This is a genomic window from Cyanothece sp. BG0011 (assembly GCF_003013815.1).
In the GTDB taxonomy this organism is placed as follows: domain Bacteria; phylum Cyanobacteriota; class Cyanobacteriia; order Cyanobacteriales; family Microcystaceae; genus Crocosphaera.
Window position 1 is genome coordinate 1 of sequence record NZ_PRLH01000137.1, and the last position, 56,430, is coordinate 56,430.

General features: G+C 37.4%; 67 protein-coding genes and 4 pseudogenes (1 of these 71 only partly in view). 34 read left to right on the top strand and 37 right to left on the bottom strand.

All coding sequences use genetic code 11. The features are described 5' to 3' along the window. The 4 genes and pseudogenes from C4E06_RS16215 to C4E06_RS16230 all read left to right on the top strand — a co-directional run. Positions 1-670: pseudogene (locus C4E06_RS16215) on the top strand (AarF/ABC1/UbiB kinase family protein); the annotation flags it as partial. Between the two features lie 37 nt (positions 671-707). Beyond that, positions 708-2,138 carry a hypothetical protein gene (locus C4E06_RS16220; RefSeq protein ID WP_107669000.1) on the top strand — a complete coding sequence of 477 codons (1,431 nt, stop codon included), beginning with the start codon at positions 708-710 and terminating at the stop codon, positions 2,136-2,138. 70 nt (positions 2,139-2,208) lie between these two features. Beyond that, entirely contained in the window at positions 2,209-2,961 is a 753-nt protein-coding gene (locus C4E06_RS16225; protein WP_107669001.1) for a Uma2 family endonuclease, read from the top strand. A 158-nt stretch (positions 2,962-3,119) separates the two neighbouring features. Next, on the top strand, positions 3,120-4,292 hold the full coding sequence (locus C4E06_RS16230; RefSeq protein WP_198648747.1) for an FG-GAP repeat protein: 1,173 nt from the start codon (positions 3,120-3,122) through the stop codon (positions 4,290-4,292). A gap of 9 nt (positions 4,293-4,301) precedes the next feature. On the opposite strand, the gene C4E06_RS16235 is transcribed toward C4E06_RS16230, so the two are convergent. After that, the gene (locus C4E06_RS16235) at positions 4,302-5,567 is read right to left on the bottom strand and encodes an RNA-guided endonuclease TnpB family protein (protein WP_107666572.1); all 1,266 of its coding nucleotides are present in this window, start codon (positions 5,565-5,567) and stop codon (positions 4,302-4,304) included. 31 nt (positions 5,568-5,598) lie between these two features. Between C4E06_RS16235 and tnpA (C4E06_RS16240) the strand changes: the two genes are divergently transcribed. The 13 genes and pseudogenes from tnpA (C4E06_RS16240) (at position 5,599) to C4E06_RS16300 (ending at position 12,349) form a co-directional block, all read left to right on the top strand. Then, positions 5,599-6,012, top strand: a complete 414-nt coding sequence (gene tnpA, locus C4E06_RS16240) for an IS200/IS605 family transposase (protein WP_107666573.1) — start codon at positions 5,599-5,601, stop codon at positions 6,010-6,012. A gap of 101 nt (positions 6,013-6,113) precedes the next feature. After that, positions 6,114-6,326, top strand: a complete 213-nt coding sequence (locus C4E06_RS16245; RefSeq protein WP_107669003.1) for a hypothetical protein — start codon at positions 6,114-6,116, stop codon at positions 6,324-6,326. Between the two features lie 77 nt (positions 6,327-6,403). Then, positions 6,404-6,712 carry a DUF4258 domain-containing protein gene (locus C4E06_RS16250; protein WP_107669004.1) on the top strand — a complete coding sequence of 103 codons (309 nt, stop codon included), beginning with the start codon at positions 6,404-6,406 and terminating at the stop codon, positions 6,710-6,712. Between the two features lie 4 nt (positions 6,713-6,716). Then, positions 6,717-6,950 carry a YgiT-type zinc finger protein gene (locus C4E06_RS16255; RefSeq protein ID WP_107669005.1) on the top strand — a complete coding sequence of 78 codons (234 nt, stop codon included), beginning with the start codon at positions 6,717-6,719 and terminating at the stop codon, positions 6,948-6,950. A gap of 23 nt (positions 6,951-6,973) precedes the next feature. Next, positions 6,974-7,126 (top strand): annotated as a pseudogene (locus tag C4E06_RS28825) (type II toxin-antitoxin system RelE/ParE family toxin); the annotation flags it as partial. A 56-nt stretch (positions 7,127-7,182) separates the two neighbouring features. Beyond that, positions 7,183-8,163: a carbohydrate kinase gene (locus C4E06_RS16265; RefSeq protein ID WP_107669006.1), complete on the top strand. Its 981-nt coding sequence runs from the start codon at positions 7,183-7,185 to the stop codon at positions 8,161-8,163. Positions 8,164-8,254: 91 nt separating this feature from the next. Further along, the gene (locus C4E06_RS16270; RefSeq protein ID WP_107669007.1) at positions 8,255-8,716 is read left to right on the top strand and encodes a CBS domain-containing protein; all 462 of its coding nucleotides are present in this window, start codon (positions 8,255-8,257) and stop codon (positions 8,714-8,716) included. Positions 8,717-8,797: 81 nt separating this feature from the next. Then, a complete protein-coding gene (locus tag C4E06_RS16275) occupies positions 8,798-9,616 on the top strand; it encodes a hypothetical protein (RefSeq protein WP_107669008.1) in 819 nt (272 codons plus the stop codon). Positions 9,617-9,720: 104 nt separating this feature from the next. Further along, positions 9,721-10,371: a histidine phosphatase family protein gene (locus C4E06_RS16280; RefSeq protein WP_107669009.1), complete on the top strand. Its 651-nt coding sequence runs from the start codon at positions 9,721-9,723 to the stop codon at positions 10,369-10,371. Positions 10,372-10,387: 16 nt separating this feature from the next. Further along, positions 10,388-11,032 carry a histidine phosphatase family protein gene (locus C4E06_RS16285; protein WP_107669010.1) on the top strand — a complete coding sequence of 215 codons (645 nt, stop codon included), beginning with the start codon at positions 10,388-10,390 and terminating at the stop codon, positions 11,030-11,032. A gap of 210 nt (positions 11,033-11,242) precedes the next feature. Beyond that, positions 11,243-11,629, top strand: a complete 387-nt coding sequence (locus tag C4E06_RS16290) for a cyclic nucleotide-binding domain-containing protein (protein WP_107669011.1) — start codon at positions 11,243-11,245, stop codon at positions 11,627-11,629. Positions 11,630-11,668: 39 nt separating this feature from the next. Next, positions 11,669-12,055 (top strand): cyclic nucleotide-binding domain-containing protein, encoded by a 387-nt coding sequence (locus C4E06_RS16295; protein WP_107669012.1) that lies wholly within the window; start codon positions 11,669-11,671, stop codon positions 12,053-12,055. A gap of 3 nt (positions 12,056-12,058) precedes the next feature. Continuing rightward, positions 12,059-12,349 (top strand): acylphosphatase, encoded by a 291-nt coding sequence (locus C4E06_RS16300; RefSeq protein WP_107669013.1) that lies wholly within the window; start codon positions 12,059-12,061, stop codon positions 12,347-12,349. Positions 12,350-12,353: 4 nt separating this feature from the next. On the opposite strand, the pseudogene C4E06_RS16305 reads toward C4E06_RS16300, so the two are convergent. The 6 genes and pseudogenes from C4E06_RS16305 to C4E06_RS28080 all read right to left on the bottom strand — a co-directional run bounded on the left by C4E06_RS16305 (position 12,354) and on the right by C4E06_RS28080 (position 16,703). After that, positions 12,354-13,195, bottom strand: a pseudogene (locus tag C4E06_RS16305) (Rpn family recombination-promoting nuclease/putative transposase). Positions 13,196-13,239: 44 nt separating this feature from the next. Beyond that, the gene (locus tag C4E06_RS28075; RefSeq protein WP_198648748.1) at positions 13,240-13,401 is read right to left on the bottom strand and encodes a DUF5989 family protein; all 162 of its coding nucleotides are present in this window, start codon (positions 13,399-13,401) and stop codon (positions 13,240-13,242) included. Beyond that, positions 13,401-13,808, bottom strand: coding sequence for an SxtJ family membrane protein (locus tag C4E06_RS16310; protein ID WP_107669014.1), 408 nt, complete (start codon positions 13,806-13,808; stop codon positions 13,401-13,403). Before C4E06_RS16310 ends, C4E06_RS28075 begins: the two co-directional genes overlap by 1 nt. Positions 13,809-13,827: 19 nt before the next feature. Continuing rightward, positions 13,828-15,666, bottom strand: a complete 1,839-nt coding sequence (locus C4E06_RS16315) for a carbamoyltransferase (RefSeq protein ID WP_107669015.1) — start codon at positions 15,664-15,666, stop codon at positions 13,828-13,830. Between the two features lie 543 nt (positions 15,667-16,209). Then, positions 16,210-16,524: a hypothetical protein gene (locus C4E06_RS16320; RefSeq protein WP_107669016.1), complete on the bottom strand. Its 315-nt coding sequence runs from the start codon at positions 16,522-16,524 to the stop codon at positions 16,210-16,212. A 2-nt stretch (positions 16,525-16,526) separates the two neighbouring features. Further along, the gene (locus tag C4E06_RS28080; protein ID WP_198648749.1) at positions 16,527-16,703 is read right to left on the bottom strand and encodes a hypothetical protein; all 177 of its coding nucleotides are present in this window, start codon (positions 16,701-16,703) and stop codon (positions 16,527-16,529) included. 404 nt (positions 16,704-17,107) lie between these two features. Between C4E06_RS28080 and aspS the strand changes: the two genes are divergently transcribed. From aspS to C4E06_RS16355, 7 genes are all read left to right on the top strand, one after another. After that, a complete protein-coding gene (aspS, locus tag C4E06_RS16325) occupies positions 17,108-18,904 on the top strand; it encodes an aspartate--tRNA ligase (protein ID WP_107669017.1) in 1,797 nt (598 codons plus the stop codon). 130 nt (positions 18,905-19,034) lie between these two features. Continuing rightward, positions 19,035-19,271 (top strand): hypothetical protein, encoded by a 237-nt coding sequence (locus tag C4E06_RS16330; RefSeq protein WP_198648750.1) that lies wholly within the window; start codon positions 19,035-19,037, stop codon positions 19,269-19,271. Next, the gene (locus C4E06_RS16335; RefSeq protein ID WP_107669018.1) at positions 19,249-19,518 is read left to right on the top strand and encodes a type II toxin-antitoxin system RelE/ParE family toxin; all 270 of its coding nucleotides are present in this window, start codon (positions 19,249-19,251) and stop codon (positions 19,516-19,518) included. Before C4E06_RS16330 ends, C4E06_RS16335 begins: the two co-directional genes overlap by 23 nt. Before the next feature lie 27 nt (positions 19,519-19,545). Then, positions 19,546-20,727, top strand: coding sequence for an 8-amino-7-oxononanoate synthase (gene bioF / locus C4E06_RS16340; protein WP_107669019.1), 1,182 nt, complete (start codon positions 19,546-19,548; stop codon positions 20,725-20,727). Next, positions 20,717-21,409: an alpha/beta hydrolase gene (locus tag C4E06_RS16345; RefSeq protein WP_107669020.1), complete on the top strand. Its 693-nt coding sequence runs from the start codon at positions 20,717-20,719 to the stop codon at positions 21,407-21,409. The genes bioF and C4E06_RS16345 overlap by 11 nt, the downstream gene beginning before the upstream one ends. Further along, positions 21,399-22,214 (top strand): methyltransferase domain-containing protein, encoded by an 816-nt coding sequence (locus tag C4E06_RS16350; RefSeq protein WP_107669021.1) that lies wholly within the window; start codon positions 21,399-21,401, stop codon positions 22,212-22,214. Before C4E06_RS16345 ends, C4E06_RS16350 begins: the two co-directional genes overlap by 11 nt. A gap of 47 nt (positions 22,215-22,261) precedes the next feature. Next, a complete protein-coding gene (locus C4E06_RS16355) occupies positions 22,262-22,528 on the top strand; it encodes a YciI family protein (protein ID WP_107669022.1) in 267 nt (88 codons plus the stop codon). A gap of 15 nt (positions 22,529-22,543) precedes the next feature. On the opposite strand, the gene C4E06_RS28085 is transcribed toward C4E06_RS16355, so the two are convergent. From C4E06_RS28085 to C4E06_RS16375, 4 genes are all read right to left on the bottom strand, one after another. After that, a complete protein-coding gene (locus C4E06_RS28085) occupies positions 22,544-23,290 on the bottom strand; it encodes a PEP-CTERM sorting domain-containing protein (RefSeq protein WP_198648751.1) in 747 nt (248 codons plus the stop codon). 165 nt (positions 23,291-23,455) lie between these two features. Next, positions 23,456-24,544 carry a glycerol dehydrogenase gene (locus C4E06_RS16365; RefSeq protein ID WP_107669023.1) on the bottom strand — a complete coding sequence of 363 codons (1,089 nt, stop codon included), beginning with the start codon at positions 24,542-24,544 and terminating at the stop codon, positions 23,456-23,458. A 144-nt stretch (positions 24,545-24,688) separates the two neighbouring features. After that, the gene (locus C4E06_RS16370) at positions 24,689-24,940 is read right to left on the bottom strand and encodes a hypothetical protein (protein ID WP_198648753.1); all 252 of its coding nucleotides are present in this window, start codon (positions 24,938-24,940) and stop codon (positions 24,689-24,691) included. A 102-nt stretch (positions 24,941-25,042) separates the two neighbouring features. After that, a complete protein-coding gene (locus C4E06_RS16375; RefSeq protein WP_107669024.1) occupies positions 25,043-26,062 on the bottom strand; it encodes an N-acetylmuramoyl-L-alanine amidase in 1,020 nt (339 codons plus the stop codon). A gap of 149 nt (positions 26,063-26,211) precedes the next feature. On the opposite strand from C4E06_RS16375, the gene C4E06_RS16380 reads away from it, so the two are divergent. Both C4E06_RS16380 and C4E06_RS16385 read left to right on the top strand, forming a co-directional pair. Continuing rightward, the gene (locus C4E06_RS16380) at positions 26,212-27,000 is read left to right on the top strand and encodes a class I SAM-dependent methyltransferase (RefSeq protein ID WP_107669025.1); all 789 of its coding nucleotides are present in this window, start codon (positions 26,212-26,214) and stop codon (positions 26,998-27,000) included. A 129-nt stretch (positions 27,001-27,129) separates the two neighbouring features. Continuing rightward, positions 27,130-27,765 carry a peroxiredoxin gene (locus tag C4E06_RS16385; RefSeq protein ID WP_009543070.1) on the top strand — a complete coding sequence of 212 codons (636 nt, stop codon included), beginning with the start codon at positions 27,130-27,132 and terminating at the stop codon, positions 27,763-27,765. Positions 27,766-27,990: 225 nt separating this feature from the next. Here C4E06_RS16385 and C4E06_RS16395 read toward each other — a convergent pair. The 13 genes and pseudogenes from C4E06_RS16395 to C4E06_RS16450 form a co-directional block, all read right to left on the bottom strand. After that, positions 27,991-28,893, bottom strand: a pseudogene (locus C4E06_RS16395) (helicase); the annotation flags it as partial. 127 nt (positions 28,894-29,020) lie between these two features. Further along, a complete protein-coding gene (locus tag C4E06_RS16400; RefSeq protein ID WP_107669026.1) occupies positions 29,021-29,242 on the bottom strand; it encodes a type II toxin-antitoxin system HicA family toxin in 222 nt (73 codons plus the stop codon). After that, a complete protein-coding gene (locus C4E06_RS16405; RefSeq protein WP_107669027.1) occupies positions 29,239-29,469 on the bottom strand; it encodes a type II toxin-antitoxin system HicB family antitoxin in 231 nt (76 codons plus the stop codon). Before C4E06_RS16405 ends, C4E06_RS16400 begins: the two co-directional genes overlap by 4 nt. A gap of 133 nt (positions 29,470-29,602) precedes the next feature. Then, on the bottom strand, positions 29,603-29,725 hold the full coding sequence (locus C4E06_RS29235; protein ID WP_255412156.1) for a hypothetical protein: 123 nt from the start codon (positions 29,723-29,725) through the stop codon (positions 29,603-29,605). Positions 29,726-29,745: 20 nt separating this feature from the next. Further along, on the bottom strand, positions 29,746-30,252 hold the full coding sequence (locus C4E06_RS29595; protein WP_198648767.1) for a transposase: 507 nt from the start codon (positions 30,250-30,252) through the stop codon (positions 29,746-29,748). A gap of 493 nt (positions 30,253-30,745) precedes the next feature. Continuing rightward, positions 30,746-31,177, bottom strand: coding sequence for an IS200/IS605 family transposase (gene tnpA, locus C4E06_RS16420; protein ID WP_107669114.1), 432 nt, complete (start codon positions 31,175-31,177; stop codon positions 30,746-30,748). Between the two features lie 35 nt (positions 31,178-31,212). Further along, on the bottom strand, positions 31,213-31,557 hold the full coding sequence (locus tag C4E06_RS16425; RefSeq protein ID WP_107669029.1) for a DUF433 domain-containing protein: 345 nt from the start codon (positions 31,555-31,557) through the stop codon (positions 31,213-31,215). 98 nt (positions 31,558-31,655) lie between these two features. Further along, positions 31,656-32,087, bottom strand: a complete 432-nt coding sequence (locus C4E06_RS16430; RefSeq protein ID WP_107669030.1) for a hypothetical protein — start codon at positions 32,085-32,087, stop codon at positions 31,656-31,658. Between the two features lie 9 nt (positions 32,088-32,096). Then, positions 32,097-32,543 (bottom strand): type II toxin-antitoxin system VapC family toxin, encoded by a 447-nt coding sequence (locus tag C4E06_RS16435; protein WP_107669031.1) that lies wholly within the window; start codon positions 32,541-32,543, stop codon positions 32,097-32,099. After that, entirely contained in the window at positions 32,544-32,789 is a 246-nt protein-coding gene (locus C4E06_RS16440) for a hypothetical protein (RefSeq protein WP_107669032.1), read from the bottom strand. It lies immediately after the preceding gene. Between the two features lie 64 nt (positions 32,790-32,853). Further along, the gene (locus C4E06_RS16445; protein WP_107669033.1) at positions 32,854-33,042 is read right to left on the bottom strand and encodes a hypothetical protein; all 189 of its coding nucleotides are present in this window, start codon (positions 33,040-33,042) and stop codon (positions 32,854-32,856) included. After that, complete coding sequence (locus C4E06_RS27355) at positions 33,042-33,179, bottom strand: hypothetical protein (protein ID WP_157951173.1); 138 nt, start codon at positions 33,177-33,179, stop codon at positions 33,042-33,044. The genes C4E06_RS16445 and C4E06_RS27355 overlap by 1 nt, the downstream gene beginning before the upstream one ends. Continuing rightward, positions 33,176-33,388: a hypothetical protein gene (locus C4E06_RS16450; RefSeq protein WP_198648755.1), complete on the bottom strand. Its 213-nt coding sequence runs from the start codon at positions 33,386-33,388 to the stop codon at positions 33,176-33,178. The genes C4E06_RS27355 and C4E06_RS16450 overlap by 4 nt, the downstream gene beginning before the upstream one ends. A 270-nt stretch (positions 33,389-33,658) precedes the next feature. Here C4E06_RS16450 and rpmB point away from each other — a divergent pair, with 270 nt between their 5' ends. The 5 genes from rpmB to C4E06_RS16470 all read left to right on the top strand — a co-directional run bounded on the left by rpmB (position 33,659) and on the right by C4E06_RS16470 (position 36,931). Then, entirely contained in the window at positions 33,659-33,895 is a 237-nt protein-coding gene (gene rpmB / locus C4E06_RS16455; RefSeq protein WP_008278698.1) for a 50S ribosomal protein L28, read from the top strand. 118 nt (positions 33,896-34,013) lie between these two features. After that, the gene (locus C4E06_RS16460) at positions 34,014-34,676 is read left to right on the top strand and encodes a sulfotransferase (protein WP_232826273.1); all 663 of its coding nucleotides are present in this window, start codon (positions 34,014-34,016) and stop codon (positions 34,674-34,676) included. Further along, the gene (locus tag C4E06_RS28840; RefSeq protein WP_232826274.1) at positions 34,673-34,918 is read left to right on the top strand and encodes a hypothetical protein; all 246 of its coding nucleotides are present in this window, start codon (positions 34,673-34,675) and stop codon (positions 34,916-34,918) included. The genes C4E06_RS16460 and C4E06_RS28840 overlap by 4 nt, the downstream gene beginning before the upstream one ends. 92 nt (positions 34,919-35,010) lie before the next feature. Further along, positions 35,011-35,901, top strand: a complete 891-nt coding sequence (locus C4E06_RS16465) for an alpha/beta fold hydrolase (protein WP_107669034.1) — start codon at positions 35,011-35,013, stop codon at positions 35,899-35,901. A gap of 100 nt (positions 35,902-36,001) precedes the next feature. After that, entirely contained in the window at positions 36,002-36,931 is a 930-nt protein-coding gene (locus C4E06_RS16470; protein WP_107669035.1) for a 1-acyl-sn-glycerol-3-phosphate acyltransferase, read from the top strand. Between the two features lie 55 nt (positions 36,932-36,986). Here C4E06_RS16470 and C4E06_RS16475 read toward each other — a convergent pair whose 3' ends face one another. The 4 genes from C4E06_RS16475 to C4E06_RS16490 all read right to left on the bottom strand — a co-directional run bounded on the left by C4E06_RS16475 (position 36,987) and on the right by C4E06_RS16490 (position 41,417). Next, complete coding sequence (locus tag C4E06_RS16475) at positions 36,987-38,480, bottom strand: M48 family metallopeptidase (protein ID WP_107669036.1); 1,494 nt, start codon at positions 38,478-38,480, stop codon at positions 36,987-36,989. A gap of 151 nt (positions 38,481-38,631) precedes the next feature. After that, entirely contained in the window at positions 38,632-39,288 is a 657-nt protein-coding gene (locus tag C4E06_RS16480; RefSeq protein WP_107669037.1) for a hypothetical protein, read from the bottom strand. A gap of 96 nt (positions 39,289-39,384) precedes the next feature. Next, a complete protein-coding gene (locus tag C4E06_RS16485; RefSeq protein WP_107669038.1) occupies positions 39,385-40,635 on the bottom strand; it encodes an FAD-dependent hydroxylase in 1,251 nt (416 codons plus the stop codon). Positions 40,636-40,658: 23 nt separating this feature from the next. Next, positions 40,659-41,417: a TerC family protein gene (locus C4E06_RS16490; protein ID WP_107669039.1), complete on the bottom strand. Its 759-nt coding sequence runs from the start codon at positions 41,415-41,417 to the stop codon at positions 40,659-40,661. Between the two features lie 226 nt (positions 41,418-41,643). On the opposite strand from C4E06_RS16490, the gene C4E06_RS16495 reads away from it, so the two are divergent. Further along, on the top strand, positions 41,644-42,603 hold the full coding sequence (locus C4E06_RS16495) for a hypothetical protein (RefSeq protein WP_107669040.1): 960 nt from the start codon (positions 41,644-41,646) through the stop codon (positions 42,601-42,603). On the opposite strand, the gene ppk1 is transcribed toward C4E06_RS16495, so the two are convergent. The 5 genes from ppk1 to C4E06_RS27360 all read right to left on the bottom strand — a co-directional run bounded on the left by ppk1 (position 42,600) and on the right by C4E06_RS27360 (position 49,788). Beyond that, positions 42,600-44,771 carry a polyphosphate kinase 1 gene (gene ppk1, locus C4E06_RS16500; protein WP_107669041.1) on the bottom strand — a complete coding sequence of 724 codons (2,172 nt, stop codon included), beginning with the start codon at positions 44,769-44,771 and terminating at the stop codon, positions 42,600-42,602. The genes C4E06_RS16495 and ppk1 overlap by 4 nt on opposite strands. Before the next feature lie 175 nt (positions 44,772-44,946). Then, positions 44,947-45,675 carry a peptidylprolyl isomerase gene (locus tag C4E06_RS16505; protein WP_107669042.1) on the bottom strand — a complete coding sequence of 243 codons (729 nt, stop codon included), beginning with the start codon at positions 45,673-45,675 and terminating at the stop codon, positions 44,947-44,949. Positions 45,676-46,007: 332 nt separating this feature from the next. Next, on the bottom strand, positions 46,008-46,559 hold the full coding sequence (locus tag C4E06_RS16510) for a photosystem I assembly protein Ycf4 (RefSeq protein WP_107669043.1): 552 nt from the start codon (positions 46,557-46,559) through the stop codon (positions 46,008-46,010). Between the two features lie 152 nt (positions 46,560-46,711). Next, positions 46,712-48,607, bottom strand: coding sequence for a group II intron reverse transcriptase/maturase (gene ltrA, locus C4E06_RS16515; protein ID WP_107669044.1), 1,896 nt, complete (start codon positions 48,605-48,607; stop codon positions 46,712-46,714). 923 nt (positions 48,608-49,530) lie between these two features. Beyond that, complete coding sequence (locus C4E06_RS27360) at positions 49,531-49,788, bottom strand: hypothetical protein (protein WP_157951174.1); 258 nt, start codon at positions 49,786-49,788, stop codon at positions 49,531-49,533. A 140-nt stretch (positions 49,789-49,928) separates the two neighbouring features. On the opposite strand from C4E06_RS27360, the gene C4E06_RS16520 reads away from it, so the two are divergent. Next, positions 49,929-50,198, top strand: a complete 270-nt coding sequence (locus tag C4E06_RS16520; RefSeq protein WP_198648756.1) for a hypothetical protein — start codon at positions 49,929-49,931, stop codon at positions 50,196-50,198. Positions 50,199-50,202: 4 nt separating this feature from the next. Here the strand turns inward: C4E06_RS16520 and C4E06_RS16525 are convergent, their stop codons facing one another. The 4 genes from C4E06_RS16525 to C4E06_RS28845 form a co-directional block, all read right to left on the bottom strand. Next, complete coding sequence (locus C4E06_RS16525; RefSeq protein WP_107669045.1) at positions 50,203-51,168, bottom strand: ACP S-malonyltransferase; 966 nt, start codon at positions 51,166-51,168, stop codon at positions 50,203-50,205. Positions 51,169-51,658: 490 nt separating this feature from the next. Continuing rightward, complete coding sequence (locus C4E06_RS16530) at positions 51,659-52,141, bottom strand: chemotaxis protein CheW (RefSeq protein WP_198648757.1); 483 nt, start codon at positions 52,139-52,141, stop codon at positions 51,659-51,661. A 104-nt stretch (positions 52,142-52,245) separates the two neighbouring features. Then, positions 52,246-52,605, bottom strand: coding sequence for a response regulator transcription factor (locus C4E06_RS16535; protein WP_107669047.1), 360 nt, complete (start codon positions 52,603-52,605; stop codon positions 52,246-52,248). A gap of 120 nt (positions 52,606-52,725) precedes the next feature. Next, complete coding sequence (locus C4E06_RS28845; RefSeq protein ID WP_107669048.1) at positions 52,726-53,976, bottom strand: response regulator; 1,251 nt, start codon at positions 53,974-53,976, stop codon at positions 52,726-52,728. Between the two features lie 549 nt (positions 53,977-54,525). Between C4E06_RS28845 and gyrA the strand changes: the two genes are divergently transcribed. Continuing rightward, positions 54,526-56,430, top strand: the 5' portion of a protein-coding gene (gyrA, locus tag C4E06_RS16545; RefSeq protein ID WP_107669049.1) for a DNA topoisomerase (ATP-hydrolyzing) subunit A. It continues 606 nt past the right edge of the window; 1,905 of the gene's 2,511 nt are visible here — the first part of the coding sequence; it begins with the start codon at positions 54,526-54,528; the stop codon falls past the right edge of the window.

Sequence of the window (56,430 nt, forward strand, 5' to 3'; positions counted from 1 at the left end):
TGATGCCCAACGTTGCGCTCAATTAACATTAGAATTAGCCGAAGCTGGACAACCCATGAGTTTAGCTCGTTTAGAAAACGATTATGATAGTATGTTGCGAAAATATTATAACTTGAGTATTTCGCAACTGAACTTTAGTGAAGTGTTTTATGAAGTCCTACAAGTTGCTAGAAATAATCGCATTCGTCTACCTAGTAACATGGGATTATATGCTAAAACCTTAGCCAATTTAGAAGGGGTAGCTAGAGCCTTTGATCCAGAGGTTAATTTTCTCAATCAAATTAAGCCCTTAATGACGGATTTATTCCGCCGTCAACTATTAGGAGATAACCCCATCGAAACCTTTTTAAGAACCGCTTTAGACTTAAAAAGTTTATCCTTGCGATCGCCCCGTCAAATGGAATTATTATTAGATCGGGTTACCTCTGAAACCCTGAAATGGAATGTTAACTTAAGAAATATTGATCCCATCCGTAGCAGTTTAGATAATTCAGCAAATCGCATCGCTTTTAGTATTATTGTTGGGTCTTTAATTATGGGTGCGTCTAATATTTCTAGTAGCGCACAAAGTTCGCAATTATTTTGGTTAAGTAACATTTTATTTACAGCCGCCAGTCTGCTAGGATTATGGTTAGCTATTAGTATTTTACGTTCAGGAAACCTGAAATAAGTTAATGATGAACCGTTGATAATTAGTAAATTGAACAATGACTACTACACCGATTAAAGAAAGTTGGATTAGCAAGTTTGATATTGCAAATTTTTGGAATAAATTGGTAGCGGTGATTGCTGTTATTAATTTTATTTTAGTGCTATTTAATATGAGTTACATTCCTTTACGGGATGTATATTTAAAGCGAATTCCTACTCTTGTTACCCTTTATGATCCTGTTAAAGCCATTGAACCCCATCCAGAAACAACTTATTACTTACAAACTGTCGATCAATTAGAACAAAAAATTAAACAAAATGGGTTAGATAGTCAAGTAACAGAAACCTTACTGGATAATTTACAACAACAAAGTTTAACCTTGTTGGATGAAAATCCTTTTTTAATTTCTAATAAGTTAGGAACGTTAGCGAAAATTAAAAGACTGGTTCGCCATGAGTTTAAGAGTTTATCGGCCAAAAGTGGCTTTTATCAATTATGGAGTAAAGACTATTTTCAATCCGTAGGAACAGCAGAAGCCTTAGACTTTTTTGATAGTAAACTTCGTCCCTTATTAGCGAGTAATTATTTTCGACCTATTGATGAAAATGGATTATATGTTGATAAATTTTGGCTCATTGATAGCGTCTTTATTTTATTCTTTTTCCTGGAAATTATGAGGAAAGCGATCTGGCGATCTATCCAGGATCATGATGTTAGTTTTATTGATAGATTATTGCGTCGTTGGTACGATTGGTTATTCTTGTTGCCTACATGGCGTTGGTTGAGAATTATTCCCGTTACGGTGAGGATACATCAATCTAAATTAGTGGATTTTGAGCGAGTCTTAGCCCAATTAACCCACGAACCCGCTGCCTATTTAGCTGATAGAATTTCTAACTTTTTGTTAGTGAGATTAATCAATCAAACTCAAGATTCTGTGGTGAGTGGAGAAGCAGCAAAAGCCCTATTGAATTCAGAATCTTATGTTAAATTGGGTTCAGTTAATAAAGTCGATGCCATTAGCGATCGCCTGTTAGAATTAACCATAGAACGGGTTTTACCTGAAGTTAAACCCGAATTAGAAGCCTTATTAAGACACAGTTTACAAGAATCGTTTAAAGACTCTAATGTCTATCAAGGTATTGCAACCATTCCAGGCATTCAATCCCTTCCTAGTGGTGTCATTCAACAACTAGCCGACTATTTAGCGGAGTCTACCTTAGAAATTTTAATGAATTCCTATGCTGATCTCGAAGGAAGGGAATTATTTAATCATCTTTCGACTCAATTTAAACAGTCATTAAGTCGAGAATTACAAGATCCTAAAACACAATCTCACTTACAATCTTTACTGGCTGAACTATTAGAAGAGATGAAAATTAATTATATTCAAAAATCTCGAGAAGAAGATCCTGAAGCAACCCTAGAAGAAGCAGAACATTTAAGAGAATTACAAGAAGATCAAGAAAAAGAAAAAGAGATTTAAAAAATATACATTATCAAACTGATAAACTTTTGGTGTAGTATAAAACAACTAAACAAATTGTTTAAGTAACATGACTTCCGTTACCAGTGCATCCGATGACATTAAATGGGAAAAATTACCCGACGATTTTATCTTACCTGATGACCCCGTAGACAATATTCATCAACCTGCGATCGCTGCAGCCTTAACTGATAGTTTAGAAATTGCTGGTAAACTTCCTGATACTGCGGTCACAACCACCAATTACGGCATCTGCGCCACGGTAAATGGCAAAATTGTCGTAAAAGCCCCTGACTGGGCTTATATACCTCATATTCGTGTGTCTCAAGGGGAAATTGATCGCAGCTACACCCCCCAACTTCAAGGGGAACCCCCCATTATTGTCATGGAATTTCTCTCAGATACCAATGGTCACGAATATTCCATTAAACCCACTTATCCCCCTGGAAAATGGTTTTTTTACGAGAAAATTCACAAGGTTCCTCACTATATTATTTTTGAACCTTATAGTGGGTTAATTGAACATTATCAACTTGATGAATCTGGGGGATATGAAATACAATCTAGTGATGAAACTGGACGTTATTGGATTCCTCAATTAGAGCTTTATTTAGGGCTTTGGGAAGGTACAAGAGAACAACGTAAAGGCTATTGGTTGCGCTGGTGGAATGAAGCAGGAGACTTGTTACTCTGGGGTTCAGAATTAGCCTTTCAAGAACGTCAAAAAGCTGAAGTTGAAAGGCAAAAAGCTGAAGTTGAAAGACAAAAAGCTGAACGTTTAGCTGCGCAATTAAGGGCTGCTGGTATTGAGCCTGAATTATAATAAATTAACTTGTAGGGGTCAACGCTGAGCGAAGTCGAAGTGTTGACCCCTACAAATTCGCAAAAAATTGAATAAAGAAAACTTGAAGGTTGATATCTTTATTCAATCTCCTGATGTATAAGGTTTGTAAACTTAATCTTTCTGTGAGCAGTTATTTTATGCTTGGTTTAGCAAAACTTATCAATTTTCGGAGGGAAAAGCAAAGCTTATCTTTTAATTTCCTGGCTACTTCTGTACTCGGTTTATCCTTTGGTTTAGGTTTGGTCTTTCCTCACTCCGCATCTGCGTTTGACTTTGATCAGAAGTTACTCGCCCCTGATGGTGCAGCAAGTGATCTATTTGGAGGATCTGTGTCATTATCAGGCAATACTGCTTTAGTGGGTAGTCCGGGTGATGATGATAATGGACAGAATAGTGGTTCAGCTTATCTGTTTGATGTTATCACAGGAACTTTACTACAAAAGTTAACCGCTCCTGATGGTGCAGGTGGTGATCAATTTGGATATTCTGTGTCACTATCAGGTAATATTGCTTTAATGGGTAGTTTGGGTGATGATGATAATGGAAGTGCTAGTGGTTCAGCTTATCTGTTTGATGTTACTACAGGAAATTTGCTATACAAGTTAACCGCCCCTGATGGCGCAGCAAGTGATCAATTTGGATGGTCTGTGTCACTATCAGGTAATACTGCTTTAGTGGGTAGTTATTTCGATGATGATAATGGAAGTAATAGTGGTTCAGCTTATCTGTTTGATGTCATCACGGGGAATTTTCTACAAAAGTTAACTGCCCCTGATGGTGCAGAGGGTGATAACTTCGGATATTCTGTGTCACTATCAGGTAATACTGCTTTAGTGGGTAGCCGTCTTGATGATGATAATGGAGGTAATAGTGGTTCAGCTTATCTATTTGATGTCACTACGGGAAATTTTCTACAAAAATTAACCGCCCCTGATGGTGCAGCAAGTGATCAATTTGGCTCTGCTGTATCGTTGTCTGGCCATACTGCTTTAGTGGGTAGCTTTTCTGATAATGATAATGGAAGTGATAGTGGTTCAGCTTATTTATTTGATGTCACTACAGGCGATTTTCTACATAAGTTAACTGCCCCTGATAGTGCAGAATTTGATCAATTTGGATGGTCTGTGTCACTATCAGATAATACTGCTTTAGTTGGTAGTAGGTCTGATGATGATAGTGGAACTAATAGTGGTTCAGCTTACCTATTTGATGTCACTACAGGGAATTTACTACAAAAGTTAACCGCCCCTGATGGTGCAGAATTTGATAGCTGTGACGTTCTCCCTCCGTTAACCGCTTGGGCGGTATAACGGGGGCTTCTAAAACAGAGATAACTGCATATACTCAGTTCCAGAAGTTTCCTGCTTCACAGGCTGTCCACTGACTAAGCCTCCACAGGCAGACGGGATGAGACCCACCCCATGTATTTGCAATGCCTTTTTTATAATATTAACTGCGGCGTTTTCATCCCTATCCATTGTCAAATTACATTTCGGACATTCATGTAATCTAACTGATAGTGTTTTCGGAACTTTATGACCACAGCTTGAGCAATTTACTGTCGTTCCATGAGGACTAACTTTGACAAACCAAACGCCGCGTTTTACCGCCACTGCTTCTAATTTTGTTAAGAAATTTCCCCAAGCGACATCTAAAATACTCTTAGCCAATTTAGTTTTAGCTAACCCTTTGATGTTTAAGTCTTCACAAGCAATAAAATCATAATTATTGACCAACCAATGTGCTGTTTTGTAGTGCCAGTCTTTTCGATATCTAGCAATTTTTTGATGAGTTAAAGCTATTCTTTTTTGTTGTTTCTCATAGTTTTTTGACCCTTTATTTTTTCTGGCTAATTTACGTTGTTGACGAGCTAAATGCTTTTGTCGATTGCGATAAATCTTTTTAACAGCAACTGTTTTTCCTTGACTGGTAGTCAAAAACTCTTTTAATCCTACATCAATTCCAACTGCTGATTTGATATTATCTATGGGAATAACATTCGGAATCGTCTCATCTTCTGCTGTAATACAGACATAGTATCCATCTGCTTTTTTAACGATTGTAGCTGTTTTAAGAATAAAACTTTCAGGAATCGGACGATGGATTACAACTGGTATAGCTCCCCATTTTTTTGTCCAAAGACAATTATTTTGAAACTTGATAACAGCTTTGGGATGATTAACTCTCGAAAAACTAAAAGACCTTAATTGACCAGCTTTTTTAAATCTAGGTCGCCCTCCTCTTTTACCTTTTTTATCTGGAACTAACCATCTTTTCCAGGCTTTTTCTAATCTTTGAAGATTCATCTGTTGAACTTCGCAGTAGATATTTTTGTAGTCAGGAAAGAGAGTTTTTGTCTGTTTTAAATCTGATTGTTGAGTGTAATAATTAACTTTTTCTGGTATTTCTCCTATGGTTTCACTAATTAAACTGCATCTATCAATAGCACATCGAGTCCGTCTTAACCAGTCCAAACGCTGACCTAGCGCATAGTTCCAGTGACGACGTAAAAGTTCTAACCACTGGTTTATACACTCTGCTTGCTTTTGATTAGGCTTGATTCGGTACTCAAATGTCAGTATCATAATACTATTATTGTAGCACTTATCGTTGTTAATGAACAATAGTTATAGTAAAGAAAATAGGTCAGTTTACTTACTTGCCGTACATATTGTCTTAGTGACTAAATATCGGAGAAAAGTCATTACCCCTGACATCCTATCTCGTCTGCAACGAATTTTCACAGATACTTGCAGTAAATGGGATTGTCGATTAGTAGAATTTAATGGTGAAACAGACCATGTTCATCTACTTGTTGAGTTTAATCCTAAAGTTCAACTTAGTAAATTTATTGCTAATTTAAAAACTGTTTCTTCTCGTTTAATCAGAAAAGATTTTTCAGATCATTTAACTCAATTTTATGGACAAAAACCTGTGTTCTGGACTGGTTCTTATTTTATTGCTACTTGCGGTGGTGTAACGATTGAACAACTTAAACAATATGTTGAAAAACAACAATCTCCTGTTTAAAAGGACTCCCTATGGTCGGTTTATTTTTTGGTCGGTAATTCCCCTCCCCCTAACATTCGTATAAGGGGAGACCCCTTACCGACATTTAAGTTGGATATTCTGTGTCATTATCGGGGGATACTGCTTTAGTGGGTAGTCGTCTCGATGATGACAATGGACTTGATAGTGGTTCCGCTTATGTCTTTACGAATACGAGTCAATCTGTACCTGAACCCTCTTCAACCAGTGCTTTAGTCATTTTAGGTGCAGGAGGTGCTATTAGGTTTGGTATATCCTTTAAACGCAAACTTGCTAAAAATAGTAAGAAAAAATAAATTTAGATGAGTTTTATCATTGTCACCGATAATAAAGATAGTCCTCTAGAAACAAAATAGGGGACTTTTTTAAACACATGAAATCATTAGAGACTATTCGTCAACAACTAATGTCTGGAAAATTTGATTTGACACGCCATGCTTTAAAGCGTGTTGTTGAACGAAATATATCTAGACAAGAAATTATAGAGACAGGAAATAATGTTATTATGATTGAAGATTATCCTGATGATAAATATACTCCTAGTTGTCTTTTGTTGGGATTTACTGAAGTAAATAGACCCTTACATCTGCAGACATCTCGGTTAGATGCTCCCAGAACAACCATTATTACTCTCTATGAACCGAATGAAAAAGAATGGATTAATTATTCACAACGGAGATGAAAAAATGTTTAACTGTTATAGCTGTGGTTCAGAAAATTTTACATCTCAATTAGTTAATGAAACCTTTGAAATTGAAGGAAAACTAATTTTAGTAGAGAATATTCCTGCACAAGTTTGTAGTCGTTGTGGAGAAATTACTTTTAGTGGTGAGACAGCAGAAAAGGTTCGTTTAATAGTTCAAGGAGAAACGAAACCGATAAAATCAATTAAAGTGGACGTTTTTGCTTATCAAAGATGAAATATGAAACCTAATTGTAGTAAAATGACTTACGTTCTCCTCCTAGAAATCAATTAGAAGCTTTAAAAGGCGATCGTCAAGGACAGTATAGTATCCGCATAAATGATCAAGATATAATTTGCTTTATTTGGTCACAACAAGGTGTTAAAGAAGTTGAAATTATTGATTATCACTAATTACTTTAATTATGGTTAATATTCCTATATCTTTATCTACAGAAAAATAATATATGATGTGCTATCCTCAAGTAATTTGTATAGGTGAAATCCTATTTGACTGTCTTGCTGATCAATTAGGGAAAGAATTAAATGAAGTGACATCATGGACAGCCTACCCAGGGGGCGCGCCTGCTAACGTCGCTTGTGGTTTAATTAAGTTAGGGATTTCTGCTGCTTTTATTGGCTGTATTGGAGACGATAAACCAGGGGATGAGTTAATTGATCTCTTAAAAAAAATAGGGGTCAATATAACAGGAATACAACGACATCCTACAGCCAAAACTCGACAAGTTTATGTGACTCGTTCCCTAACAGGAGAACGTCAATTTGCTGGTTTTGGGAATATAAATACTGAAGAATTTGCTGATACCCAGTTAAACGCTGAACAGTTAGAAGAATCATTATTGACTCATGCAAACTATTTAGTTATTGGAACGTTAGAATTAGCTTATCCTAAAAGTAAAAAAGCAATTTTTAAAGCGATTGAACTAGCTAAAAAACATCAATTAAATATTTTTGTTGATATCAATTGGAGGCCCGTATTTTGGTTAGATTTAGCAAAAGCAAAGCCCTTAATTTTGCAAGGTTTAAAAGAAGTGGACTTTATTAAATGTTCCCAAGAAGAAGCCGACTGGTTATTTAGTACAGAAAATCCCCAAAAAATTGCTCAAAAATTCCCTAAAGTTAAAGGTGTCTTAGTGACATTAGGGGAAAAAGGCTGTGATTATTATATAGGTAAAAATAGAGGGACAGTAGAAGGGTTTTCCGTTAAAGTAGTAGATACAACAGGAGCAGGAGATAGTTTTGTTGCTGGTTTTTTATCTCAATGTTGTCAGTATCAAGAAAAAATATTAAGTGATCCCGTAATAGCAAAAAAAGCCATACTCTATAGTAATGCTGTGGGGGCATTAACCACCACAAAACCAGGAGCGATCGCCGCCCAACCCAGCAAAGAACAAGTTGAAACTTGGCTAGAACAAACCATTAATAATTAATAATTAATAATTAATACTAACCCTGTCAAGAGATGCCGTTCTATCTTAAAATAGTAATTAATAAATAATAAAATAGTTCACCAGGTGAAATATGACCAAAACTGTGGCCCAAGTCATGACGCAAAACCCCATCACCGTTACTCCCCAAACCCCCCTATCCGAAGCGGTGAAAATTATAGCAGAAAAAAAAATTAGTGGATTACCCGTGGTGAATGAACAAGGGAAACTCGTAGGAATTATTTCTGAAACCGACTTAATGTGGCAAGAAACAGGAGTCGAACCGCCCCCCTACATTATGATTTTAGATAGCGTTATTTATCTACAAAATCCTGCCCGTTACGAAAAAGAAGTTCATAAAGCCCTAGGGCAAACCGTGGGGGAAGTTATGAGCGATAAACCCATTAGTGTCAAAGAAACACAACCCTTAAAAGAAGCGGCCCATCTGATGCACGAAAAGAAAATTCGTCGTTTACCAGTAGTTGACGAAAATAATACCAAAGTGATCGGCATTCTGACTCAAGGGGACATTATTCGCACCATGGCCCAAGAATAATTGTTACAATTTTGATCGATCAAAAGTGTCTTTTTGTCTAATAGATAAAAAAAACAAAAAATAGGAAGGGGATGGGGAAAAATGACACAAATGACCAGTAGTGTCTCCAATAACGTCATTAATAACTATATTCAACGAGTGACAGAATGGAGTCAGTCCAGTCAGCGAATTCCAACCACTGAAGAATTAGAAAGTATCGCGGCCGAATTAGGGATAGAACCCGAAGAAATTCAAGCAGCCCAAAAACAATCCCACGATCACTATGTTCGGGCCCAGGGTTATATGCGTTTAAAACATTGGGACGATGCGATCGCAGAACTGCAAGAAGCCGTCGCTTTTAATCCTTCTAACTTAGATATGTTAGTCAGTTTAGCCTCGGCACATATGGGTCGATGGGAAGCCTATCACCGACGAGAAGATGAAAACAACATTCGTCTGAGAATTCGGCAATGTCTCGTCATTAAACCCGACTGCGAAGACGCGCTCAATTTATTGGCTAGGCTGTCCACTAACCTCAAGTGGCGTAATCGGATCATAACCGCCATTGGAGTGGGTTTAGGCGGAATTTGTGTGGGGATAGGAGGGGTGGCATTATTCGGAGACGGCCTACCCCAATGGTTTCAAGGAGAATCAAAACTCGAACAGTTAGAACAAAGTGTTATCCGTGAATTAGACCTGCTACAACGGCAACAAGATTCCTTAGAAGCCCAAATGACAGCAGGACAACGACAAAATGATCAACGGAGTCAAAGAAATCTATCAATTTTACAAAGTCGCATCAATCAATTAGAAAGAGAAGTTAATCAGTTAGAACAAAAAATTGTAGAACTTGAAAAAGAACAACCTCAAAAAATAATTCCCCGTTCTTCTAACCGATCAATTATCAGGGGCATGGAGTAAGGATAAGACCTCATGAATGTAGAATGTAGAATTTAGAATGTAGAATTGAGAATTAACTTCTTTTTGCATTTTGAATTCTATATTTTTAACCTAAACTGAACCTCATGAGTCTTAAACTGTATTTTCTGAGACACGGAGAAACCACCTCCTCTCAAACAGGAACCTACTGTGGCAGATTAGATATTGAATTGACCCCCTCTGGCCTACAAATGGCAGAAGATTTTGCCCAAACCTATAAGACGGTTCAATGGAAAGCGGTTTATTCGAGTCCGTTAAAACGAGCGATCGCCACAGCTAAACCCTTATGCGATCGCCTCAACCTACCCATGGAACTCCGTCACGGCCTCAAAGAAATCTATTATGGAGACTGGGAAGGGAAAACCCCCGAAGAAGTGAACCGAGAGTTTCATGATGACTATGTGCGCTGGTTAGCCGATCCGGGTTGGAATAGTCCCAACGGCGGAGAAAAAGGGATCGACATCGCCCGTCGGAGTTCAGAAGTCCTCGAAGAAATTGAACATAAGTATGACACCGGTAATATTTTAGTCGTCTCCCATAAAGCAACGACCCGGATTATGTTATGTTCTCTGTTGGGAATCGATGTGGGCCGTTATCGCGATCGCATTGGAATGGCAGTGGCCGCCCTCAGTATCGTCGAAATGGCTGACCATGGCCCTTTAGTTCATGTCATGGGCGATCGCTCTCATCTGAGAACAGAATTAAGAAAAAGATATGCAATATCGGTCAACTATTAAACTGTATTAATTAAAAATGGCTTTAATGCTTTACTTCCTGCGCCATGCCCAAACCGCCTACAGCAAAACAGGGGGATATTGCGGTAAATTAGAAAATGATCCGGGATTGACCCCCGAAGGTCATCAAATGGCCCAGGCCTTCGCCCAGGCTTATGCCCATTTACCCTGGAAAGCTATTTATGTTAGTCCGTTATATCGCACCAGACAAACCGCAAGACCTCTATGTGAAAAGGTAGGGCTTTCTATGCAACTACGGGAAGGACTACAAGAGATCGGTTATGGTAAATGGGAAGGAATGCACCCTAAAGACATCGATCGCCACTATCATGATCGTTATGTAAAATGGTTGACAGACCCGGCTTGGAATGCACCCCCAGAGGGAGAAAGAGGGATCGATATTGCCCGTCGCAGTTCCCACGTTCTCGAAGAAATTGAGCAGACTTACGACACGGGTAACATCTTAATTGTCTCTCATAAAGCGACTATCCGTATTATGTTATGTAGTTTACTGGGTATTGATATTAAATATTACCGCGATCGCTTTTTAATGCCAGTGGCTGCACTGAGTTTGGTAGAATTAACCCTGACTGGACCGTTGATTCATTTTATTAGCGATCGCTCCTACTTAGATGATTATTTACAGTCCTTACCCAGTACCTAAATCTGTTTAAAATAATAATTAATCTTTTCTATAACATTTCTCACTCTGATGAGGTACATTTTTAACTCCTGACTATTGCCACCCCCTCTAACTCCCCCTTTTGTGAGGGGGAGAACCCTTGCCTATTGCCTTAAAGCGATCCCCTGTGTACCTCATGAGTATGAGAACTGCTATATTGTTTCAATTGTTATTTTTCTAGAAATTAAATCAATGTTAAAACCGATAGAAACCGTTAAATTATTTGAATCTCAACCCGAACAAACTTTTGCCCCCGGAGAGGTTATTTTCAGAAATGGAGAACAAGGAACTGTGATGTATGGCATCATTGAAGGGGAAGTAGAAATGTATATTAATGATAAAGTTATTGAAGTGATTAAAAAAGGTGATGTTTTTGGACAAGGGGCCTTAGTTCATGAGGATTATTTAAGGGCTTCTACTGCTATTGCTAAAACTGAATGTAAACTAGCTATTTTAGACAAAGAACATTTCTTATTTGCGGTACAACAAACGCCCATGTTTGCCCTAGAAGTTCTCAGAAGTTACTCTGATCGTCATCGTCGTTTAAAAAAAGTAATGGACGCTTTAGGGAATATTTAGAAAATCACCCATCCTACTATAATTATAGGCATTAAACCCATGATACAACCCATTGAAACGATCAAAATTTTCAAAAGTCAACCGGAAATCACGGTTTCCAAAGGAGAGATTATTTTTAGGGATAAAGAAAAAGGAACGGTGATGTATGGCATCATTAAAGGGGAAGTGGAAATGTATGTTGATGATCAACTGGTAGAAATAATCGAAGAAGGGGATATTTTTGGACAAGGAGCGTTAGTTCATGAAGACTATTCAAGAGCGTCTACTGCTATTGCTAAAACTGACTGTAAACTGGCGGTTTTAGATCGCGATCGTTTTTTATTTGTTGTACAACAAACCCCCATGTTTGCTTTAGGGGTAATGAGAAGCTATTCTGATCGTCATCGTCGCTTAAAATCAGTGATGAATGGCCTGATCGATATCTAAACAATGACTGATTCTAATCTTATTTGCGTTCATGTTTTTATTAGTGGCACAGTTCAAGGGGTAGGATACCGCTATTCTACGGTACAGGAGGCTCAAAAACTAGGCATTAAGGGATGGGTCAGAAACCGCCGTGATGGGCGTGTAGAAGCGATTTTTGAAGGGACAGAACCCTTAATTGAACAAATGGTGCAATGGTGTCACCAGGGGCCGAGGAGTGCTAAAGTGACTGATGTCACCCTAGAAACCGTAGAACTTCAGTTATATAAAGGGTTTGAAGTCAAAGAAACTTGTTGAAGCTTTAGTTTTGATTTTTATTAACTTCTGCTTGCACTGTTTCTAAAGGTAAATCTAAAGAAGCTGCTATAATTTCTACACTCAGACCTAATTTTATCATTCTGGGGATAGACTCTAATTTACTCGATAGTTGTCCTTCTTGTCTGCCTTCTTGTCTGCCTTCTTGTCTGCCTTCTTGTCTCCCTTTTTGTCTCCCTTCTTCTAACGCTTCTTGATAGACTTTGGTTTGTTTTAAATCACTTAAACTAAACATAGCTTCTAGTTCCTGACGATTAATTTTGGGTAATTTATAAATTAGAATAGTTTCTAATAGTTCCAAAAGCTCTTTTTGTTGCTGTTTATCATTAATGTCTTGGCGAACTTTTTGGATGATTGGTTGAGCAACTGCAACGGCTTCGGTTTCTTTGGATACTATTAATTCAATTATAGCAATGCCTAGGGAGTTTGTGTCAGACGCTGCTAATTCATTAATATAAATACGTTGTATTCGTTGAGAAGTGAGTAATTCTTGATAACGTTGAATATTAGATGATTCCACTTGACGATTGGGATAAATAATAACTCCCTTCCAATCAGATTGCAAAGGAGTTTTACTTAAATACAAAAATATTTCACTAAAAAAACGAGCATAAAAGTTACTATCTTTTTGAAATTGAACTTCTAAAAAATAGATGGGATCACTTTTTTTTTGGGTAAAAAAACTCCATCAATACGAAAAGCTAACTGTTTCACTTCTACCGATGAAAAGTCATAGTTACTAGCGTCTTCTGGGTTATGATTAATAAGTTCAAAGAAGAAACTAGGAAATGATTGAAACAGCCGATAAAAAATAGTGTCTGTTTTCATTATCTATTTGATTAACAATCAAGACAAATAGTCTTCAGTTATCTCTAAAACAAAGTATAAATAAAAGGAGCGATCGCAGATCCTTGAGTAAAAATAATTAAGGCACCTAATAACACTAAAGTAATAATTAATGGGGCTAACCAATACTTTTTACGTTCGTTTAAAAAGCCCCATAAATCTTTTATAAGTTCAATAAATCCTTCCATTAATAAGGTTTCTCCATACTAAGTTTATTTTTAATTTGACTAGATACTCGATAGGTTTCTGATCTAAATTCAAATTTTCTTGTCAATGGATCTCGCTTAATTAGCTTCATAAATAAGCCCATTGGTGTCACAATAATAAAGAAAATAAGCCCTAAAATAACACGACTATTGACCCATGCAAGCACCTGGGCAACTCTCATCCATCCTTGATAAATAGGAGCAAGAGATTGGGGAATTAATAGCCCTAAACTGCCTAAAACAGCAGCAATAATCCAAGGAATTAAAGGTAAAGAATGACCCCATAATAATGGTAATAGTAAGCCAAATAATAAGGCAATCATTCCCCCTGTTATTAAGCCAAATTCCCTTAATCCTTTTTTATCTAATTTCGGTATTTCATGAAACATCTTTTTCCTCTCTAGTTTATTAATCTAGTTCAAATTCATCTTTCCAAGCCTCATCTTTTTGCCATTGAGGTTGTTTAGACTTAGCCAATAAATAATTATTAATCACTAAATAATCCATCTCAGTCCGCATAAAACAACGATAGGCATCTTCTGGGGTACAAACAATCGGTTCTCCTCTAACATTAAAGGAAGTATTGACTAAAACCCCACACCCTGTCAAGGCTTCAAATTGTTTAATTAATTGATAGTAACGGGGGTTCGTTTCGGGGTGAACAGTTTGTACTCTTGCTGAATAGTCAACATGGGTAATAGCAGGAATTTTTGAGCGAGGAATCTTCAATTTTTCGATACCAAATAATTGTTTTTGTTCTGCTGTCATGGGGATATGTAAGTCTTTTTTGACTTCAGCCACTATTAACATATAGGGACTGGGTTTATCTAACTCGAAATATTGGTTAACTTTTTCGCCTAAAACAGAGGGTGCAAAGGGACGAAATGACTCTCGATATTTAATTTTTAAGTTCATCACTGACTGCATTTTCTCATTCCGAGGGTCTCCAATAATTGAGCGATTTCCTAACGCCCTCGGTCCAAATTCCATCCTTCCTTGAAACCAACCGACAACATTACCTTTAGCCAATATTTCTGCTACTTTGCTAAACAGTTCACTGTCTTCTAAATAAACATAATTAGCCCTCACATCCTCAAGATATTGTTGGGCTTCTTCATTACTAAATTCAGGCCCTAAATAAGCCCCTTGCATTGCATCAGAATCATTGGTATAACGAGGCTTTTCTAAATATTGATACCAAATGGCTAACGCTGCCCCTATCGCCCCTCCAGCGTCTCCTGCTGCTGGTTGAATCCAAATATCTTTAAATTTTCCTTCTCTTAAAAGTCGCCCGTTAGAAACACAATTTAAAGCCACACCTCCGGCTAAACATAAGTTATCGGTTCCTAATTCTTGGTAAGCAGTATTAGCTAATTTTAAGACGATTTCTTCGGTTACTTTTTGAATAGAAGCAGCAATATTCATCTCCCGTTGGGTAATTTCGCTTTCGGGTTGACGAGGAGGTTGACCAAATAGTTTTGCAAACTTACTATTCGTCATAGTTAAACCGGTCGCATAATTAAAATAATCCATATTGAGGCGAAAGGTCCCATCCTCTTTAATATCAATTAAATTCTCTAATATTAAGTTAGTATATTTCGGTTCACCATAAGGGGCTAACCCCATTAATTTATATTCCCCAGAATTGACCTTAAATCCTGTATAATAAGTAAAGGCAGAGTATAATAAACCCAAGGAGTGAGGAAAGTTAATTTCCCACTGGGGAATCATACTATTACCTTCCCCTAACCATAAGGAAGTTGTAGCCCATTCTCCGACAGCATCTAAACATAAGATAGCTGCGGTTTCAAAGGGACTAGGAAAGAAGGCAGAAGCAGCATGAGATTGATGATGTTCTGTAAATAATAACGGGGGAAGTTGGGCGGTTTTACAGTTAGCTAATTTCGCTAATTCTTTCTTTAAAACTGTCTTTAAATATAACTTTTCTTGTAGCCATGCTGTCATGGCTGTGACGAAAGAACGAAACCCTTTTGGTGCATAGGTAATATAGGTTTCTAGAAGTCTTTCAAAGGTAATTAAAGGCTTTTCATAAAAAACAATATAATCTAACTTTTGTAGAGAAAGATTAGCTTCGGTTAAGGCATAACTAATGGCATTTTTCGGAAACCTAGCATCATGTTTCTTGCGCGTAAATCTTTCTTCTTGTGCGGCCGCTATAATGTTTCCTGATTGAACGACAGCAGCCGCACTGTCATGGTAATAGGCAGAAATGCCCAAAATATTCATCTTTAATTTGATCCTCCACCACGTTATACTGCTTGTGCTGCGATGGCCAAAGACCCCTGATCGCAAGAAATAACCTACAGGATAACACAATAGACGGAAAAAACTAAAATAAGATTCTACTACAGTGTCTTACAAAATGGCCACGATGGCTAAAGTAACACCAGTCCAAAATAGGGTTTTACTGCGGGCAGAACATAAACCGGGCAACATCATAACTGTTTATCTCCATGATAAATAGAGAAGTTGGCTCTATCTATCTTTACTATACTATTTCTCTTCTGAAATGAACTCAGTATATTCTAGGTTGAGGGAAACTCTTTGGTTAACCTCTCAGCAATTGCCACCAGTCCCCAGAGAAAGATTAGGATGGTTGCTAGACTCATCATGGGTATTTCCTCTTATATTAACTTTTGTAAATTTACTTAACTTCATTTTAACTTTATGCCATGAGAGTCAGCAGGGATGATAACCGTATCAGTATAAATACTGAGCAAGAGACAAAGTAGATAGCTTTCCAAAAAGAGTAATGATGAGTAAATAGACTTAAATATGCCCTTTTCTTTCTTTTTGAACAGCGAAAGCTAGTTTCTCAGGAATTTTGTCTAGATTCGCTGCTATTTCAGCTTCAGAGAAAGGAGACACAAAGGTATAACAGGGGTCACATTCTCCGTCATCGTAAACTTGCATTACCCATTTATCAGGTAAATTATTAACTGAAACTTCGACAATATACCACCATCTATCATCGACTCTGTGAGAATTTTCTACCGTAAATAACTCTTTTTCTTGGTCAGATAATTCCCATTCTTCTACAATAAATTCAATGGCTTTTTGTTCTGCTTCAACTAAAGAAATCATGACTAATGTTCTACCTCATTAACTTTTTCAATTTCCCAGTGATCTGCGTCTATTTCTCCTAATAAGGCTTCAAGTTTTTGTTGGGCTTCTCTTGCTGATTTTGCTTTGATGGAAAAACAGGCACTCACCACAATTTCATAGAGTTTATCGGGATTGAACTGTTGAATACTATGTTTCATTATATCCCAGAGGAATGTATAAAATCTAAAGTTAATATATTGATTCTAGGGCAATGATTAAGGGAAAATCTGTAAAAAAAATATTAAATAGTATCTTTAGTTGAGATAGGCTTCTTCTTTTTTTAAAAAAATTTATAGCATCTTTCCAGGGATTTAGGGAAAATATAAACTTAATCTTAAAAAAAACATACCGTTAAACATAACACCGTTCAAAAGTACAACAATAAGAGATAATGGTGGGTAGGTCTCAATTTTGTGTACCTTAAAAGACGGATAATCGATGAGAGATAAAAAAGCTGACTATGAAGCTATTTTAAAGAAAATTAACTATCACTTGTCAATTATCCAGAGGTAACGAGCTATAATGCACGATCCAGTACAATAACAACTTAGATAAATTTCAGATGCGAACCCATTATTGTAACCACGTCAGCGCAACCGATATTGATAAGACTGTCACCCTATTTGGATGGGTTGATCGCCGTCGGGATCACGGTGGGGTGATTTTTATTGACCTACGCGATCGCACAGGAATCGTGCAAATTGTCAGCGATCCTCAGCGTACCCCTACATCCTACCCCATCGCTGAGACCCTCCGTAACGAATATGTGGTCAAAATCATTGGACAAGTTAGTCAGCGTCCCCCTGAGTCTTTAAACCCCAAAATCCCCACCGGGGAAATAGAAATTTATGCCGAGTCCATTGAGTTATTAAATGGGGTGAATAAACAACTGCCTTTTGTGGTTTCGAGTTTAGAAGCTGAGTCAGTTAAAGAAGAAACTCGTCTCAAATATCGCTATTTAGATTTAAGACGCGATCGCATGGCCAAAAATTTACAATTACGCCATGCTGTGGTAAAGGCTATTCGTCGTTATCTCGAAGACGAACAGCAGTTTATGGAAATAGAAACCCCGATACTAACTCGTTCGACTCCTGAAGGGGCAAGGGATTATTTAGTACCCTCTAGAGTTAACCCTGGACAATGGTATGCACTGCCTCAGTCTCCTCAATTATTTAAACAATTATTGATGGTTTCAGGGTGCGATCGTTACTACCAAATTGCTAGATGTTTTCGTGACGAAGACTTACGGGCCGATAGACAGCCAGAATTCACTCAATTGGATATGGAAATGAGTTTCATGTCTGAAGAGGAAATACTAGAACTCAATGAAGGATTAGTTTGCTCAATTTTTAAAGCGGTTAAAAATATCGATTTACCTCGTCCTTTTCCTCGGCTAACTTATCAAGATGCGATGGAAAAATACGGCAATGATCGCCCAGACACTCGCTTTGATCTAACCTTAGTTGATGTTTCGGATATTGTGAAAGATAGTGGGTTTAAAGTCTTCTCAGGTGCCGTTAAAAATGGGGGTAAAGTGAAAGTTTTACCCATTCCTGGGGGGAATGATGTTATCTCTAATGTGCAGATCAAACCCGGGGGTGACTTATTTAAAGAAGCGACAGAGGCAGGGGCAAAAGGCATTGCTTATATTCGGGTTAAAGAGAATAATAAATTAGACACCATCGGGGCGATCAAAGATAATTTAACCAAAGAACAAAAAGCCGAGTTATTAGCAAGAACTGGCGCAAAACCTGGCTATTTATTGTTATTTGGTGCTGGAGATACAGACACAGTTAATAAGTCCTTATCTCGCTTAAGATTAGTGATCGGTCAACGCATGAATTTAATTGATCCTGACAAGATTAACTTACTTTGGATCACAGAATTTCCGATGTTTGAATGGAATGCAGATGAGAAGCGTTTAGAAGCGTTACACCATCCCTTTACTGCCCCTAATTTAGCCGATTTAAACGATTTAGCAACGGCCAGGGCGCAAGCTTATGATTTGGTTTATAATGGGGTAGAAATCGGAGGTGGAAGTCTGAGGATTTATCAAAAAGAAATCCAAGAAAAGGTATTTGAAACCATTGGCTTATCGTTAGAAGAAGCTTATAATAAATTTGGCTTTTTATTAGAAGCCTTTGAGTATGGAACCCCACCCCACGGAGGTATTGCTTACGGGTTAGATCGCTTAGTTATGTTATTAGCAAAAGAAGACTCTATCCGCGATGTTATCGCTTTTCCTAAGACTCAACAAGCCAGTTGTTTACTGACAGAAGCCCCCGCTTCCGTTGATAGTAAACAGTTAAAAGAGTTACAAGTGAAATCCACTTATAAACCGAAAGTCAAAGAAGAATAAACTTATCAATTAATCTAAGGTAGGCAATGCTTACCTTATTTGTTTTGTTCGTTTAATATGAGTGTTGGTTAAACAGATTGAGGTAAAATCCAATACATTATTATATGTCATATAGTGTAGAAAAAACGTGATGGAAATGCAACCCTTGAATTTACCCCAAGACATTGAACAAAATCTTACCTTTCTTGCCAAAGAAACTGGGCGAGAGAAAGACGATCTTGTGCAGGAAGCCATCTCTAGGGGGATAGAGGATCTCATAGAAGATATCGAAGACATCAGGGATGCTAAAAAGGTTTTAGCAAGTTCTAGCAGACAGTGGACTCTTGAAGAGGTGGAGGCAAAACTTGACTTGGAAGGTCCTATTTAAGGATGAAGCTTTGAAGCAACTAAGGAAACTTAACCCTACTATTCAAAATCGAATCACAAATTATCTCAGGATACGCCTTGCCACTGATGAAGATCCTCGAAGATTTGGTAAAGGCTTAAAGGGAGACATGAAAGGCTTGTGGCGTTACCGTGTTGACGACTACCGCATTATCTGTTTAATAGAAGACGAAGTATTAACCGTCCTAGTCGTAAAAATTGGTCATCGTCGCAAAGTTTATAGAAATTAATCCTTTTTAAAATCTTTGGAAAATTTTATGAATTCTGACATTAATCAAAGCAATAAATTAGAATTTATCAAAAAAGAATTACAAGAAAGAAAAACTAATAATAATTTAAGACAATTAAATGCTATTTATCCAAAAGATGCCGTTACCGTTATCAAAAATGGCAAACGTTTAATTAATTTTAGTTCTAATGATTATTTAGGACTTTCCAAACATCCCCAGATGATTACAGCCTCTCAAGATTATCTTAACCGATATGGAACGGGGTCAACGGCTTCCCGTTTAGTCAGTGGAACCTATGATATTCATGAAAAATTAGAGGAAAAAATAGCAAAACTCTGCGGTAAAGAAGCAGCTTTATTATTTAACACAGGATTTCAAGCGAACACGACCATTATCCCTACTTTAGTTAATCAAAAATCCCTGGTGTTATGCGATCGCTTGGTTCATAATAGTATCTTACAAGGGATTTTCTTAAGTCAAGCCCAATGGAAACGCTATAAACACAATGATTTAAGTCATTTGGAGACATTACTTAAAAAAGCTATTTTACAGGGCTACAATCGCATTTTAATTGTCACTGAGACGGTTTTTAGCATGGAAGGAGACAGAAGTGATGTAGACCGTTTGATTCAACTTTCTCAACAATACAACACACTTCTTTACCTCGATGATGCCCACGCTTTAGGTATCATGGGGAACAAAGGCATGGGACTGACAGCGTATCAGTCAGGAATTGATATTAGTTTAGGAACCTTTGGCAAAGCAATGGGAAGTTTTGGGGCCTTTATTACCACGTCTAAAGGAATGCGTGATTATCTGATTAATTGTTGCCCAGGGTTCATTTATACTACTGCTTTACCGCCGGCTGTTATTGGTTCGATTGATGCTGCGTTTGATATGATTCCTAACTTAGACAAAGAAAGAGACTACTTATTGCAACAGGTATCTTATTTACAAAATAACCTTATAAATTTAGGCTATCAAGTTCTTAACTCAAGTTCTCCTATTATTCCTGTTATCATTGGAAATGAGGAAAAAACCTTAAAATTATCAAATTTTTTAGAAAATAATGGTATTCTAGCTACTGCAATTAGACCCCCAACGGTTCCGAAAAATACGGCCAGAATTCGTTTAGTTTTATCCAGTCAACATCAACCCGAACACATAGATTATCTTATTAATTTACTGAAACAGTATCATGAATTTTAAAAGAGAAATTATTGCTTATCATGGTTGGGCTTTTGATAGAAACTGCTGGAAAGAATGGCAAGAAATTTTATCAACTAATTTTAAATTTAAAACTTATGATAGGGGATATTTTGGTAAAAGTTATACACCCAGTTTTGATAATACTGAGAAAATAAAGATTATTTTTGCTCATTCATTTGGCTTACATTTATGTCCTTTAGAAACCCTAAAAAAAGCTAATTTACTAATCTTATTTAACAGTTTTGCTCAGTTTCATCCTAAAGGAGAAAAACAAAGAAAACGATCAAAAAATGCCTTACAGTTAATGATAAACGAGTTCAATAAGAATCCTAAAAGTGTTTTAGAATCTTTTTACAAAAAATGTTACTCTCCTTTTTCTTCAGTTAACACAAATTATGATAGTGGAGACTGGGAAAAATTGGGGGAAGATTTAGAGTTATTAAATACATCTATTGTCGATATAAATATTCTTAAAAAAGTACCTAAAATTTATATAATTCAAAGTTCAAAAGATCGTATTTTTAACCAATCTTATGCACAAGAATTTTACAAAAACTTGGGTGATAATAGTCAATATTATGAAATCGAAAATATTGGACACAGCCTACCTTTTACTAATATCAAATCTTGCTTACCCATGGTTAACCAAGCATTAGGAGAAATAGACAATTATGGTACTTAGTCAAATAACTCAGTCTTACCAAAAAGAAAAAATAGCAAACAATTTTAGTAAAGGGGTTAATAACTATTTATCTCATTCACAAGTTCAAAAACACTGTGCAGAAAAATTATTACAAATAGCACAAAATTATACTAATTCTATTCCTAAAGGGTCAATTTTAGAAATTGGTTGTGGGACAGGGTTTGTGACGCAGGAACTTATCAAGCAGTTTCCTAACCACTTCAAAGATATTATTGATATCTCCGATGAAATGCTGAAATATTGTGAAAAAAATCTACATATTTCAGAACAACAAAAAGCGTTAATTCAGTTTCGACAAATGGATGGAGAAACTATCAAAACAGATGCTAATAGTTATGCTGCAATTATTAGTAGTTTTACTATACAGTGGTTTCAAGATATTGTTAATAGTTTAAACCGTTTAATCAATACCTTACAACCGCAAGGAGTTTTATTAGTTGCTTTCCCTAATGATAAGAGTTTTCCTGAGTGGCAAAAAATGTGTGATCAATTAAATGTACCTTTTACGAGAAATCAATTACCCAATATCGAAGAATTAATGCAAAAATTATCAATTCCACCTCATAAAATTTATATCTATGAAGAACAAGTAAGCATAAATTATAATAATGCTGCTGATTTTTTTAAAAGTCTTAAAATTATTGGTGCAGGATGTAACTTAAAGCAAGAAAAACTATCCATTCCACAGATGAAAGAATTAATAAATTATTGGAATCATCAATATTATCCTCAAAAAATAGAAGTGACCTATGACGTGACTTTTCTAGGAATTCAGTTAATATGATATACTAATAACTACGACTAGATAACCTTTAATTCTTACTGTTGATTATGCCTTGGTTTGTAAAAATTGAAACAGGAATTGTCAATAAAAAAATATTTGATCAATATGTCCCTGAACATAAAAAATATGTCCAAGCATTAATTAATCAAGGACATCAAGCAAAAACAGGATATTGGGGAGACTATGGGGGAGGAATGTTATTATTCAAAGCAACTTCTTTAGAAGAAGCAGAAACAATCGTAAAAAAAGATCCCCTAATTGTCAATAATTGTGTTAAGTACGAATTACACCAATGGTGTATTGTGGTTGAATGAATAACATTCTAAAGCTTAACCCTTTTTCTTCTTTTGAGACTGATGAAGCTTACGTTTAAATTGGGTTCCAAAAGCAATAGCGGTTGCTGTTCCTAAGATAGTTAAAGGTTCAGGAACAGCTGAGATAGTAACATCATCAATGGCTAAATGAATCACACCATCAGTGAACGCTCTAGGGGTATATAATTGTAATTGATCAAACTTTACTCCAGATAAAGATAGAGTCGTTGATAAATATTGATCGGATGAATTAAATTGATCAAAATCTGATAGTAACACTGAAGTTATCCCTACTTTTTCTCCTTGAAAAAAGGCTTCTAAAACCAGAGAGTCTTTATCAGGAGGCAAAAACGGACCACCAACCCCCAAAGAAGGATTAAGGGTAACGACATCTAAACTAATGCTCTCTGATACTTGTGTAGGTTTGATGTTCATAGAACCAAAAGAACCAACAATTGAGTCTTCAACATCAGGAATACCGAAAGTAAGATAATTTGGACTCGAAAAAAATGGCTCAAATTGATTATTTGATTGAATCAGAAATTGAGGTCGTTGAAATCTAAATCCAGCGATTAAATTAGAAAATGTAACACCATCATCAGTAACAGACAAACCAGAAAAAGCTGGTGTTAAGCTATCAAAATTAGCCACAGCAGCTAAAGAAGGAGTGGCAAAACCTAAGCTCGAAATAATGCCTAAAGCCAGAATCTTCCGATGCCAATTGATAGAATGAATGTTAAGGGAAAAAAGATTAAAAAGCAAGGCTGTACTCCTCAATAATGTTAGAAAAACTCATTTTCTTATTCTTAAAATAAGATAGCACTTGTAGTCAGATTTTTGCTAGTCTACAAAACATAATTTATGTTATCAAGAAACTGTTTTTACCTTTTTAAACCAAAGTTAACTAATTATTAATTTATCTTAAAATTAATGACTATTTTTCCCTTCTTGATTAGCAATTAATAAACTATCTAATACTATTTCTGGAGTCAGATCAAAAGGTAAATTGTGAATGGTTTCTTCAGTAGAACAAGCTCTTTTTGCCACTGGTATGAGATAATCTCTATCTAGATTTGTTACGCCGATTTGTTCTAATGTAGTGGGTAATCCTACAGATTCACAAAACGTATAAACTTCATCTATTATTGATTGAGAACGCTCAGTTAAAAACAACATAGCTAGTAATCCGATGGTTACTTTTTCTCCGTGCCAAAAATGATGAGTTTCTTCTAACATTGTCAACCCATTATGAATAGAATGAGCAGCGGATAACCCTCCACTTTCAAACCCTAAACCACTTAATAAGACATTAGCCTCTACCACATTTTCTAAAGCAGAATTAACCATTTTATTCTGACAAGCAACTTTAGCTTTTAAGCCATTTTCTAGAATCATATCGTAACAAAAACGAGCTAAATGATAAGCGGTTTTTGTCCCTAAATAACCCGTTGTATTCTTACCATGACTAATTTTACAGTCTTCTGCCTCAAACCAAGTTGCCAAAGCATCTCCCATTCCTGAGACGAGAAAACGCACAGGACTTTCTGCAATAATTTGGGTATCAACTAACACTAAATCGGGATTTTTTGGTAAAAATAAATAACGATCATATTCACCTTCTGGGGTATAAATCACCGAAACACTGGCGCAAGGTGCATCATTTGAAGCGATAGTAGGAACAATGACGACAGGAGTATTTAATTGATAGGCCACTGCTTTAGCTGTATCTAAAATTTTACCCCCACCCACTCCCATAACAAGGTTAACATTTTTTTCTTTTCCACACCTTACTAATCGCTCAATTTCTGGATCACAACATTCTCTATTAAACGGTTCAATATGTAAGTTTACTTTACCTTCTGCTGATGTTTTAATAGGGGTTTGGAAATAGTCTAAACCCGAAGGACTTAATAGACATAAAACTTCACTCCCTAGACGGGACAACTCATCACCGATTATATTTATACTGTCCTTACCTTGAACGTAGCGAGAGGGAAAAATAGCTGCTTTCATGATCTTTATCTCCCTTTGATTGCTATGTTTATTATCAAATATTTATGACAATTTAAGGAAAAATTTAAGATCAATTTAATAAAGTCTTTATTTAGTTAATCATCAGGATAAGAATAAAGTAAGTTTTTTGTTTCTTTTTTTAGTATTTTAATTTCCTTGTTTAAATTTCGTATGAGGTAAAGGATTAAATTTAACCTCTTCTTCAGAAGTTAATAAGGATTTTAAGTCTATATTCAAATTATCCGCTATATAACCAGCCCCTTCTAAAACAGCCAAAGGTTTATTATTAAGTTCATCATCCCACCAACTAGGTAAACCATATTCTCTGATATAGTCTTCTTTTAGTCCTAATCTAGCTAGTTTTTTGTAGAGGGTTGACATAGTAAGAATTTCTGCCATTTTTTACCCTTCTGTTTGACGAATATGATTGTTTGTAAGATAGAATTAATTTACTATAATAATAGTCTTTTGTCACGAAAATTAATATTCTTTTCTCATAGTCTATCGTAAATATTCTGTAATCCCATTAGCGATCGCCTCAGCCATTTTTTTACGATAACTGGCACTATTCAAATTACGATTATCTACACTTCCTGTCACAAAACCCACCTCAACCAAGGCCGCCGGCATCGACGTTTTACGTAACACATAAAACCGCGCTCTTTTCACTCCCCGATTTCTCGACACACTCACCCCCCGTAAAATGTTGCGATGAATGGACAAAGCGAGACGATAACCCGACGAAAAATAGTAAGTTTCCATCCCATTCACCTGAGATTGATTCCCTCCCACGGCGTTAGCATGGATGCTAACAAACACATTCGCGTCACTATTTTCGGCCCGTTGCACCCTTCCCCTCAAGGATACAAACGAGTCCCCAGAACGAGTCATAACCACGTTAAAACCCCGTTGTTTTAAAATTCTGGCAACTTCAGCCGAAATAGACAAAACCACCCGTTTTTCCTGTAATCCGCCCAATCCGATCGCCCCAGGATCTCGCCCTCCGTGGCCCGGATCGATCACCACCGTATAACGACCCCCTCCGCGATACACGGGACTGCTAGGATTGGGTAACGGGACAATAATGGCGACAGGTTCCTCTTCTGGGGGCAAAGAATAGACCGAATGGGGTTGAAAGTCCGATAACTGTACATACCAACGGTTATCCGCTAAACTTCGCACCTTGACTTCCCAAGGCCGCATGGAATATTGTTGCCCCAATTCCACGACAATACGAGTGGTATAAGGATTAAACTGGCCCACTCTGACTTCTTTGACGTAACCACTAATCTTATCTTGTGAAGTGCTTGGTCTTCCTAAATTAACCCCAGGTAAATCGATAATGAGACGGGTAGGGTTAGCAATCATGGAAGCTTTCGGGCGAACTCCCTCTTCTGTGACGATTTCGACGCGATTTTGACGAACATCAAAGTCCCAATATTCGAGATCATTGGCATCAACAGCAAGTCCTACGGTTTGAGAAACAAGCAGTCCCCCTAAAAGACTTCTTAGTAGCTTCATGTTTCAATCCTCACCCACTTTTTTATTTTTTGTCACTGTAACATTAGATTATTCTCTGGTGACATCATGATTTTAGCAGGTGAAACTAGGGGTCAACGGCCGTTGACCCCTACACTAAGGTTAGATGGTTACTGTTAGACGAATCAAAGATGATTAAGGACAAAAATCTTAAGACTTATTCCACCTCAGATGTGGTCAACTATTATCAATATTTGCAACAACTACAACCAGCAGAAGAAACGATCATTAAACTTCTCAAAAATGAATTACCAACTATGAGAATGCTGGATTTAGGAGTGGGAGGCGGTCGAACCACAAAACATTTTTTTCCTTTGGTTAAAGAGTATATTGGGGTGGATTATTCTGTCGATATGATTGAAGCTTCTAAAGAAAGATTGAGTCAGTCTTATCCCTCTCTAAAATTAAGGGTAGGAGATGCTAGAAATTTAAGTCAATTTGAAGATAATTCTTGTGATTTTATTCTCTTTAGTTTCAATGGCCTTGATTATATTTCCCATGAAGATAGATTAAAAGCTTTGCAAGAAATTAGTCGGGTGGGTAAATCTGGGGGCTATTTCTTTTTTTCTAGTCATCATCTTCATGCCATAGAAAAAGTGTTTAATTGGCAACATCATCTGAGTTTAAATCCGTTTAAAACCTACGTTAATTTGATCATGTTTGCTTTTTTGCGTGGGTTTAATGCTTCTATCTCCTATGAAACGATACAACAAAATAATTATGCTATTCTTCGGGATGAATCCCATAATTTTCGCTTACGAACTTATTATATTCGCCCCTCAGAACAAATTAAACAACTTCAACCCTTATTTAAAGATATTAAAGTCTATTCTTGGAAAACAGGCTTAGAACTCACCACAGATAATGATATGATGTCGTGCAGTGATATGTGGCTTTATTATCTCTGTCGTATCAAATAATCACTGATAACTGATAACTGTTCACTGTCTATTGACAATTATTATAAATATATAAAATTACGGCATCTTCCTAAAATCCTGTGATAGTAATAAAAATACTCCTTTGAAATTGTATAGGAAGTTACCAATATGGCTCTTCAACTCGGTGATACCGTACCTGATTTTACCCAAGAAACAAGTGAAGGAACCATCTCATTTCATGAGTGGGCCGGAGATAGCTGGGTTGTTCTGTTTTCCCACCCTGCTGATTATACCCCCGTTTGTACCACTGAATTAGGGACAGTCGCCAGTCTTAAACCGGAATTTGACAAACGTAACGTTAAAATTTTAGCTTTGAGCGTTGATAGTGTGGACTCTCATAAAGGTTGGATTAACGACATTAATGAGACCCAAAACACCAACGTTAACTATCCTATCATTGCTGATCCCGATCGCAAGGTAGCCGACTTATATGGGATGATTCACCCGAACTCTCTCAATAATCTCACTGTTCGTTCTGTTTTTATTATCGACCCTAACAAAAAATTACGCCTTACCCTAACCTATCCGGCCAGTACCGGACGCAATTTTGATGAAATTTTACGGGTGATTGATTCTTTACAATTAACCGATTACCATCAAGTAGCAACCCCTGCTAACTGGAAAGATGGAGATGATTGTGTGGTTGTTCCTTCCATTTCGACAGAGGAAGCAAAACAGAAGTTTCCTAAAGGAGTTACAGAAGTTAAACCCTATTTACGCATGACCCCTCAACCCAATAAATAGAATTATTTTTGTTGGGAAATTTTGTCGGGGTCAACCACGGTTGACCCCTATTTTAAATGTAATGTTAAAATTATGAAGTAACTATTAATAAAGCTGTTGATATCATTAATTCAGGAGTAAGACCATCGGTTATTGATTGGGAGCAATTGTTCACTCAAGTTATTAAATAACATAATTGTTGAAATAAAGCTTCACCCCAAGTCATTAACCTCAAAGAAGAAAATTCATCAAATGTTTGAGGGGAGTATTGAGGGTAAGAAACTGACGGGAAGCTTGAACAAAGTTATCATCCTGACACAGTTGTTTATGATTGACCATGGCCATCCCACTTTGCCAGATATCCTTAAGGCGATAAAATAATAAACGATCTTGTTGAGAATATTGTTGTTCTAATAAGGGACATAATTGACCCCCATGCTGAAAATAATTAGTTGACATTCTCTGCCAAAATTCTAACCGTAATCGGTCAGGAGGATAAGCCAAACTATCAAAATAGTCACAGAAATTGTCTTGATACTGCCATTCTCCTTTTAAGTTAACTAAACTCAGTAAGTCAAAAACTTCTACAGTGTCAATTTGCATCGGTGTGGCACTTAAAAGTAATAATGACCGTGTTTTATCTTTTAATTCTCTCATTAATTGATTACCTTCTACATCGGTAAATATGCCTATTTTTTCATGGAATATATGACGAGTATCTAACGGTTTATCGGGTTCAGGTAAACCATTATCTCTCAAAGGAATGGCAATTTTAATCTCTAAATAATGATGAGCAATTAACCAACTTAATATCTCAAAATGTTTCAGTTGGGCCAAGGTTTTAGGGGGTTCTAATTCTCTATCTAAACAAGTAGAAATGGCTTCTTTTAATTCATACCCTTGTTGGATAGCTGTTAAGTCTTGAGGGGAAAACTGACAGCCCATAATCAACCGCATCTTTCCTTCATTATAAAGCATGGCTCCTAATCCTCTAGCCACTTTTGAAAGTATGGCACTATTAAAAAACCCTGATTTGCGATCGTACTGTACGGCCCTTTCTAATGCAGGAATATAAAAGTCCGCAATGGGGTTATTTTCGTTGCTACTGTAGCTAATACGCCAAGGGTGAGAGGGGAGAAGAAAAGGCATGATTAAATATTTAACGCATGGTTGTTATGAGTATTCCCAAAAACTTTGTATTAATGACGTTCCTGCTTAATGATTTCAAAATAACTTTTTTTAGTTTTGTTAATATTTTTTAACTTAGTGATACAAACTATAACAGTTCGATAAATTCATCAACTGTTAAATCAACCTGTTTAATTATTGACCTTAATGTTCCTTTAGCAACTGTTTTATGATTAGGAATTGTTACTTGACATTGAGGATTTTCTCTTACCATTGTAATATGACTTCCTCTTTGCCTAAAAGTTACAAATCCTATCTTTTCCAAAGCTTTAATACATTCTTTTCCAGAGACAACGGGTAATTTACTCATACCATAACTGACGTGATTTCTATGTTGTCTTCTGGAATTAATTCACCTCTTTCTTCTAAAACTTCTAAATGAAGTGCAATGGCTTCTTTTATATTGTCTAGGGCTTCTTGACGGGTTTCTCCCTGACTAATACATCCTGGAAGACTAGGGACTTCGGCAATGACATAACCGTCTTCATCAGGATAAAGAAAAACAGTTCTTTCTTTGTTATCTTTATTGACTATCATGGTTTTTTGTAATGGATAAGGCTAGATTTTTATTTTAACATAAAAGAGAAAAACCTTCAAAATAACTTGGGTTTGTACTTAAATGGTTTTTAATGGCTTCTAACATTAATTCTTTACCTCATGAGTGTAGATATTAATTCCATAAAAATCGTTTATTTTCTGAATCAAGAGATGCTTCTGCTATCATTTCTAGCATTTCAGGATCTTCGTCAATTAAGTTATCGATAATGTCTAAAGCGTTAGTGGTTTTAGTCATTTTAAAATATCTTCTTGTGTTTAAAAAGTTTCCCATAAATAAGGATAATTTTCAGGAATATCTGAGAGATTAGCTTTAACGGGATTAAATCTAATGTATTGCCATTTTTCGAGAAACTCTTGTCTATTTCTCATAATTCGATCATATCTTTCATCTTGCCATACTGTACCAATATGTTGCATAACTTTGGGTATTTGTTTAGAACTATAACTTTTTACACTGTGCAAAATACTACTTAATGACCAGTATTCATCTGCTGATACAGATATTTGTGGAACAGGTATCTTATCTGTCAATCTTTTAGGCAAAGGTTGAACTAACCAATGAACATGATCTGGCATAATAACAATGGTAAAAGTTTTATATCTTGTATCTTTTGGATTGATACTTTCATCAAAAAATAAACAGCAATCTAAAACAATTTGTCTTGCTTCTGGAGTTAATTCTAATTTTTCCCAAGTATTAAATGTTATAAAATAAACTGACCCTGCTAATTCCCAGTGAGGTAAATATCTTTTTCCCCATATTTTCTGACATAATTCATGAACTCGATTAATTTGTTTTTCAGTAGGAGGAGTTTTATATAATCGAACCTTATTCTTATTTCGTAACTCTTCAGATAGATTGATAATTTTAGTTCAATTCATTGAACGTTATTTATTAGCCTCGAAATTAATTTCGAGGGGGGGATAATGAGATAAACTTGAAGATGGAAATAATTATCAAATCTTCCCTAAAGTAATAGATTAACCGCCTTGCAATAAATTGATAAGGCTAATAGTAATCCTTATCTCAAAATAACTTAATAAAAGATAGATTGATAATTTTAGTTCAATTCATTGAACGTTATTTATTAGCCTCGAAATTAATTTCGAGGGGGGATAATTAGATAAACTTGAAGATGGAAATAATTATCAAATCTTCCCTAAAGTAATAGATTAACCGCCTTGCAATAAATTGACAAGGCTAACAAGTAACGTTCATTCAAAATGAACTGATTTTAGTTGGATTTGATTATGTTTATTGATAATATCGATTGGGTTTATCATCATCATTTTTCTCAATTTCTAATTTTCTAATAATTGTTCCTTTACCATGATGTTCTTTTTGATTTTTAACATAATTGATAGCGATATCAAGATTTTTTACACCTACACTAAAAATCCCATAACCTCTTTGCCATTCAAACCGTTCAGTAGAAATTTTATTCAAATAATTAGAACTACTGCCTTTGATTTTTCTAACATATTCAGAAATAGCAATGGTTGGAGGAATTGAAACAATTAAATGAATATGATCAGACATTCCATTAACTTCATGAACAATCGAATTAAACTGATCAGATTTACCAATAATATAGTTATATAACTGAGTTTCTTTCTCTGGTAAAATTAAAGGATGTCTTTCTTTCGTTGCCCAAATAAGATGATAATATAGTCGCCATAATGCCATAATAACTAAACAATTAATTTTCATCAATAAGATAGTTAAGACTCATTCGTTCTTAATTTTTGTCTTTCTTTTCTTAGTTGTTTTAATTTGTCAGAAACTGGAGGCGAATTTTTTCTTTGCTGTTCTCTCATTATATACCCATGTTGTAACCAATTTTTCATATAGTCAGTCATTTTTTCTTGATTTTGTAAATAATATAAAATTGTGGCATAAACTTGTTCTAAGCTTAAAGATGGATAAGTGAGAGCAATTTCTTCTGGAGAAGATCCACAGTTTATATAGTCATTAAGAATCGTCTCGATACCTATTGTTGTTCCTTTCAATCTAATATCATTCTCTGAGACAACATAAAAGTAATCTTGAAGGGTTTGGGTAATCATATTACTCTCCTTTTAATATATTATTCCCTTAATAATAGTTCTAATTTTCCTTCATGATTAACTCTAGCAGTTAGTTTAATATTCATGGAACTTTCCTCTTATGATTCTCCTAATAAGACTCTCATTGCTTTTAAAGCAGGACTTCGTTTACCATTAGAAATTTTAGCAAACCAATAATGTGCCTCTTCATTACTCATGGCCATTATACCATCTCTAATATTAACAATTTTAGATTCTTTTCTTAACGGTTGTACTGCTTGAAACAAAATAGCTAAATTAACCCCAGACTCTTCACTTAATATATAAGGAGTCGACCGCTTATAAGATAAAGTTTTAGGGTCATAATTATTAGCTTTTAAAGTTTGATAAACTGCTTGACGAATTAATACCAATGAATGACCTTTAACTCGTCCAATACGTTTCGCTGCTGGTCTTTTTTTCTCCCCTGCTTTCTTATAAGTACACTGATATAATTCTAACGCAAAGTCGTTATCTTTTAATGGTAAAATTCTTAATTGAAACTCTTGCATATTCGATGATTATGAATTAATTTCATTGGGATGAACAATCGTGATTTCTGAATTATAGCGACGAAAATCATCAACATTAAAAGTTAAAATATGACTCAATTTATTAACTATCATGACAGCCACTAATCTTGCATCATGAACATTAACACCCTTGACTTGATCAGTTTTCACTAATGTTTCCCATTGTTTAAAGATAGCAGGAGTATCTAACATGAGTGGTAATATACTTTTTATTCTACTAATTTCTTGCTGTGTTTCACTAATAGAATAACCTAGTCCATTTTTTTCTTGAGGACGAGTGGCTACATTCCAAAACTCAATTAAGTTTTGAGGCGTAATATACATATTTTCACCTTGACTAAGTAAGACATCCATTGCATTTATTGCTATTGAAAACATAGGATGAGAAGGATCAGCACTTCTTAGTAAAATATTAGTATCTACTAAATAAGACATTTAACCCCTTTCACCATAAATTGTTTCTCTACTAATGGCTTCATCAGATAAAATAGGACTATCAATATGATGACTTTCTGCCCATTCTCGATATGCCTTTGCCCTTTCTTTTGGTGTTACTGTTGCATCGAAAGAAGTTCCCTGATCGTTCAAAGAGTCTTTTAATTTGTACTCTAAAAGTTTTCTCTCTTCGGCATTTAAAGACTCAATAATCTGGGCTAAAGATTCTACTAATTTTTGATTCATAATTATTTTAAAATTATTGTTTAATAATACTTTTTACTTTAAAATATTATATATCTTTATTCCTTTAATATTGAACTTTTGTCATTAAATTTAATCTTTCAACAGGGTTACGAGATAATGCTTGATGAATCATATTAATTTCCGTTCCATCAAACTTCACAATATCCTTAAATTCAAATAATAACTTAAGATTAATAGTACCTTGAGCATTAGGACTATTCAGTAAACTATTAATAGTATTAAAGAAACTCATCAACCCTCGACTATCCCTTGATATTCTAAACGAACAAATTGACCTTGTGCTTGAATGGTAACTGTTTGTTCAATGGTTAAAGTCAAGAAAGGTCGATTTAATAACGACAAACTGGTTCCAAGTTTCCGATAATTCATAATTGAATTAACTGTTCTTGATCTTGTACTTGAGCATAAGCTTCTCGTCCATTAGCATTATATATATCGGCCCCAATGGGACTACGCATAGGGGAACGTTGCAGTCGAGACGTTAAATCATTGGTTACTTCTTCATCAACCCCAACCGGAATATGATGGGTATGAATCAAATGGACCCAATCAGGTTTAGTTTGCCATAAATGACGCACAATTTGTGCAAATAGTCTTAAAGATCAATCAAATCTTAAGAAAAGTTAAAACTAGGAGGTGTTCTACTTACTTTGTGGAAGGTTTATAAACCAATCCTCAACTAGCAGTTGTTCCACTTTGTAGAATAAACATAACTCCCGTTATACTGCGTAGCGGTTAACGGGAGAGTATGTCAATTTCTCTGATAATGCTTACCCATAGCTGAAAACCCTTCCAGAGTTTGCTACGATTAAAGATCGGACTCGATTGTATCAACTAGGAGGTTGAAAATGTCTCGTAAATGTCAACTCACTGGAAAAAAAGCGAATAACGCTTTTGCTGTCTCCCACTCTCACCGTCGCACCAAAAAATTACAAGAAGCGAACCTACAATGGAAACGAGTCTGGTGGCCCGAAGGAAATCGTTGGGTTAGATTGCGTTTATCCACCAAAGCTATTAAAACCCTAGAAAAAAAAGGGTTAAATGCTATGGCTAAAGAAGCAGGAATTAACTTAAATAAAATGTAATCTTAGGATATATTAATTCAGGATCATAGGATAGGGGAGTAAGTCTAAAACTTTAGTTATTCTTGCTAAATTCCCCTATTATTCTTTGATTAATTAATTTATTTAATAGATAAAAACAATGAATGATTCAGATATTAAACTTCCTAACTTTCTAATTGTTGGTATTCAAAAAGCCGGAACCACATCGGTTTATAATTATTTAAAACAACATCCTGACGTTTATTTGAGTCCTGTTAAAGAAACTAATTTTTTAGAAAAAGATTGGCCAAAACTCATTGAAGAAGGTCAGCAATTTAACCCTAAGAAAATTGTCACTTTTGAACAGTATAAAAACCTCTTTAAAGACGTAACGAATGAGAGGGCAATTGGAGAAATTTCTCCTAATTACCTTTTCCATTATAAAACATCGACAGAACTAATAAAACGTTATGTTCCCAAAGCAAAATTAATTGCTATTCTACGCAATCCAGTAGAGCGGGCTATTTCTGACTATTTGATGCACGTTAGAGAAGCGCAATCAAATCGCTCATTAAAAGAACAAATACAATATCGATCCGATAAATCCTTTGTAATTACTAAAGGTAAATATTATCAACCTGTTAAACACTATTTTGAACAATTCGGTCGAGAGCAAGTTTCTATTTTTCTCTACGATGATCTTCGTAAAGATTCTAAAAAATTTATACAAGCTATCTATGAAACTATAGGGGTGAATCCTAATTTTGAACCCGATACCTCTGGAAAATCCCAAGTGGCACAAGTGCCAAAAATAAAGCAGTGAATAATCTTTTAGTCAGAAAAAATCCCATCCGTTCTTTATCAGCTAGTTTACTTAAACCCCTGTTATCCGAGAAAAAAAGACAAAAACTCCGTTCTTTGTTGATAGGAATGAACTCAAAATCAAAAGACGAAATCGACTCATTTGATGAAGAAAAAAAGCTACTCTTTAATCTATATCACGATGATATTGTCAAACTTCAAGACCTGATAGATAGAGACTTATCACCTTGGTTAACCATTTAAAAGATTTATGGATATTTTAAGATTAGGGTCAGCAGAATGAGTTATATTATGGATAAAAATACCAACTTTCATACCCTTTTAATAACTTGATCATGATCACCACGGAAACCCTATCAACCAAACCCCTAGAAACCTATTATTGGTATTGGCAAGGTCATCGCATTAAATATACAGTCAAAGGCCAAGGGGAACCCCTATTATTAATTCATGGCTTTGGTGCATCTATCGGCCACTGGCGCAATAATATTCCTGAGTTAGCCCAAGGAAACTATCGCATCTATGCCCTAGATTTATTAGGGTTTGGGGGATCTGATAAGCCTCAATTAAACTATACCGTAGAACTATGGCGAGATTTAATTAAAGATTTTTGGCAAGATCATATTAATCAACGGACCATTTTTGTGGGCAACTCCATCGGTGGTTTATTAGCCTTAATGATTATGGCCGACTATCCCCACATTAGCAAAGGGGGTGTGTTAATTAATTGTGCCGGAGGGTTAAATCATCGTCCCGATGAGTTGAATTTCCCCCTAAGAATAATTATGGGAAGCTTTACTAAGTTAGTCAATTCTTCTGTGACGGGAACCTTCATCTTTAACCGTATTCGTCAAAAACATCGCATCCGTCGCACCCTTTATCAAGTCTATTGCGATCGCAACGCAGTCACGGACGAATTAGTGGATATCCTCTATCAACCCTCTTGTGATCCTGGGGCCCAGAAAGTCTTTGCCTCAGTGTTAACGGCACCTCCTGGACCTCACCCTCAAACCTTATTACCGAAGATCGATCAACCCCTATTAGTCTTATGGGGAACTGATGATCCTTGGACTCCCATTAAAGGATCAGCCATGTATCAAGAAAGGGCAAAAAATGGAGACAATACCACTTTTTATCCTATCGAAAAAGCAGGCCATTGTCCCCATGACGAAAAACCCCAACAAGTCAATGAGTTGATTTTGACTTGGCTAAACTCTCTTAAATAATGATTAATTCTTCCTTTGTACCATTGAAGAAACTGGCCTGATCTTTGCTTGATATCACTCAATTTCGAGGGAAAATGAGTTAAAGTTTCAAGTTGCGATCATGTCAGTGTCCCTCGAATCGGTTAATACTCAACCCCCCATTACTCCAGACACCATTCAACGGGCAAAAGAAGCCTTATCCGATGCTCAAAACCCCGTCATTAAACAAGCCATTCAACAGGGCTTAAATGACCTAGAAACCCTAGCAGAAGGGAAATTTGACCCCCCTATCAATGGTCAGCTGCGTCGTTGGATTTTGCGATCGCTCATTCACAGTCTTTTTCGAGTCAAAATAGACTATCCCCAACGCATCCCCCGTCGTCCCGTTATTTTAGTGGGTAACCATCTCAACCATATTGACCCTTTTTTGTTGTTATCAGAGTGCTTTGCCTCCCCTTATTTCCACATTTTAGGGGATGCTCGTACCCTCTATAATAAATGGTGGAAACGCTTTATTTTGGGGCTTTCGGGTGGGGTTATTCCCCTAGAACGTCGGTGGGGTCAAGAAACCGCTATCATTGAAGCAGCCGAAGCAGGCCATAAAGGTTTAAAGCCCTTAGCCCAAGCAATTAAGGAAAATGTCCCCTCTGGGGAATCTATCAAAACCCTACGTCAGATTAACAAGGCAGTACAAGTTATTTTAGAACAAGAACAGGGATTAATGCTATTTCCCGAAGGTCGTCTAGGGACAACCGAAGGCAAGTTAAGCCTTCCCCTGAAACGAGGAACCGCTATCTATGCGTTACGCAGTGGGGTTCCGGTGGTTCCGGTGGCGTTAGTGGGGACCCAACATTTATATTATCGCAAAACTCTAACCCTTCGCTTTGGGGAACCTTTACACTTCCCTCAAGTTAAACACCCTAAACATAAGAACATTGATAAAGTATTAAATGAGTTAGAAAATGCTTTATTTGAGTTACTACCGTCTAATTATCAAGAACCCGATGAATTGAAACTATTTTCAGACTTTTTGAATCATTTTTTCTGTTAAAACTTGTCTAAAAGTTGGTCATTAATTGTACTGGTTCAAGATATGAGTTTAACCCTCACTGTAGGTTCTTTAGTCTTTCTTTAATTTCTTGATGTCTTTTGATTCCCATATAACGATAAGGATCATAACCCTTATCCACCAACAGTTTTTCTAAGTATGTTACCCTATCAACCGGTGCCGGATGGGTTGATAAATAGCTGGTGGGTTCGTTCCCGGATGCTTCTTTTAAGATAACCATAAAGTCCCGTAAACCGTCGGCAGCATAGCCGGCAGAAGCTAACATTTTAGTTCCTAAAATATCTGATTGGGTTTCCGCTTCTCGACTGTAAGCAAGGTTCATTAAATTTGATATTCTGCTAATAAAAGGAATTCCTTGTTCTAATTCTTGAACACTGCCTACAACTTGCCCCGAACTGTTGATAAAACTCGCCCTCGCCATTTTTAAGAACCCGTGAGAAAGAACAGCATGGGCAATTTCATGACCCATTAATCCAGCAATTTCGGCCTCAGAATTAGCAGCCATAATTGCCCCCGTATTCACGACAATTTTACCGCCGGGTAAAGCAAAAGCATTAATATTGGGGTCTTTAACCACATAATATTCATACTCAAAATCTCGACCCATATAAGGGGTCATTTTTCCTGCAATTCCCTTGATATAATTCACGACTTCTTCATCTTCTACTAGCTGGTTTCTTGACCGTTGATCATTAACAAAAGCAGAAATATAAGCATCTCCTAAACTTGATTCTCCCTGCAACATTAAAGCAATCATTTGTAGTCCAGAAACCGCTTGATAGGGATCATTTTTCAGAAAGGCAGCCCCACCACTTAACAAGGTGGTAAAAACCGTTTTAGAAATTAATTCCCCTTGAATTTTTCCTTCAAATTGACCTAAATATTGATCCGCTAATTTTCCAAAAGCTTCGGCTTCGGGATAATCATCATTAATAATAGAAAACTGTCTAGCAGCAATAGAAGCTTCTAAAAACTTGCCTTCTTCGGCTAAGAGTTCAATTCTAGTTTTTAATAAACCAGGATCACTAGGATAAAATTGAGAGACTCTAGAAATGACTTCACTCGCTGTTTTCGGTTGCTCTTCTTTAGCACTATTTTCGCAAAATTCTGCTTCTTTTTGACAAAATTCTGCTAACTTAATATGAGCCGGAATAAACTCTGGATAACGAGCAGTCATGAGTTGCAAATAAACAAAAGCTTTACTTTTTTGATTCTCACTTTCTAACCCTTCAAGTGCCTGAGTCCAAAACCGTTCACCGCTTCCTAATTCCTCGATTTCATAAACAGGTTCAGGAATATCGCTTATAGTCTTTTCTTCACTATTTAAATGGGGTTTACATTGACGATATAAAGGAATGGCTTCTTCTATGTTGCCTTGTTGATACCATTCATCAGCTTGTAGTAGGGTTTCATTACATTCTTTATTTTGGGTTACGTCTACACTATGAACCCCCGAAACATTAAAAAGAATCAATCCACTAGCAACCAGGAAACTAATAACGATCCATTGTAATGGTTTATGTTTTTTCATCGCGGATTAAGTTTTATTTTAAAAATAACTTCAACAAATAAGATTAGTAACTTAGGGAACCATACCATGAATTGAGAGCCAGTAATCTCAATCAATGATTATGCAATGTATCCCTTACAATAACAACCCTTTTAGACTTTGCCAAGGTCACTTAACGAGAAGTTAATTCAAGGGAAGATTGTAACTGTAAAAGATGAACACGGCCTGCATTAATTTCGACCACTCTAATATTATCAGGACTACTCATACCCTTGATAATACCGAAAGCAGCACCGCCAAAACCTCCCCGTTGCATATTAGGAATAGCGGCACCTACTGCACCCCCAATAGAGGTGGCTAAGTTACCATATACTTTACTACCTTGTCGGGCCATTTCTTCGGCGGTTCGTCTGGTAATGGTTCTTCCGGGTAACATAGAACTATGAGCATTAATCGGAATCATTTGACCATTGAGAATAATCGATTCTGCTACCAATAAAGCCCCATCTTGATAAGGTTGCACTTTCACACTAATAGGTGTATTGGCCGGAATCACAATCTCCCCCGATGGTGACTTAATATCCTGCATTAAAGGTAGAATAATGGGGGCTGAGTCTCCTTGCCCCACATCAACAATCATATTGTCTGGAAAGGTCACTAATAAGGCAGTCGATTGAGGTAAAATAATGTCTTGATTAGTAACAGTTTCCTGGGCAACGGAAGCGTTAATAATAATATCAGGGTGAGGTGTGGCCGTAACAGGAACGGTTAAGGTAGCCAGAGAAACGAGACCGAGAGAAACTTGAGTAATAACCTTAGATAATGTCATGATGCACGCCTTAAATGTTGTGTTTGTTTTCTACACTTATTAAGTCGTTGTCATCATGGATAGCTTATGCAGTCTATTTTACTTTTAATTAACCGCTCACTGTTCACTGATCACTGATAATGGACGTTTCCCTAATAACCCTGTCATCAATTGTAAGGCTAACTTTTTAAACGGTGGTAACCCCATCATTAACCGTAACCCTAAACGACGAATAACCATTATGGGTAATATCTGGTTAGAAAAGAACCGATCCAAAAAGTCTGTAAATCCTAAAATCACCCAATTTTCCCATTTGCGCCAACGTTCATACCGTTTCAAGACTTTAATATCTCCGATATCTTCCCCGTTTTTATGGGCCTGTTGAATCACTTGGGCTAAGGCCGCAACGTCTCTAATGCCTAGATTTAAGCCTTGTCCTCCCACTGGGTGACAACAATGGGCTGCATCTCCCACTAAGGCCAGACGCGACTGGGTATAATGATCACTTTGCATCAATTGGACAGGGAATAAATAGCGATCGCTGTCTAAGGTAATTTCTCCTAACGATCCTTGGGTCCGTTCTTGTAATTTCTTGAGAAATTCCGTCTTATCTAACGCTAGCAATTCTTGCGCTTGGGCGTGGGGGGCAGTCCAAACGATCTGACACCGATTCCCCGGCAACGGTAAAATGCCCATGGGCCCACTGTAGCAAAACCGTTCAAACGCCACGTCATTACGAGGGGCGGTGTGTTCAATGGTAAAGGTAACGCAGGACTGCCAATATTTCCACCCTTGGGTTTTGATCTGGGCCAGAGAACGAATGAACGATCGCGGACCATCGGCCCCAATGACTAACTTGCTGTGTAACGGTTGGGTAATGCCGTCTTTTTCTACGGTAACGATGGCTTCTGTGTCCCCATAGGTTACGTCCACCACTTTAGCCGGACACAACCATTCAATGTTAGAACAAACAGCGATCGCTGTTTGTAAGGTCCGTAAAATGACCCCGTGATCTCCGACATACCCTAGATAGTCTGTTCCGAGATCGGCCGTTTCAAAGGTGACCACTCCTGGATAATCCGCATCCGAGAGACGAATATGACGAAATTTGCCAATCTGGGGCAATATTTCTGACCAAACCCCGATGGAGTCAAAAATCTTGCCTGACAGCAGTGAAAGGGCATAAGACCGCCCTCTAGAAGCCACTTTTTCTAGGGATTGCACCTCAATGAGCTTAATCTTTAACCCAGAATCTTTTAGGGATAGGGCTAAGGTTGCCCCGACGATACCACCGCCAACGATTGCCAGATCGCAATCTAACGGGGTTGTTACATTGGTTTGAGGAGAGGGAATGGTTGTTACGGTCATATTCAAGATAACAAGGTCACTATCTACACTTCGGAGGAAATTTTTTCGGGTTCGTTATTAATTTGATTGTCCCTAGATTCGCCAAGAATTTCAACATCATTTTGTGAGTCCGGGTTACGCTTAGAAAAACCCCAGACAAAGATCGAAGCAATCACCCCAATCATTAACCATTCTGGGGGAACCCATTCAGGGTTGATCACTCGGACTAAGAGGCGTAATCCCACAAAACCAACGGTGATAAACCCGGCATCTTCGAGATAGGTATATTCTTGTAACCAACGAATAAATAATTCTGCTAGAAATCGTAGGGTGATCACGCCAATGGTTCCCCCGGCCAAAATTAACCAAATTTCGTCAGCTAAAGCGATCGCTGTGGTAACACTATCTAAAGAAAAGGCTAAATCTGTCACCGCAATCAAAGGGATTGCTTGCCAAAGAGAGGCAAACTGTGGGCCATGATGATGATCCGCTTCATTCTCGTCGGAGGTAAAATAATTAAACACTAACCATAAGAGATAGGCTGCCCCCAATAGTTCAAATTGCCAATATTGAACCACCCAGGTTGCGGTTAAAATCAAGGACATTCGCAGAACATACGCCACCACCAACCCTACATTCAGGGCAGATCGTTGCATTTTTGGGTCTTTTAATCCTTGGGCAATAGCAGCTAAAGCGATGGCATTATCGGCCGATAACACTGCTTCTAAAGCAATTAAAATGATTAGTAAGACAGGGGTTTTAAGACTGAGAGCGAGAGAAGAGTCAAGAATCTGGTCTAACATTCAAAAATTAGGGATGAATAAGTGCAAGCAATAAAATAACGACAGTTAAGATGTCGTCACTGTTTTATGATCTAAATGATTCCTTAAGTCAATGATAATGTATTTAACAAAATCTCGTCAGATTTCTCATTTTTCTTCAACCCTAGCTTAGAATTGATGGAGTCATCGGTTAGCCGACTCAATCAGCTTTTTGTTGAGTTCAATGGACTCAGAATAACCCATCAAGATGAATCATCGCCCACAATTTCCTAATCCCCTACAACCCCTCAGCGTTAAAAGAATTATTACTGGTGCGTTGAGATTATATCGCGATCGCTTTAAAGCATACTTTTCATTATCACTACAAGCGAGTCTCTGGACGCTTTTCCCCTATCTTATTTTATTAAGCTTAATTACTATTGTTACGATTATTTTTACTGTTTTGGGATTTTTAGGGGAGAATGATTTAAAATACTATGCTTGGATTGGTGGATTTTTAATTACCCTCTTAGTGTTTTGCTTATGGCTTTTATTTGCTATTTATTGTTGGTGTCATTCCTTAAAAAACGCTGCTTTACTCTCCCGTTTCGCTTTTAAAGAAATTATTTATCAACCAGAACCCATTCAAGAAGTTCAAAAAAATCTGCGAAAATTTTGGTCTTTTTACGGGTTACAAGTGGTTATCAGTCTCATTATCTCAGGCATCAGTCTGTTATTATCTATGGTTCAATGGTTATTCGTTGAATTGCCAACTTATTTAATCAATCAACCTTTTATTAGCGATCTATTGGGATTAATTGGAAATCTATTATATTTAATTATTTATGTTTGGTGTTACCTTCATTTTTTTATCGCTGAAACTATTTTTGTCATTGAAGATGACCTAGGAATGATCAATTCCATCAAAAAAAGTTGGCAACTAACTAATTCTTATATTTGGCCGATTGTGTTAATTGTCTTCTGTGCTTTTTTAGTGACTATTCCCGTCTATTTTATCGCAGCTATTCCTATTTTATCAGTGATCCCGTTATTTAATATTAATGAAACCACTGATCTAACTATTTATGGAATAATTGCTTTAGGATTTTTAGGCTCAATGCTCCTCTTTTGGTTACTGAATATTGTTGCTTTGCCCTTTTGGCAAATAGTAAAAGGCATTATTTATTATGCCCTTACGATTAATGAAAACCCTGAAAATGCCAATTAAATAGAGTCTTTAGCTGATTTTAATGCCATCTCTCTAAAGGTTTTTTGAGAACTTTGTTGATGATCTTTACTTTGGGGTTGACGTTGAATATAACTACCATCACTTTGTAATTCCCAAGCTTGACGATTATCAGATAACATCACTCCTAATATTTCTTGTAATTCTTGAGCAATGTTAGGATCTTCGATGGGGGTAACCGCTTCAACCCGACGGGAAAGATTGCGTGTCATCCAATCTGCACTACCGATATAAATCTCTTCTTCCCCTCCATTATGAAAGTAAAAAATCCGTGAATGTTCCAAGAAACGACCCACAATACTAATCACATTAATATTATCACTAACCCCCTTGACCCCAGGTCTTAAACAACAAATTCCCCGTATAATTAAATCAATTTTTACCCCCGTTTGAGACGCTTTATAAAGGGTTTCAATGATTTGAGAATCCACCAAAGAATTCATTTTGGCCACAATGCGACCACTACCTCCATTGCGACAATGTTCCGCTTCTCGATTAATCATAGACACCATGCGATCGCGCATATTCACAGGGGCAACTAATAATTTACGATAAGATTTTTGACGGGAATAACCGGTTAAAAAGTTAAATAAATCCGTTAAATCTGCCCCTAATTTTTCTCGACAGCTTAAAAGTCCTAAATCGGTGTACAATTTCGCTGTTTTAGGATTATAATTTCCTGTCCCAATATGGACATAACGACGGATTTGTTTACCTTCTCGACGAACAATTAAAATAATTTTGGTATGGGTTTTTAATCCCACCAAACCATAGACCACATGAACCCCAGATTGTTCTAAACGGCGGGCCCAAATAATGTTATTTTCTTCGTCAAACCTAGCTTTTAATTCCACTAAAGCGGCCACTTGTTTACCATTAGCAGCCGCAGCAATTAAAGCGTTGACAATGGGAGAATCCCCTGAGGTTCTATATAAGGTCATTTTGATGGTTAAAACATCAGGATCATAAGCCGCTTGGGTAATAAATTGTTGGACAGAAGAACTAAAAGAATGATAAGGATGATGAACTAAAATATCCCCTCGACGAATAACCGAAAAAATGTCTTCTCCTTCCCGTTGAACCTTCCCTTCATCGTTATCATCCACTATCTTTTTGACCGATTGTAAGGCCGGGGGAATGACTGCACTCCAAGGTTCATCTTTCAAGTCTGGACAAGGAAGAGACATAAAATAAAATAGGTCTTTTAATCCTAATAATCCTTCGATATCATAGACATCAATTTCTTCTAAATTTAAATCTTCGATGAGTTGATTTCTAATGGGTTCGGGGGTACTTGCATGAAGTTCTAACCGTACGGCAGACTTGCCAATATGTCGTTTTCTTAATTCTTGTTCGATGGCTAATAATAAATCATCCGCTTCGTCTTCTTCTACGGATAAATCGGCATTTCTGGTGACTCGAAAGGGATGACATTCTTGAACAATCATCCCCGGAAATAACGCCTCAAGATTATGGGCAATCACTTGTTCTAAAGGGACTCCTGTCCAGATAGCCGTTTGATCGTCTTCTTGATGTCTTAATTCTGGAGGAAGGGCCACAAAACGGGGTAATACACCAGGCACTTTTACCCGTGCAAAATGTTCTTCGTTTGTGTCCGGGTCTCGGACCACAACCCCTAAGTTTAAACTCAGATTAGAAATGTAGGGAAAAGGATGAGAAGGATCAACCGCTAAAGGTGTTAAAACAGGAAAAATATTATCATCAAAATACTGATGTAAATAGGTTCGTTGTTCTTGATCAAGGTCTACATAATTAATTAAATAAATTCCTTGATTAATTAATAAATTTCTTAAAGTGTATTCAAAAAGATGATCTTGTTCTTTAACTAAAGGGCGCAGACGGTCACGAATAGCGGTTAATTGTTCTAAAGGAGTCCGTCCGTCGACGCTTAATTTGCTTACCCCTGCTTCTACCTGTTGTTTTAATCCTGCTACCCTAACCATAAAAAACTCATCTAAATTTGAGCTAAAAATAGCCGTAAATTTTAGTCTTTCTAATAAAGGAGTCCGAGAGTCTAAGGCTTCATTTAAAACACGATAATTAAACTCTAACCAACTCAGTTCCCGATTAAAATAATATTGGGGATCTTGAAGATTAATGTCTGTTTCTTTCGCTTTTGTCTGTGCCATAATTTTAGTGTTCTCCTAACTCGCGGACTCCTAAGATTTAGGTTCTTTTGAAGAGGTTGCAAGGTATAAAGTTGACGATCAAAGTAATCGCTCTCGATTTTAGCTTAACTTATCATCGAGAGCGTTATTGTTGGGTTAAGAAAATCAGACCCCGTTGTTAACGGGTGAGTTTAATTTATTTTTTCAAGTTTTCTAAACCAGAAACCACCTTAGCCGAGTCGATGCGATCGCCTTGTTGTATCCCGTCAACCACATCCATTCCCTCGGTGACTTTACCAAATACGGCATAGTCTCCATTGAGAAATTCTAAATCGGATAAGGCAAAATAAAATTGAGACGAAGCAGAATCCGGCATTCCAGAACGGGCCATGGCCACCGCGCCCCGTTCATGTTCGAGAACTACAGGTTGAGACATGGCGGTACGGTTGCCCTGTTGCCCTAGTGCTTTACTATAGGTGGGTTTTTCGTCCCCTTCTAGCTTAATTTCGAGGGGAATGCGTCGTTCTTGTTTGGTTTGAGGGTCAACAAAGCCCCCCATTCCTGTGCCTTGGGGATCACCACCTTGAGCCACAAAGGGTTGAGGATCTTTGACCACACGGTGGAAGGTTAACCCATTATAAAAACCCCGCTCTACTAAATCCACGAAGTTTCCGGCGGTAATGGGAGCCTCTTCTCCTTTAACTTCTATGGTGACAGGGGAACCATTAATGGTCATTTCCACCACAGCATTCCCTTCTAATCTCGGATAATTATCCATATTTAATTGACTCACTTGTTGATTTTCACTAGGACTAACGACAGTCTCGGAGTTGCTATTGGCATTAGAACAGCCACTTATCATCAACCCAGACACTAAGATAAGACAGGCTAAGGTGCTTAACCAGCGTTTTTTTAGGTTTCTCATAGATATCTTCAAGGTTAATCTTGGTTTGAGTCTTCTGTATACTCCCCAATCTTACTGGGTGGGGGGTTGGGGTAACACGAAGAAGATATATCTATCGTTTCCCCAGTCTCGTCTTATCGAAAAATCAAGGGTCTAAAACCCCGTCCGTCTTGATGCAGTCGCTCCTTGCTGGGAACCACCAAGACCGCGCTGCATCGCTTTAGGACGTAATGTGCTATTCTAGCACCATACGGGAGGGCATCCCGAAATTTACGCCTTGGGAGATATGAATAAATAAGACCAGTAATGGCACGTTCAGCCCAGGAAGCTTCTCGCCTAACAGCAGAAGTATGTCACAACCCTTCTAAAGGAACCCCCATAAAACTGGCTAATTCTGCCCCTTCGTTTTCTAATTCTGAGAGGGACATAGGTTGGCCCACACGGGTTAGGGGAACATCTCGTTTTTGCTTAACCTTTAAGTAAAGTTTGCGTTTGGTATTTAATCCTTCTTGAATTTCAGCTTTAACTGCTTGAACATCTTCGAGGGGACAAGTGAATTCAACGCGACGATTTTTCCCCGGAAACCCCCAACGAAAAATTTTAACTTGATTGGTTTGTTTATTGAATTCGTTGTAACCTCCCCCCACATTCAAGATAATCATCAACCATTGATAGGATGCCAAAAGAGACCCGGCTATTCCATAGAATAGTAAAGCGACTCCTTGGGGGATAAATTGAAGGGAAGAGGTATCACTGACAATGAGTAGATTGGTGTGTAAATAACTCGAAAGTCCTGCTAAAAAGAAGCCAATACCGCCAATTGTTGACACTGTTGCCCACCAGTAATTACTGAAACGGCGAGAACCGATTACGTCTTGACGAAAAATGAGGCGATCGCTTGTCATAGCCGTTGCCTTTGTCCGATTTTTCTTACAGATGATCGATCGCATTCTATCATTAAAAGGTCATCCCCTATTGAACCTATTAGGGTCGAGGTAGATGTTTCCATCGTACCCCTCCCATCCGAAACCCGACGTGAGATTTTCACCTCATCGGGCTACTCAACATATTTATCCTTGTCAGTGGAACATCCTACCTTTTGATTTGAAGTGATTAGAATGTCATTTTCCCAATACCAAACTAAATTATTTAGTTCTTGGTTAATGATTTTCAACCTTTGTGAAGATTGATGTTTTCTAATATGTTCCATGTCTGAGGCAGTTTTTTCATCGTGGCAATGTCCGTGAAGTAGTTGAAGGTTTTTGTATTCATCCTTGCCTCCTAATGCGGTGGCTAGGATATGGTCAACCTCTAGAATGTCCCCTTCTCGGAAGTGTAGGCAACACCAAGGGCATATACCTTTTTGTCTCTTGAGCATTGACGCTTTTCGAGTCGGTATATCGGGATGTTTTCCCATCCTGGTACTCCAGTAAACTAGATTTCCGTTAAACGGACTATCTTCGCCTTTTACTTTCACATATTCCGTGCTACTGCTTCCAAATTCGGTGTGTGTTAGTAACCGTAGAGGGTTTAAAACCCCTTCTCTGGTAGCAAAGATCCAGTTATTATTGCCAATTCTTGTCCAATATTTCTTGCGAGCTTTGTACCAGTCACCTGTACGGTGACGACTCCAGGCTCGTAGTTTTTGGAACAATAGGTAATCTTGCCTTGTAAGTTCTCCCGTTGTTTGGGCATCAGAGAATTGATAGTAATTACTCCATCCTCTGATGATTGGATTTAGCTCTTTGATTAGGAGGGATTGATGGGAGTGTTTGTGTTTATCAATGACTCGTTTAAGTTCAAGTTGATGTTTCTTACAGGCATCCTTTGAAGGTGTAATGAGGGTTCTAAAGCCTAATTTTTCTTTGGTGCTAGGATGTATTGAACTTCTATATTTTCCCACTGGGAATTGTCGGATATAATACCCTAAGAAATCAAATCCAGCTTTTCCGTCTTCGCTTAACTCTGGGTATAGAGTGTGGGCGATTCTGGTTTTTGAGGGCTTTAGTTCCAATCCCATGTCTTTTAACCACTCAGAGATTAACTCTCTGCATCCTTGGATAACGGTTAGGTCTTTATGTATTAGGAGAAAGTCATCAGCGTATCGGATGAACGTTAATGATTTTACTTTCTGTTGCCAACTAATTTGACAATTAGGTTTGTCATTTCTTCTCATGTCGAGGGTTTTGGCAAATTCCATTAACATCTTTTCCATTCCGTGGAGGGCTACGTTTGCTAATAGTGGGCTAATCACACCCCCTTGCATTGTTCCCTCAGATGTGGCAGTGAATACCCCTTGGTCTATGACTCCAGATTTTAACCAAGCTTTTATTTGTTGCCTGATTTTACCCGCGTAACCGAGTTTTTGGAGTAGGGCTAAGTGGTTGATGCGGTCAAAACATTTGGCAATGTCAGCGTCTAGTACAAATTTTGATTTTGTATTTATGCTGTTCTTGATTTGTTTGATAGCATCTTGACATGACCTTCCTGGTCTAAAACCATAACTGTTTGGCTCAAATTCTGCCTCCCATTCTGGTTCTAGTGCTGTTTTTACTAGGTTTTGTAAGGCTCGGTCATAGATTGTTGGTATTCCTAATGGTCGTTGTTCATTTGTTCCTGGTTTGGGTATCCATACCCTACGAGTTGGGTTACTTTTACCAGTAATTTTGAGTTGACCTACGAGGTTCATACGAGCTTCTGGGGATAATGCTTTAATACCATCCACCCCTGCCGTTTTTTTACCGCGATTATCTTGTGTTACCTTTCTGACCGATATCACTTTGTTAGACCAGGAACTCATCAAGGTTTTCTGGAGTTTTCTAACTTGTTTTACATCTCCACGACGAGATGCTGCGTAAATCCTCGTTTGCAGCTTATAGACGAATCTTTCAGCTTTACGCCAGTTGATGTCGTCCCATCCCACAGTCTTCGGTTTTGAATCTGTATTAGGCATATTTTCTGCTAATGGTAGCTTTACACATCGATATATTGCGAGTCACGTCTGCTTATCCTGGGCGTTACCCCATCCTTTTTTTGGCATTACCTGTGATTTCAGGTTAGGCATTTGCTTCTTGACCCATCTCTCACAATCTCACCATACGGTTTTGACGATACCTACCAGTTAATCTGGGGATGAAATTGTGTTACTTCGTTCCTGTGTTCCATTGGTCGAGTCCTTTAGGGTTCATCTATCCGCCTGTATGGGCTGATTGTGCGATACGATACGACGGGAATTTCGTATATCGTTGCCCTTCCCGTTTGGGTTGCAGGGTTGGTTTTATCCAAAGCTTATGACCCCTGCTGCGTCCTTAAGACGGTTCAGTAGATGATTCGTTTATCTACCCCACGATTTCCTTTTCCTTGATGTAATCTTAGTCCAGGTCGCTTATGAGACTCTTACTAACGGTTAGGCGTTTTCAGCAATTATCGCTCTGTCCGCTTTCACTCCCGCTTCTAAGCCTGGGTTGTCATCCCAGATTTAGGGGAAACTTCTCTCTTTTGTCGCCAAAAGGGACGCTGTGTGTTTTCAACTCCGCACAAGAGCGCAAAGACTTGGTTTTCTAGGATACTTACCTCACTTTGATGGAACACAAGTTGTCATTTCAGTTAAGGATTAAAGTGCGAACTCTACCTATTGGTTACTTAACTGAGAAGCCCTACATCCCTCCTCTGAAGAGGATTTCGTAGGAACGAATCGCACCCCGTCGCGGGACGCGAGGGATTCCCATATAGACTCTTAACTAGACTACCGAAATAGTCCCCGTCAGACCGCCATTACTGGGCTGTTTGTTTAACGGACATATCAAGCTGCCGAGGACACCTCGGCAGTCTTGTCCTCACGTTCACGGGCGCACCGACCGCCAACGGCTCTAAATTCTATTCTGTTTTTTGGCTGTGCTTTTCAGCTAAACCTAATGTACCAGTCGCGTCACCCTTCGGGTTCGTTAGTCGCTCATGGGGGTTTCCCCCATGAGCAACTTTCGTAAGAAGGCTCCGTCGTTGTACGGCGGAGTAATCTCTGACCTTCTCTAGGCGGGGGACAACAGACCGAGGGATGGGGAGTTGAGGTCGAAAACTAATAATTTGATGGGAGAAAGATATTGATTTTTGACGTAAAATTAGTATATTCATCATAGATATCGTTTAATCAATGCTAATGTACTAATTAAATGATTTTTCCGACAATGGTGATTCTGATCAATTTTGACTTTTGTGACTGTCACAGTTTTTTCATCAAAACTGGGAATACTTAAATGTAACAGCCTTTTATTATTATGGAAATGCTTTCAAATACAGTAATTGAGCAATTTATCATTAAGCTTCGACTTCACGCCTTAGTTGAGGGAATTGATGAAAAAGCCGCGTTGAAATATGCTTCGGTGAAGCTTCGTTTAATCACAGGAGAAGTGAGTGAATATGAATATCATACTTTAATTGATGATATTAATCATATTTTTGGAATGTCATCAACATCACAAACAACTCTAGGTTCTAGCTTTAATCATTGGATTGAAAGAGAAATTCATGAAATTCAAACAACTTAATTATTTATTTGTTGATCATTTTTGCATTAGCAATGGATAATTTTTTAAGTTGATCCCGAATTACCATACTATCGATATCAGCAGTAGAACCAATATTATTAATTTTTAAACTGGGATCAATCTGTTGCATCGATTTTAGTAATCCTCGACCACAACCAATTTGCCAAGCTTCATTAATACCCTGTTGTACTAGGGTTCTCGAAATGCTTTCCCATCGAACCGGTTGGCTAATTTGAGCAATTAAATTACGTTTGACTTGATTAATATTGAAACTCACAGTAAAGTCCACACTACAAAAAACAGGAATCACAAACGGTTGAAAATCAACACAATCTAAAATTCCTTCAAATTCTTGCGCGGCTGTTTCCACTAAGGGTGTATGGAAGGCAGCATTAACTGACAAAGGAATGACACGATTAACTGAAACTTGAGATAAAACAGAGGTAATCGCCTCATTAGTACCTGAAAGAATAGCATAGGTTAAGTTATCATTAGCCAACCAAACATTAGGGGTATGGACAACGACTTTTTGAAGTTTTTCTGGGTCAAAGCCTCTCAAGGTTACCATAGAACCTTGGGGTAAACGAGACATAATCTCTGCCCGTTTTTTTATCAGCTTTAAACCTGTTTCAAAATCGAAAGCTTCGGCAGCGTATAAAGCTAAATATTCCCCAAAACTATAACCGGATACGACATCGGGTTGATAGCCTGAACGCTTCAAAAAATCAATCAACAGTGTCATATACACATAAAGACAGGGTTGGGTGTACTGAGTATGGGATAATTGATGGTCGTCACTTTGCCAAAGTTTAGCAATAGACCAACCTAAAATAGATTCTGCTTGTTGTAATCTCAATTGTGTGAAAGGAAAGTCTAATAGTTCTCGTCCCATTCCTAACTGTTGGGAACCTTGGCCTGGAAACACCCAAGCTGTGGAATTTTTCTCGTTTTGTAAAGAAGATATTAACATGATGTGAAATTTTTATAAAAAAGTAGTGATTCCTAGATTCTTCCTAATTGTAAATACAAAAATTATGAAAATCTATGACATATTTACTGACTTTTTCCAAAAAATTAGCCAGGAGAAGAAAATCAGTATTTTTACTGAACTATTGCCCTTATTTTTTAATGAATTGTTGATTATAACTGTCCACGAAATCTGTAAAATCCCCTATGACTAGGGGATTTTTTCTAGAGAAAAAAAACCTACATTAAGATAAATTTAACAAAATTTTTTTTAAGGGTGATCAAATCCATTGAAGTTATGAAGAATCTACTGAGTCGTCACGAATACTCATATCTTGCACCCCCCACACCCCCCACACCCCCACACCCCCTTTATAAGGGGGGCAGGGGGGGTAGGGGCAGGGGGGGTAGGGGCAGGGGGGGTAGGGTAATAGGCAATAGGCAGTAGACTAAACAAAGACTTTTGTTGCATGAGTGCCTATTTTCGGTAGAGTTTATCTACTAAGAAGGGGTGCATTTAAAATAGCTTCAGGATCTACCATAAAAAAAAGTTGTTTTTCGTCAAGTATACAACCTTGTAAATAAGGAATTAAATCGGGTTTAACGGTATTCAAAGGAGATTCTATTCTGTCTTTAGAAAATCGGCTGACTCCCATCACTTTTTCTACTGCCAATGCTAATGCTTTTTTTCCTGAGTGAATAATAGCGATCGAATATTGTTGACTGTCTAATTTAAGAGAGGATATATTTAGGAGTTTGGCGAGATCCACGACCCAAAAAATACGGCTACGTTGGTTAAGTAATCCCAAAAAAAAGGGAGGCATATTGGGCATAATAGTTAAACGACTAGAAGCAATAATCAAGACTTCTTTTGTCATTGTCATGGGTAATAAAATTTGAGTTTGACTATTAATCTGCAGATGAAGATAAGGATCACCAATGATCCTTTGATTAGATAAGGCTTGAGTTGTTACCATAAAAATATTCAGAGGCTTTTTAATAAGTTTGCTCAGATAGTCAAATGAATAATTAACAATTGTAAGGGAGAGATCATTATTAATTATTCATTATGAATTGTTCATTAGACAACGGAGCGAATAGCCCGAACTAATTGCTCTTTACTAAAGGGTTTAGTCACATAAACATCGGCGCCTTGTTTCATGGCCCACATACGATCTAAGTCTTGATTTTTTGAAGTACAAACGACAATGGGTAAATTTTGAGTGTCAGGGTTTTTGCGAATACTACGACATAATTCTAAGCCATTCATACCAGGCATCACTAAGTCAGTAATAATCACATTGGGTTTATGTTGATTAATTTTTCCTAGGGCATCTTTAGCATCAGTAGTTGCTATAACAGTGTAACCACTATCTCGCAGATAATTACTGATTAACTCCATTTCAGAGACTGTATCTTCTATGACTAAAACTTTAGACATGGGTAAATATCCTCGAAAAAACCGTTTAAATTGATGGGTTGAACAAAGTTCCTAATCCTAGAGTTCCCATAATGGTCATAAAAATCGACACCATGATCTTAAAAAAAGAGTTATTTTAGTTTAGCTTAAATAACGAAACACCATTTTTAATAAGTCCGATTGAGTAAAGGGTTTAGTTAAGTAATCTGAGGCCCCTGCAACCCTGGCTTTGGCGCGATCGACTAAACCTCGATTCCCAGTTACCATAATAATCGGGGTTCTTTTAAAGAGGGGATGATTTCTAATCAGTTGACAAAGGCGATAACCATCAATTCCTGGCATTCCTACATCCAATAAAATAATATCAGGTTTAAATCTAATGATTTCTAATAACGCTTTTTTAGAATCATCAATGGCATGAATTAGTAAATCTTCCTTGTCAAGAAAACGATTAATTTCACTCAAAATGGTTGGGCTGTCATCCACACAGACTAATTTATATTGTTGAGTTTCTTTGCTCTTATTATTAACATCACTCAAGTAATCATTTTTAATGATATGATTATCTACTTTTTGACTAGATTCTGTCTTTGCTATAATCTGAGGAAGTTGATCAAAAGGGGCTTGAGGATCATGAATAATAACGTTTTTGGTTAGGATAAATTGATAAATATATTGAGCAATTTTGATCTCATCTTTATTGGTTAAAACCGCTAACTGTCTAAAATTAAATCCTCTTAAAAGTTTACTGAGTTTTTTAATTTGTTCAGAGGACAGTTTACTTGTTTTTTGATTATTAGTAAAAAAATAAGGTCTTTGTTCAGGGGAAGTAATTAAGGGGGCTAAGGTTTGCCAAGACTTTAATCTTTGCCGACATTCGATGATCACATCTTTAAGATCGAGCTTAACTAATCGAGGTGAAACGCCAGCATTCTTGATAAAACTATAGTCAGCATCGGTTAATAATAAAAATAATTCAATGATTTCTTTGTTTAGAGAAATAACTAGGTTAGCGGCTTGAGAATCGTCTAAATAGTTTTCTTTGAGTAACCAATTAATCGCTTGATATTCTAGGGGTACATTATCACTGTCTTGTTTTTCATTTTCAAAGTTTAATCTTGCTTGATTTCGTACGGCTGCGGTTAAAGAAGACACGGTATAACTTAACCGTCGCAGATGTCTTTCCAATCGTTCAAAAGAATCGAGGGAATGGTTCGCATAAACTAATTTTCCTTGATCAACATAAATCTTCCATTTTACCGATTTAGAAGAAACCACTAAACATCCAGTTTTTTGACCATGGTCAAGTTTTCCTAATATATTCATAGGGGAAAATTTAGGTAACGCTTTGACTGAGACGGAGGATTGTTTTTCGTAGTTTTTTACATTCATAATAGAAATTGCGACCCCACAAACCAATGAGTAGACTGTTGATGGAATTCAAAACAAGTTTAGACGTATATTGTTTGTGATTAATTGGCAATCAAAGAAGTTTGAAGCAATATTTTTATCCTTCAAATGATATTTAACTGAGTTGTTTAGGTGAGTGACCCTTGAAGTTTGTAGATTGGATGAGTTGACAAAGCAACATCAAATATAGTAATTTTGACTCTAATTTAATTTTACTATCTTTAAATGATAAAAACTTCTGTATTTATACTGACATTTTGTTATTCCTTTAAATTAAGCTTATTTACTTCATCTTAACTTTAATCTAGTCTGTTTTCAGTGAGTAAGATTACCAGTAATCATTGATAAATATCACCCCTTTACTCTCTTCATACTTCTCACACTTCCGACACTCCCCACTCTCTGCCAAAGTTCTGCTACAAATATACTATTGAGGATGTACCCTAAAAATAGTTGTCAAAAAACGCAAGGGATGTATGGTAAATAAAGGGACATCCCCCAATGTGATTGATTCAATAGGAAAGGAAACTTATGGCAAAACAGTTAAAACTCGTAGGAACAGGTGAAATTACTCCCACGGCGTTACACGCAGAGATGCAACGTTCCTATCTTGAGTATGCCATGAGTGTGATTGTGGGACGGGCCCTACCAGATGTCAGAGATGGACTCAAACCCGTTCACCGTCGGATTCTCTACGCCATGCACGAATTAGGGTTAACCCCCGATCGCCCGTTTCGTAAATGCGCCCGTGTGGTGGGGGATGTGTTGGGTAAATATCACCCCCACGGGGATCAAGCGGTGTATGATGCGTTAGTACGGATGGTTCAGGATTTTTCGAGCCGTTATCCCTTGTTAGCCGGACACGGTAACTTCGGATCGGTGGATAACGATCCCCCGGCAGCCATGCGTTACACCGAAACCCGACTATCCCCCATTGCTGATCAAGCGATGTTGACGGAGATCAGCGAGGCGATCGTTGATTTTAGTAGTAATTTTGATAATTCTCAACAAGAACCGGTGGTTTTACCAGCGCAACTCCCTAATTTGCTCCTCAATGGTTGTACAGGAATTGCGGTGGGAATGGCCACCAATATTCCTCCCCACAATTTAGGGGAACTGGTAGATGGGTTAATTGCCTTAATTGATAACCCTGAGGTATCCGACGAAAAGTTATGGAAGATTATCCCTGGCCCCGATTTTCCCACCGGAGGGGAAATTATCCCAACTCAGGGCATAGAGGACGCTTATCGCCACGGAAAAGGCATTATTCCGGTGCGTGGGGTGGTTCGGATTGAACGCATGGATGTGGGTAAAAAACGCCGTAAGGAAAGAACGGCCATTATTGTCACCGAATTGCCCTATCAAGTCACTAAATCCACTTGGATCGAAAAAATTGCCGATTTAGTTAATAGTGGTAGATTAGAAGGCATTGCCGATATTCGGGATGAAAGCGATCGCAGTGGAATGCGGGTGGTGATCGAGTTAAAACGGGATGCTGTGGCGAAAACGGTTCTTAGGGAATTGTACAAAAAAACAGCCCTACAACAGAATTTTGGGGCGATTATGTTGGCTTTAGTGGATAATCAACCCCGTCAGTTATCCCTGCGTCAATTATTAGAGGAATTCCTGAAATTCCGAGAACATACGTTAACCCGTCAATACAATTATGAGTTAGAAGAATGTCGAAATCGGTTACATCTTTTAGAAGGGTTATTAATTGCCCTTAATGATTTAGATCGCATGATTGATATTTTACGTCATGCTGCTGATGGAACCACGGCTAAGGTACAATTTCAACAGGAATTAAATTTGAGTGAAGCGCAAGCGAATGGTATTTTAGCCATGCCCATGCGTCGTTTAACGGGGTTGGAACGACAAAAATTACAGGCCGAATATGATGAGTTAGCAGGGCGCATCAATGAGTTAGAAAACCTCTTAAATAATCGTCCCGAATTCTTAAAAGTCTTAAAGAAAGAACTGCGATCGCTTAAACGGAAATACGGCGATGAAAGACGCACTCGTATTGTGCAACCCACTGCCCAAAAGAGTTCATCTAAAACAACACAAACCGCGAAAAAAGAACGTAATCCTCAAAGCAAAGAACCAGAAACCATTGCTCAACCCTTTAGTCTATTTACTCCCCAAACGCCTCCGAAAAATGCCATCTTAGAAATGACTTATCAAGGGACGATTTGCTGGCGATCGCCTGATACCAAAGTCCCTGATAATCATGTTTCCCTTTATAGCGAACCGATTCAAGAAAGGGAACAATTTATTGTGATCACGGATATCGGAAAAGCTTATCCTGTCAATGTTGCCGATGTTCCCCCCATTGATATTCAACCCATTCCGTTACTGAGTTTATTATCTAAAACTGCGCAAAGGGATAGTAAAAAAGTCGTTTCTCTTTTCTTCTTATCGGATAATACAGAAAAT

Coding starts and splice junctions, on each gene's coding strand:
- C4E06_RS16290 (WP_107669011.1), top strand. CDS start 11,243: ATGTTAAAACCGATAGAAACCGTTAAATTATTTGAATCTCAACCCGAA.
- C4E06_RS16385 (WP_009543070.1), top strand. CDS start 27,130: ATGGCTCTTCAACTCGGTGATACCGTACCTGATTTTACCCAAGAAACA.
- C4E06_RS16255 (WP_107669005.1), top strand. CDS start 6,717: ATGTTTAACTGTTATAGCTGTGGTTCAGAAAATTTTACATCTCAATTA.
- C4E06_RS16460 (WP_232826273.1), top strand. CDS start 34,014: ATGAATGATTCAGATATTAAACTTCCTAACTTTCTAATTGTTGGTATT.
- aspS (WP_107669017.1), top strand. CDS start 17,108: ATGCGAACCCATTATTGTAACCACGTCAGCGCAACCGATATTGATAAG.
- C4E06_RS16495 (WP_107669040.1), top strand. CDS start 41,644: ATGAATCATCGCCCACAATTTCCTAATCCCCTACAACCCCTCAGCGTT.
- C4E06_RS16440 (WP_107669032.1), bottom strand. CDS start 32,789: ATGAATCAAAAATTAGTAGAATCTTTAGCCCAGATTATTGAGTCTTTA.
- C4E06_RS16400 (WP_107669026.1), bottom strand. CDS start 29,242: ATGAGTAAATTACCCGTTGTCTCTGGAAAAGAATGTATTAAAGCTTTG.
- C4E06_RS16275 (WP_107669008.1), top strand. CDS start 8,798: ATGACACAAATGACCAGTAGTGTCTCCAATAACGTCATTAATAACTAT.
- C4E06_RS16315 (WP_107669015.1), bottom strand. CDS start 15,666: ATGAATATTTTGGGCATTTCTGCCTATTACCATGACAGTGCGGCTGCT.
- C4E06_RS16220 (WP_107669000.1), top strand. CDS start 708: ATGACTACTACACCGATTAAAGAAAGTTGGATTAGCAAGTTTGATATT.
- C4E06_RS16350 (WP_107669021.1), top strand. CDS start 21,399: ATGGTACTTAGTCAAATAACTCAGTCTTACCAAAAAGAAAAAATAGCA.
- C4E06_RS16530 (WP_198648757.1), bottom strand. CDS start 52,141: ATGGTAACAACTCAAGCCTTATCTAATCAAAGGATCATTGGTGATCCT.
- C4E06_RS16355 (WP_107669022.1), top strand. CDS start 22,262: ATGCCTTGGTTTGTAAAAATTGAAACAGGAATTGTCAATAAAAAAATA.
- C4E06_RS27355 (WP_157951173.1), bottom strand. CDS start 33,179: ATGAATTATCGGAAACTTGGAACCAGTTTGTCGTTATTAAATCGACCT.
- C4E06_RS16250 (WP_107669004.1), top strand. CDS start 6,404: ATGAAATCATTAGAGACTATTCGTCAACAACTAATGTCTGGAAAATTT.
- tnpA (WP_107669114.1), bottom strand. CDS start 31,177: ATGGCATTATGGCGACTATATTATCATCTTATTTGGGCAACGAAAGAA.
- C4E06_RS16375 (WP_107669024.1), bottom strand. CDS start 26,062: ATGAAGCTACTAAGAAGTCTTTTAGGGGGACTGCTTGTTTCTCAAACC.
- C4E06_RS16535 (WP_107669047.1), bottom strand. CDS start 52,605: ATGTCTAAAGTTTTAGTCATAGAAGATACAGTCTCTGAAATGGAGTTA.
- C4E06_RS16510 (WP_107669043.1), bottom strand. CDS start 46,559: ATGACAAGCGATCGCCTCATTTTTCGTCAAGACGTAATCGGTTCTCGC.
- C4E06_RS16480 (WP_107669037.1), bottom strand. CDS start 39,288: ATGACATTATCTAAGGTTATTACTCAAGTTTCTCTCGGTCTCGTTTCT.
- C4E06_RS16430 (WP_107669030.1), bottom strand. CDS start 32,087: ATGCAAGAGTTTCAATTAAGAATTTTACCATTAAAAGATAACGACTTT.
- C4E06_RS28845 (WP_107669048.1), bottom strand. CDS start 53,976: ATGAATGTAAAAAACTACGAAAAACAATCCTCCGTCTCAGTCAAAGCG.
- C4E06_RS16520 (WP_198648756.1), top strand. CDS start 49,929: ATGGAAATGCTTTCAAATACAGTAATTGAGCAATTTATCATTAAGCTT.
- C4E06_RS29235 (WP_255412156.1), bottom strand. CDS start 29,725: ATGACTAAAACCACTAACGCTTTAGACATTATCGATAACTTAATTGAC.
- C4E06_RS16485 (WP_107669038.1), bottom strand. CDS start 40,635: ATGACCGTAACAACCATTCCCTCTCCTCAAACCAATGTAACAACCCCG.
- C4E06_RS16380 (WP_107669025.1), top strand. CDS start 26,212: ATGATTAAGGACAAAAATCTTAAGACTTATTCCACCTCAGATGTGGTC.
- C4E06_RS16470 (WP_107669035.1), top strand. CDS start 36,002: ATGTCAGTGTCCCTCGAATCGGTTAATACTCAACCCCCCATTACTCCA.
- C4E06_RS16505 (WP_107669042.1), bottom strand. CDS start 45,675: ATGAGAAACCTAAAAAAACGCTGGTTAAGCACCTTAGCCTGTCTTATC.
- C4E06_RS16425 (WP_107669029.1), bottom strand. CDS start 31,557: ATGATTACCCAAACCCTTCAAGATTACTTTTATGTTGTCTCAGAGAAT.
- C4E06_RS16310 (WP_107669014.1), bottom strand. CDS start 13,808: ATGTTTCATGAAATACCGAAATTAGATAAAAAAGGATTAAGGGAATTT.
- C4E06_RS16280 (WP_107669009.1), top strand. CDS start 9,721: ATGAGTCTTAAACTGTATTTTCTGAGACACGGAGAAACCACCTCCTCT.
- C4E06_RS16435 (WP_107669031.1), bottom strand. CDS start 32,543: ATGTCTTATTTAGTAGATACTAATATTTTACTAAGAAGTGCTGATCCT.
- C4E06_RS16330 (WP_198648750.1), top strand. CDS start 19,035: ATGGAAATGCAACCCTTGAATTTACCCCAAGACATTGAACAAAATCTT.
- C4E06_RS16295 (WP_107669012.1), top strand. CDS start 11,669: ATGATACAACCCATTGAAACGATCAAAATTTTCAAAAGTCAACCGGAA.
- C4E06_RS16270 (WP_107669007.1), top strand. CDS start 8,255: ATGACCAAAACTGTGGCCCAAGTCATGACGCAAAACCCCATCACCGTT.
- C4E06_RS16225 (WP_107669001.1), top strand. CDS start 2,209: ATGACTTCCGTTACCAGTGCATCCGATGACATTAAATGGGAAAAATTA.
- C4E06_RS16320 (WP_107669016.1), bottom strand. CDS start 16,524: ATGATTTCTTTAGTTGAAGCAGAACAAAAAGCCATTGAATTTATTGTA.
- C4E06_RS16235 (WP_107666572.1), bottom strand. CDS start 5,567: ATGATACTGACATTTGAGTACCGAATCAAGCCTAATCAAAAGCAAGCA.
- ltrA (WP_107669044.1), bottom strand. CDS start 48,607: ATGCCTAATACAGATTCAAAACCGAAGACTGTGGGATGGGACGACATC.
- tnpA (WP_107666573.1), top strand. CDS start 5,599: ATGAACAATAGTTATAGTAAAGAAAATAGGTCAGTTTACTTACTTGCC.
- C4E06_RS16490 (WP_107669039.1), bottom strand. CDS start 41,417: ATGTTAGACCAGATTCTTGACTCTTCTCTCGCTCTCAGTCTTAAAACC.
- C4E06_RS16265 (WP_107669006.1), top strand. CDS start 7,183: ATGTGCTATCCTCAAGTAATTTGTATAGGTGAAATCCTATTTGACTGT.
- C4E06_RS28080 (WP_198648749.1), bottom strand. CDS start 16,703: ATGAAACATAGTATTCAACAGTTCAATCCCGATAAACTCTATGAAATT.
- C4E06_RS27360 (WP_157951174.1), bottom strand. CDS start 49,788: ATGATGAATATACTAATTTTACGTCAAAAATCAATATCTTTCTCCCAT.
- bioF (WP_107669019.1), top strand. CDS start 19,546: ATGAATTCTGACATTAATCAAAGCAATAAATTAGAATTTATCAAAAAA.
- ppk1 (WP_107669041.1), bottom strand. CDS start 44,771: ATGGCACAGACAAAAGCGAAAGAAACAGACATTAATCTTCAAGATCCC.
- C4E06_RS16230 (WP_198648747.1), top strand. CDS start 3,120: ATGCTTGGTTTAGCAAAACTTATCAATTTTCGGAGGGAAAAGCAAAGC.
- C4E06_RS28075 (WP_198648748.1), bottom strand. CDS start 13,401: ATGGAAGGATTTATTGAACTTATAAAAGATTTATGGGGCTTTTTAAAC.
- C4E06_RS16370 (WP_198648753.1), bottom strand. CDS start 24,940: ATGGCAGAAATTCTTACTATGTCAACCCTCTACAAAAAACTAGCTAGA.
- rpmB (WP_008278698.1), top strand. CDS start 33,659: ATGTCTCGTAAATGTCAACTCACTGGAAAAAAAGCGAATAACGCTTTT.
- C4E06_RS16525 (WP_107669045.1), bottom strand. CDS start 51,168: ATGTTAATATCTTCTTTACAAAACGAGAAAAATTCCACAGCTTGGGTG.
- C4E06_RS16475 (WP_107669036.1), bottom strand. CDS start 38,480: ATGAAAAAACATAAACCATTACAATGGATCGTTATTAGTTTCCTGGTT.
- C4E06_RS16405 (WP_107669027.1), bottom strand. CDS start 29,469: ATGATAGTCAATAAAGATAACAAAGAAAGAACTGTTTTTCTTTATCCT.
- C4E06_RS16300 (WP_107669013.1), top strand. CDS start 12,059: ATGACTGATTCTAATCTTATTTGCGTTCATGTTTTTATTAGTGGCACA.
- C4E06_RS16445 (WP_107669033.1), bottom strand. CDS start 33,042: ATGAGTTTCTTTAATACTATTAATAGTTTACTGAATAGTCCTAATGCT.
- C4E06_RS16465 (WP_107669034.1), top strand. CDS start 35,011: ATGATCACCACGGAAACCCTATCAACCAAACCCCTAGAAACCTATTAT.
- C4E06_RS16345 (WP_107669020.1), top strand. CDS start 20,717: ATGAATTTTAAAAGAGAAATTATTGCTTATCATGGTTGGGCTTTTGAT.
- C4E06_RS16285 (WP_107669010.1), top strand. CDS start 10,388: ATGGCTTTAATGCTTTACTTCCTGCGCCATGCCCAAACCGCCTACAGC.